Below are 55,162 nucleotides of genomic sequence, written 5' to 3'. Positions count from 1 at the left end.
GCGGCAGCGTCAGCGGTTCGCCCGCCTCGTTCTGCAGCACCAGCGGGTTCGCCCAGGTCACGGCGCCGGCCTCGCGGTCGACGCTGTACGAGGACGCGCGTAGCTCTACGCCGTTCGCATCCACCACCAGGATCTCGGCTTGCTCGCCACGGTCGAGCGTCACGGTGCCGCCAGCGCTCGGGCTGGGCACGTTGGTCTCGGCGGTGTGGTGAATCACAAGCACGTCGCCGGGTCGGTAGATCGGCACGCGGCCATCTGCCGGCAGGCGCACCGGGTCGAGACCCAGCAGCCCGGCATCCAGCGGCAGCTGGGTTTGCACGACCGCGTTATAGCGCGTCAGCAGCGGGATCACCGGCACGTCGCTCGCGCCCGTGTCGTCATCCGGGTCAGTCGTGAACACCAGCCTGACGATGCCCGTGGCGATATCGACAGTGCCGCGAATGATCGGGTGAGTGAACTCGCCGTTGAGGTTCGCCGAGGCCGTGATGATCTCAGCTGTGTCCGTGCGCACCGCCGTTACCTGGGTGCTGGCCGCACGCAGCGGCGCACCAGGCGTGCGGAAGGTCGCCGCCGTCACGCTGAAGCCGGTCGCCGCTGTCAGGCATGCCAGTATGCTCACTGCCCCCGAGGCATTGCCGCCGTAGCTGTTGAGCACAGCCGAGCCGTTGGCATAGTTCACCGTCCCGACCGCTACGCCGCCGTTGGTGCTGGTGGCGATGTCGCGGAACAGGATGCCCGAGCGGTCGGTGTAGATCGCGCCGTTCCAGCTGAACAGCAGCGAGCCCGGCACGATGGCCTCGGCTACGCCCGGCAACAGCTCGAACGTGATCGGCGGCTGGGCCTGGCTGTAGGTGCGCTCTGTGCTGATCACACCAGCCGCCTGAGCCTTCGCCGACAACGTGCCGCCGAACTGCTCGCGTAGCTCGACGTTGGTAGTCACCAGTACCGGCTCGGTCTGCCGGCCGCTGTCGAAATTGCGTTTGCTGCGATTGCTGTAGGTGTACTCGGTGTAGTTGTACAGCCGCGCAACCTGCAGCGTGCAGGCACCGGTCGTGTAGTTGATGCTGCCACTGATGCCGCCCTGCCAGCCGCCGCTGCCGTTGTCGCTGGCCGAGCGCGCGACATCGCGCTGGCCATCGTAGACGGGCAGCGCGTTGCCACTCTCGATCACGTCCCAGTTGATCGCCGGGGCGGCCTGCCGTTGGGTGGTCAGCCAGTCGATCCGCACGCTGCCCGGCTTGAGCGGGGCGCCCGGAATGGTGAACGAGGCCATGCCGCTGCCGTCGCTGCTGACGCTGAGCGGCGTATCAGTGACCGAACCTTGCTCATAGCTGTAGCTGATGCCGGCGCTGGGCGTTGCCGCCAGCAGCAACACGCCCTCGCCCGAGGCATACGAAATCGTGCCGGTGCCACCCGTGCCTGACAGGTTGCCGTGACCGTCATCGCTCAACGTGCGCGCCGTACCGGCGGTATAACTGATCGCCACCGAGCCCGGCATGATGCCGGTGTGCGGCAGAGTGAATCGAACCTCCAGTTTCGGCACGATGCTGCCGCCCGTGCGTTGGGTGATCGCGTTGTCGGCCGAGCTGATATAGCTGAACACCAGCGAGCTGCCCACGTCCGGCAATGCGCTCAGGGTCAACGACACCGAGCCGGTTGCGAACGAGATTGTGCCAGCCCCCGGGCCGGTCAGCAGGCCGTCGCCCAGGTCGCGCAGCTCGTACCAGCGACCCAGTGCCATGAACGACACCGACAGTGTGCCTGGGCGCGGAATCGCGTCGCTCAGGTTCAGCGTGTACACATAGCCGCGATTGCCCAGCGTCACTTCCACCTCACCAGTCACGGTGTCACCGGTTGCGGCAGCGCCAGGCTGGTAGGTCGCCGACGCGGTGCCCGTCCAGCTCGTGCCGGATCGAGTCAGAGTGATTTCGCCGGTCTGATAATCGACGGTGCCAGCAGTGATCCAGTTGCTGCCGGACACGTAGCGCACGCCGCCCTTACGGTCATCGCCGAACACGCCGCCGTTGGCAGTGAGCGTCAGCGTCCCGGGTGCACAGCCGGTGCCGAGGAACGTGCGCGACTCCCCGACCGTGCTGCTCGCAGCAACACTCAGCGAGATAGTCCGGGCCGGGCCGGCGGGCAGATACAGCTGTCGCTGATAGCCGGCCAGCAGATCAACCAGGGCGCTCTCTTTCGTGGTGCTCGGCACGAGCTGGCTGTAAACGGACTGCACACGCAGGCTCAGCGCGCCCTGTGCAACAGCCTCGGCCAGCGGGCTGATACCGAAGTAACGGGCAGCGTCGGCAACCTGAGTCGACAGCACGCGCGCCTTCGGCAACTGGTCGAGCGAGTTCGACGTGGTGCCGGCCGGCGTGACCTGGCCACCGGGGAAAGACGACAGCAGCGGAGCACTGATCGACAGATCCAGACGGCGGCGGTCGAAGTTCACGAAGTTGCCGGCGGTGTATTCCCACGTGAAGGTTTCCATCCGGCTGCTGACATCCGTCACCCGCACGTATTGCGACGTGGTGGCGGTGGTGAGCTGGAACACCTCGCCGATTTCGGGGATGCGTTGTTCCTCGCGCTGCACACCAGCGATGGCGCGCTGCCCCTGCAGCTGTGTGCCCAGCAATTCGAAGGTGGCTGGCGACGCCGGGGTCACGTAGCTCTCGATGGCGTTGCGGGCATTCGCGCGAACGTCGGTCTGGCTGCCAGTGTTGAACAGCAGCACGCTGACGCGCGGATCTGCCGGGCGCTGAGTGACGATGCCGTGCGCACCCAGGTAGCGGTCATCGTTGGTGGTCATCACGCCCGCGAACAGCTTGCGCAGGCTGATGCGCCCGGTGGTGCGGTCGAGCCGGCTGATGTCGGGGAACACGTTGTTGACTTCGCCAGACACCACGGCAACGCCAGTGGCACGGCCGCCGCCGTCACTCTCGTCGGTCAGGCGCTGGCTTTTCAGCAGCTTCACATCGTCTTTGTTGATCGCCACGTCACTTTTCTCCGGGCATAAAAAAGCCCCGCATGGGCGGGGCTGCTGTCAGGGTGCAGGTTCTGGGTCGGGTGAAGGTGGCGGCGCCACGGTGATCAGGCGCAGGGTGAGCTGATAGAGCCAGTCAGGCCCCGGCGCGACGGTGCGGTGCACCGGAACCGCCTGCACAACAGGGCCGGCGACGCGGTTCCACGTCACGTAGTGCTGATCGCCGGTCGGCAACGTGAGCAGGTGTACAGCACCCGGCGCGCCGGCCATCGCCTCCAGCGCTCGAACGGTGGCCAGAGGGAACCAGGCACCGCCATTGCTCGCCAAGGTGATCGGGCGACCGTAAAGCTTGACGCCCTCCTGCACGATCAGCGCCCCGGTCAGCGAGCGCTCCTGCTCTTGCTCGATGGCGTTCCAGTCCCATTCGTCCACCCACTCCATCTGCTCGCCGCCAAGCTTCGGATCGGCAGCAAGGTCGAGGCTATCCAGAGTCAGCTGCATTACACGCTCCTCAAACCGGCTTGCTCCAGCACGGTCAACAGCTTGGCTTCGTCAGCATCAGACGAGACGCCAACATTCACTGCCCCACGCCCCGGCACCTCCAGCCGGATGACCTTGCTGGGTGCCGGCGCCGGCTGCTGAGTGGCAGCGGGCTGCGTCGCCTGCTGGGCTTCCATGCGTTTCTTCTGTTCCTCGGCCTGACGCTGCTGTGCGCTTTCGCTCTCGATCTGCCGCAGCAGGCCAAGGGCACGCGCGGCATTGGCCACCGCTTGGGTATCGCCGCCCGCCTGCGCCTCGGCCAGCTGCGCCTGCAGCTCGCGCTGGCGGGCAGCGAAGCGGCGCCGCTCGATGTCGTCTTGCCGGCCTTGCAACCCATCCAGCTCGTCCTGCAGGCTCTCCAGCGTGCTGCGGGTCGAGTCGCCCATCTGCTTCATGCGCTGGGTCGCGGCGTCGATTGCTGACTCCAGCCCACTCAGGTCGGAATCATCGAGCAGGCCCAGCGTAGACTTCATGCCCTGAGCGGCCTTGACGAAACGCTGTGCACTGATGGCGCCGCGCTCATAGCTGTGCATGAGCGATTGCAGCGAGGCCTTCTGAGCCAGGAACGCTTCCTGAGTTTTCAGGCTATCGCGCTGGGTTTCGAGCGCCCAACGACCAAGGCCGCTCAGCGGGCGTGACAGGCCAGCCTGCACGTCGGCAATCGCCTTGCCTACCTGCTCCAAACTGCGCCGGGTGTCCTCCAGACTGCTGGTGTCGATGGCCGGCGCCGCAGTGCTGATGCCCCGCAGTGCGTCGAACGCCTCCAGCGCGGCCCGACTCAAGCCGGCCGCGCCCTCGCGAGCACGAGTGATGACCCCTGTAAAGAAGCCCTCCAGCGCCCCCATATCTTGCTTGGCATCGCTGGACTCCTTGCGGCGCTGCTCCATCGCGGCGCCGCCCGCCTTGCGCTCGGCCTCCATACGCTTGCCGCTTTCGCGGCGCAGTTGCTCAGAGGTGACGATGGCCTGCTGGTCGGACTTGTTCTTATCGTCCTGGGCTTTCTTGCTGCCCTGCAGGGCTTGGGTCAGCTCCTTTTGACGGGCGTTGAGTTTGGTCAGTTCGGCGTTGTACTGAGCCGCCGTCACCTGGCCGGTGCTGTATAGCGCCTGCAACGCCGTGCGGATGGCGGCGATATCGCGATCCGTCTTGGCATCGCTGATGGCGCGTTGGACGTCGGCCAGGGACTTGAGGCTTTCAGCCGCAATGCCAACGTCACCGGCCATGCTCTTGGCAGCGCCACCCAGGGCGGCCAAGCGGCGATTCAACTCGACCGAGCTGGCCGAGTATTCCTGCTGGCTGATGTCGCCACGCTTATACGCGGCATACATCTCATCGCCGACCTGGCGCAGTTGCGCGACCGTCTTGGCCGCACTGATCTGATCCAGGGCGCCCTGCATCGAGGTGACAGCCTGGCGCACGAAGTCGGCCTGGCTGACGCTCTCAAGGCTGATGGTCTCAGTCTGCTCTTTCGCCTTGGCCTTGACGTGCTCGGTGGTCGTGTCCCAGGCGTCGACGATCTGCTGATAGTCGGTCTTGGCCTGCTCGGCATAACCCTGGCTCAGCTCGCCGAGGAAGTTGTACAGACCATCGGCCTTGGCGCGCAGATCGCTGTTGCCGAACATCTCGGCAATCTGGCCAATCGCAAGCCCCAGCCGGCCAACTGTCTGCTGTACTGCCAGCACCAGGGCAGCGCCGGCCGCGTTCACGGTGCCGGCGAAGCCGTTCCACACCGTGGTCAACGTGGCAGCGACAACGCGCGCCGCCTGCACCGTGCTCTCGATAGCCGGGCCAATCTGCTCGGCAGCTCGGGCAGCACGCGCGGCGAGCCCTTCGAAATCGACCGTGGCCAGCTTCTCGACATACTGCGACAGCGCCTCAGAGCCGGACACGAACGCATCCGACAGGCTCTGCGCGAGGCGATCAAGTCGGCCGTCGTTGGCCATGGCGTCCAGACCGTCGCTCACCTCCACAAGCTTGCGCTGGATATAGTCAAACGCGCCCGAGTTGGCGACACGGCTAGTGAAGTCGCCGATACGATCCGTGATCCCCTTCCAGAGGCCAGCCGCCGTATTCAAGCGCGCTGCAGCTGCTGCACCACCGTAGGCTTCGGTGAGCATGTCCATGATGATGGACTGCGCTTCGGCCATCCGGCCGGTCGCTTCCAACTGCTTGAGTAGGCGTTGCTGGCCAGCCTCCAGGGTGAAGCCCTGCCGACTAAGCGCGGCCATGGCCTTGGACGGCGACTGCAGCGCACGGCCAACGATCTCAGCCGATGCCTCGGCACTGATGCCAAGCCGCTGCTGCTGATCAATCGCGATCTGCAGGGCACGCGGGAACTCGTTCGCTGCCACGTCCGTATATGACAGCAAACGCGCCTGAGCCGACTGAACCTGCTCGGCAGTGAGCATCGAGCTGGCTTCCATGGCATCGGCCATGTCCAGCAGCTGCTGCGTGGTGAACTCGGCTTGCCGCCCCGTGGACGCCAGCGTGGCCTCCAGCTGGGCCAGAGCCTGCTGCTTGTCGGAGCCCTCCATCGCAATGGCTCGAATGCCATCACGCACCAAGTTGAGCCCTGACCTAACAAGCCCCATGGCAGCATTGAGCGAGACGTAAGCAGCCGCGAATGCCACCACCTGGCGCACACCGCTGGCCATCGCCCCCTTGGCGGCGTCGATGCGGTCAGCGTGTTCCTTGGCCGTGTCGGCGGCCTTCTTTTCCTCGACGCGCTTTTCGCGGATCGCCTCGCGGTTGGCGGCCAGCGCCCGCTTGCCATCGTCCAGCTCGCCGGTCAGCCGCTTCTCTTCGGCCACCACGTTGTCAGTATCCACCCCCAGCTTTTTCAGCTCGCTGGTGGTGTTCTTGATAGCCTGCTGGTTGCGCTTGTAGGCGCGCTCGGCCTCCTCCAGCGTCTGCCGCGCCTCACGCAAGGCGATACGCTGGCCAGCCGTGGCCGTGGCGTTGTCGCCGATCTCGCGGGTCAGGTCATCCAGAGTCGCGCGGGCGTCGGCCTGGCTGCGCGCCAAGCCTTCGGTGGCCTGCTGGTTGTCGCGCAGGGTGCGAGCCAGGCCACGGGCGCGGCCCACATCATCCATGCTCGCCTTGAGCCGGCGCCCTTCCTCGGTCAGCTCGCGCATCGACTCGGTGGCCGGCGCTACATCGCCGCTCAGGAAGTTACGGGCGCGCAGGGTGAGCTGGATCAGGCGATCACGAACGGACATCACTTTTCTCCAGGCAATAAAAAACCCGCCGAAGCGGGTTTCTGTAGATCAGGGGCCGGCTAGAACTGCTCCAGCCTGCCATCAGCATAGAGAACCTTTTTGACCTCAAACGAGATCTTGAGATTCTCCTGCGGCTCATTTCTGAAGCGCTGGTGTCGATCAAGGAACTGGTTGTAGTCGATACCACCCGACCACACCAACGGCGCCCCCTTGGCGACTAGCTCATTCACGGCCATGTTAATGCGGATAATCTCGTTGCCTAGCAGATCGGTAACGAGAATAACGCCATCAAAGGCCCGGATATCAGCAGGGCTTCGGTTGGTGAAAACAAAATCGGTTGTGATCTGGCTTTGGCCATACTCACCCTCAACGAACCCCTTGCGGACGAGCTGAGCCGTTATAGGGGCATCTTTCGGCGCGGCTTTCGGCGCCGAAGCCGGAGGCTTCGGCTTGTTCGCATCAGCGGCAGGCTTGGAGTCGCCCCCAAAAAGAGACCCGAGCCCAGCAAGGGACTCAGCCATGGCGCTGCGGATCTCGTACTTGACGTGCTCACGACCGGCGAAATAGCCGACGATCAGCCCCACGACTAGCGCGGCGATCCACTTGACTGCTGGGTTGGAATTGGCCCACTGCGCGAAGGTAACCTTGAGAGCTGGGGCCGGGATCGCAGCTGCGGCCATAGCTGGCTGGGCAGCAACCTTGGAATAGTAAACGCCGCAGCTAGGGCAGCAGTCAGGGCTTTGCTGCATCTCAGCCATCGTCGGCTCATAGTGACATTTTGGACATTGCATCGGGCTCCCTCCCACAGGGTCAGTGTGAGCTGGAATCTAGCACAGAGAAAACCATCGCGACCCGGTGCAATCGTTTGCACCGGACAACAAAAAGCCTCGCGTTGGCGAGGCTTTCGGGACAGCGATCAGTCTTTACTTCTGCTTCGGCTCTTGCTTCCCCTGACTCTTTCCGTAGAAGAAACCACCAAATGCGCCAATTGAAACACCAATGATCAATTTGGCCATATCCATGACCAAATCCTTGGCGTCCGCCCAGATGGCGAAGCCAGAGAAAACCAGAATCATCAGCACAATAGCGCCAATGAACCAGTAACGATGGATCAGGTGATCGTTGTAACGGCCAAAGTGCTCCTTATGAAACTCCCGCTGGGCTTCGATAGCCGCCAAACCAAGGCGCTCATTCGAAGCGATCTTCTCGCGCTCAACTTCTTGATCACCACGCTTAAGATCGTGCTCCTGCTGAGTCACCTCCACCATCTGCTTTAATGCAGCCGTGATTGCTTTCAGCTCGGGCTTATCCCCTGTCGGCGTTACATCCTTCAACCCATCAGAACGGTCAGCGTCATCAGCCGGAATGATTTCTGGTTCGTCACTCAAGGCAAGCAGACCTCATACTGCGGCGTTCGCGTTTCAACCTCAAACACACCGAAGCCTTCCGAACCTATTCTCGGCGGCACGAAACGCACGTTTTTGACCTCATCAGAGTGAGACTCGGTAAATTCCAGATACTGCTCCGGGCTCATCTGACGGACGTGCGTTACCAGCACAGCCTCCAGAACATCACCGTCAAGCATCCAAGATTTCATTGAGCATTCTCCTACTCGGCACAAAAGCCCGGAAGGGATTAACCAGCCGGGCGAAACACTACGCGTCTTTGACGCAATGATTAACCACACTTAAGCACACTTTCAACTACTGAGTGTGCAAAAAAAATGTGATTTCACGGCTAGGATGGGGGCGCGCCTGCAGGCGCGCCCCCATCCTAGCTGTGGAACCCCAGACCTGCAAGTCTCTTCAGGCCGCAGCCTTCATGCCCAAGCTGTAGAACTGCGACAAGGGCGTATCGTCGCCATCCACGTTGACCACAAGCATATCCGCCAGCAGCTCGCCCGAGACTTGATAGGCCGCGTACTGGGTGCCGCTGAGCTGGATCTGCTGCACCAAGCCAGGCTTGAAGCGGCGCAGGCGGGCCGGAGTCGGCGAACCACCCTGCGCGGCGTTGAGGCCGGCGAAGTACATTTCCAGCTCCACCTGCGCGGTGGTCAACATCTCCACCACGTTGGCCTTGAGCTTGGTGTAACTGGCCGTGAAGCCCGCGCTGGTGATCGTGGTGCCGCTGGTGAGCTGGATGCCATAAGGCGTCAGCAGGTAATCCGAGCCTGGGCTATAGGCGGTGCCGCCACCGGCCGGCAGGATCTCGACCGACGCCGACAAGTCGGGCAGCTCATTGAACGGGATCAGCTCACCTGCCAGGCCTTCGCACACATACGGCTCGGGCGCGGCGACCACACCAGCAGCGACGCCACGCACCGTGCCACGGCCAACCAGGGCCAGGTTGCGGGCGTTCACGTCGTACAGGGTGAAGCTGGCGGTAACACCCGTCACGCGGGACGACGTGTTGCGATTGCCGGCGCCGGTAATGTAGTTGGGCAGGGTCTGCTGATCCTCGGTGTGAGCGATCTGCAGTTCGCTGGTGTTACCCCAGGGCAACAGCGCCTTCTGCGTTTGATAGGCGCGCGAGAAGATATCGCCATAGCCGATAAGGCTGGCGTCTTGAACGGTGATCATGGGTTTACCTCGATGTCAGGGGGCGGCGCAGGTGGCCAGGTAAAGCGGGAGGTTGGCGGGTTACTTCGGTTCAGCGGCCGGCTTGGCTTCGGCCCTGGGCTTTTCCGGCTCAGGCTTCGGCGCGAAGTCATTGGCCTGGGCATGCGCCAGAGCAGCGCCTGTCAGTTCATCACCCTTCTTGTACAGCTTGACCTTGCCTCCCTCGCGGAAGGTGAAGGCCTTGGTTGCTTTGGTGGTGGACATATCACCCTCCTAGGGTTGGTATTGCTCGACGAAAACGGCATTGACCTGCGCCTGCACGATGGCGAGCGAATGCGAAGGCGCCGGGTAGTTGAATTGCACGTCGCCCAGGGCAACGCTCTGCAGCACCCCGCGTAGCTCAGGCGGGGGGCGCTCGCGCACAGCGCGGCCGATGCTCCACTCGATCTGATCGAGCAGCACATGCCGCTCGACGCCGGGATGCTGGTCGAAGTTAACGACCACCTCGACTTGATAGGCGCGCCCGCGAAGACTGGAGGACACCACGCCATTCGGTGTGACAGCATCGCTCGTGGACGCAGCCACCAGCGTGCCCAACGGCAGCGGATCGCCCGCCGCCAGATCCTCATAAAACTGGCCAACGTGCACACCAGCCAACGTCAGCGGGTAGCCGTTGGCGGCGTCGATCTGCCGCAGCTGACCGGCCAGGAAGTCAGTCACTCGCGTGGCGATCAGTTGCATCAGAACAGTTCCTTATCAAGGTCGATGTTGTATTCCAGCGCCAGGCGCTCGGCGGCCTGTGCACGGGTGTTGTCATCCACGGCAACGCGGAACAGCGCGGCGGCCGAAGGGCCGTTCGCGTCCTCGGGCACGCGGTACTCGTAGCGGTATTCCTTGATATGCGGCAGCTTGGTCTTGGCGTGCACCTTGCGCTCGCGCACGCTACGGGTTGCCAGCGGCAGTTTCCGGGCGCTCGATGGGTTGATGAAGCCGGCCGCGACCTTCTCGCCGCGCCACCAGTCCACCAGCACGCGCGCGTTGACCTTGGAGCCACTGACAGGATCGGCGCGGTGCCGATAGCAGCGCGCGGGAATGCTGGCCGACGACGGCACGATGCTCGCCTCGGGCCGGTTGGTGGTGGCCAGGTCGAGGCGAATGCGGTCATTGAAGATCACGCGCCGCACGCCAGTCGCCTTGGAGAATGGCTCCACCAGCAGCACCCGCTTGACCCAGCGCGCCGCCCGGTTGGTCGAGTTGATCTCGATACGGGCGAAGCGCTTCTCGTCGATGCCAAAGGCAGCGGCGGCGCCCTCGAAAGGCGGCAGGCTCACGTCGATACGGTTCATACCTTCTTCACCCACATGCGCCGCACTACGCGGTCATCCTCGGTCTCGACCAGGCCAGCAACGCGCCAGGCCACGCCCTCGACCTCGAACACAGCACCAGGCTGCGGCCGGCCCACTTCGACCACCGCTGCCTCCAGCTCGGTCACGAACTCAACCGCGCCAGAGAACTGGCCAGGACGCGCCACGCCATAGGCCAGGAACACGCGGCAAGGCAGCGCCGTGGCGCCTGGCGTTGCTGTGTAGGTGGCGGGTGTGCCGATCAGCTCGGTACAGGTCAGCACCTGCTCGGCCTGGTGGCCGCGCACGTCTCGCACGCTGTCGATGTGCAACAGCCGCTGCCCTGCACGCAGGTAGCGACCATTGCGCAGGCGGTCATCCCACCAAGCACGCACCTCGACGCGTCCAGGGTTGCGCAGGCCAGCAGCAACAGGCACGTCGCCGGCATCCTTCGCTGTAATGCCCACCCACAGCCAATCAATCAGCTGTGCCTGCAGATCCGCGCCGAGATCCAGCAAGTCGGCGGGCGTGTCGAGTCGGCCCGTTCTCATCCCACGTTCACCCAGCGATAGGGCCGCCAAAGGAACTCAGTCGCCTTGGGCAGCGCGGTGGCAATCGTGCCGATCACGACATCCTCGCGATTGACGTACCAATGGCCGACAAGCAACAGGATGCCCTGCTGTATCGCCTTGGTCGGCTTCAAGGCGTTGCCCACTGGATCTGGCAATGCACCATCCGGGGCGATCAGCGTGCGGTTAGTCTGATCGTTGAACGACTGCGCGGCGGCGTCGATCAGCACTTGGATATAGCCGTCGTCGTGATCGTGACGCACCCGCAGGTGCGTCTTGACCATGGCCAGGTCGATCATTTCGGCACCAAGGCCAACAGCGCATCCTTGTTGGCGGCAGCGTCAAACGTGATGCCCTTGGCCGTCAGCCAGGCCTTGAGATCATCCTTATTCATCTTCAACGGGTCAGCGGCAACCGCCCCAACAATCCCCAGCTCTTGCGCGATCTCCAGCGCGCGGCCGTCCAGCTCATGTTCGCCAGCCGGGTACTCGACGACGGCCATACCGTCAGGCGAGAACTTGAACAGCTCGGTTAGTTTGATCATCGGCATGATCAGCACCCCATAACGACAGAGGCCCGCGCGGGGCGGGCCTCTGTGGTGAATGACACCGCTTAGGCGGCGATCTTGAGCAGCTTGATGGCCTTGCTGTCCATCACACCGCCACCAACACGCTTGGTGGTGTAGAAGTGGACAAAGGGCTTGTTGGTGAACGGGTCACGCAACACGCGGGTGCCACGCACGTCGGCGATGGTGTAACCACGCTTGAAGTCACCGAACGCCAGCGGAATCGAGTCGGCCGCGATATCCGGCAGCGCCTCGTCTTCCTCGTAGCGGTAGCCCAGCAGAATGCCCGGCTCGCCAGCCTCCAGGCCCGGACGCCACAGGTAGTTGCCTTCACTGTCCTTGAGCTTGCGCAGGGCAGCCAGGGTGAGGCCGTTGCCGAGCCAGACTGCGTTCTTGCGATAGCCACGCTTGAGGCTGTGCACGAGGTCGATCAGGCGATCCGGGTTGTTCAGGGCTGCAGCGGCACCAGAGGTAACGAACTGCAGGGTGCCGAACGGACGAGAGCCGGCCTTATCGGTCACCGCCGAGTTCGGATAGGCCAGGAAGCCTTTCGGCTTATTGCTGCCATTGCCGACCACATAGGCGTCGCCCTCCTTCTCGTCGAAGTCCCACGACAGCTCCTGAGCCAGCCAGGCCTCGACATCGAAGAAGATATCGTCCAGCGCCTTTTGCGTGATCGCCGGGTTCGCGTAGATCTCGCCGAAGAACGGCGCGATCTGAGCCAGCTTCGGCGTGTTGGTTTCCGTGCGCTCGTCGGTCTCACCGACCCAACCCGAGCCAGAGCCACCGATGTTCACCAGGCGTTTGTACTCTTCAGAGCCGACCGAAATCACGTTGGCCAGGCTGCGCATGATGCTCAGATCGCGCTCCAGCTCGACGATATTACGATCCAGCTCCTCGGGCACACCAAAGCCACCATCTTCCCCCGTGCCCAGGTTCAGCGCCTTCTGCTCCAGATCACGCAGGCCATCCTCGCGCCCCTTGCGCAGGTAGCCGTCAAAGGCCGACTTGTGCTCGGTGACAGCTTCATCGTCCGCACCGGTATCACGACCGGGACGATTCTTTTTCTTCAGGTTCTCTTCGGTGTTCTTCTTGAAGGCTTCCAGCTCGCTGAGCTTGGTATTCAGCTCAGCCAGCTTGGTTTCCAGCAACGGGTCGCCCTGGCCTTTCTTGAGCTTTTCCAGCTGCTCGTCGTTGGTAGCCTTGAACTGCTGGAACGCCTCGCCGAGCTGCTTGATACCCTGGCGCAGCTCAGCGAAGGAATCACCGCCCTCGTTACGGCGGTGCAGGGTGCGCAGGCTCGGCAGCGAGCGGCCCGCGTTTTCGGCCACCGAAGCGGCAATGATGGATTTTTGCATGGGTCAGCCTCTCAGCATTTCGGTAAGTTTGTTGAGGTCATCGAGAAGGCCACCCACTCCAGCGTCACGCTGGGCGATGCCCTTATAGCCGTCAGCCATCAAGGCCTTGGCTTCGGTTCGAGACAGGCCGGCGTCACGCAGGAACTTCTCGAATTGACGCGGCCCCTGCAGAGAGGTTTTCACCGTATCCACGCGGGCCGCGTCGTTCGCGGGGAAGGTCACCAGGGACACTTCCCACAGGTCGATCTGGTTGAGGTGGTACACCCCAGCACCGTTGTCCCAGGTGCCGCCACCGGCCGGGATGCTGTAGCCGATGGACAGCCCCGTGATGCTGCCTGCCTTCAAGTGGGCATAGGCGCGGCGCGCCAGAGGGTCATCGTCGATGAGCAGCCGGCCCTCCAGATACAGGCCGTGATCGTCTTCCTCCATGCGCGTATACACGCCCAAGGGTTCGTCGAATTTGTGCTGCCAGAGCATCGCGGGGAATGCCCCTTTCCGCCCCCAGGTTTTCAGCGATTCCAGAAACGCACCGGGGTGCACCACGTCGGAATAACTGTCAGGGATGTCGAACACCGACCCATAACCGGAGAAGGTGCCGTCGTCGCCCACCTGCTTGACCTTGAAGGCGGTGGACAGGTGCTTATTGCTAAGCGCGTTTTTCGTTCTCATCTGTCGGCCGTCCGTTGATGATCATGTTCGATGGGGTCAGGTAGATATCGCCGCCCTCGCGAGGGTTGCGATCTTCCAGCTCCAGCACGTCGTTGGGGCTAAACGCACCGATGCCAACCATGTCCTTGTAGAACTGGCTGCGCGCCTTCATGTCACCGCGCAGCAGCGCAGCCACGTTGAACTTGGCAAAGTGGCTTTCCTCGTCGCGCTCGTTGAGCAGCGAGACACGAATGCGATCCTCGATACGGTTCAGATAGGGCATCAAACCGTCGTTCACGTAGTCGAGCGATTGGTGCTCGATGTTGTTGTTCGTGGAACGGTCGAGGATGGCCACCTTGTGCGGCGGCACCCGGAGCATCCCGCACAGCTGGTTATCGGTGTGCTTGCGGTTCTCCAGCCACTGCGCGTCGGCGTTGGTCATGGTTACCGTCGCCCACTTCAGGCCGCCTTCGAGAATGGCCACCTTGTGTGAGTTATCGAGGCCTTGGTGCTTCTCGTTCCAGCTATCGCGTACACGGGCGAAGACTTCGTCTGTAAGCGTGCCGTCGGTCTGCAACACGCCGCCAGGGTTGGCACCGTTCACGAACAGCTTGGCGCCGTGCCGCTCTGCGGCGATCCCAGCGCCGAGGCATTCACGGGCGTACTCCAGCGCACCCAAGCCGCGCACCCCATCCAGGCTGAGCGAGCGAACGTGGAACACTTCATCAGCTGACAGGATGTCCCGTTTGCCATTGGCGAAGGTCACGTCGTAGACCAGGCTCCAGTCCTCGCGTAGCTTGGGCTTGGTGGTGAGCGGGCTCAGCGGCAGCAGCTCGACAACCACGCCGTTGACGATGTTCTTCCAGGCGTAGAAGTTGCCGCGCAACACAAGGTGCGCGGTGCACATTTCCCAGAACTCAGAGGCCGTCATGAAGTCGTTCGGGCGACGACTGATCAGCCTGTGCACCGGGTGCTGCCGTGCCACGTCGGCGCCGCGTGTTTCGCGTTCCTTGTAGAGCTTGATCGGCAGCTTGCCCACGTCCTCGGCCAGCACCTTGAGGCAGGCGAAGAACGGGGCGTAGCGCAGTGCCGAGGAGGCGTTGACGCTCACCCCAGACACCGCGACAGCACCGGCCGCGATCATCTCCAGCAGCTCGCGCGACCCAACTGGCGCGGCCGCGGCGGCGCCTTTCCGCCAGGGCGGACTCCAGCTTTTGAGCCATTTCATTAGGTTGTCCTGATGCCTCGGTTTGCATAGGCCGCGTTGACCCCTTCAAGGATCTCAGCGGTCGCACCCATCAGCCGGTTGATGGCATTGATCAACGCCGCGATGCCGTCGATCCGTTCGCGGCTCTTGCCTTTGTGGGGGCGGTAGTTGCCGTTGCTATCGCGCAGCAGCGCCACGTTACCGGCGCACCAGCGCAGCACCGGGTGCCCGCCATGCCGAAGCAGCTCGCTCAGCAGCAGGCCCTCGACTCGCTTGGTCGGCGCGCTCAGGTTGCCGAGGTTCTGCCCTAGCTTGACCATCGAGCGTCCGTCACCGGTAAGCTGCGTCACCAAGTGCGAAGCGTTCCATGGGTCATAGCCAATCTCGCGCAAGTCGTACTTGGCGGCGCATTCGTTGATCACCGCGCGCACGCGCTCGTAATCGACGACGTTGCCTGGCGTGGCCTCCAGAAAGCCTTCCTGCACCCACTTGGGGTAAGGCACGCGGTCGACTTTGGCGCGGTGCTCGATGTTCTCAACCGGCACGAAGAAGAACGGCACAACGTAGACGTGCGGGTCTTCGGGCGTTGGCTCGAACACCAGCACGAAGGCCGTGAGGTCGGTTTCGGTCGAGAGGTCAAGGCCGCCGTAGCAAACCCGGCCTTCCAGCGCCTCAACGTCGAACGGCGCCGCGCACGGGTCCCACACCTTGACCAGATCAAGCCACCGGTCATCCTGCTGGCACCAGACGTTGAAGTGCTTGGTCAGCACGTTGACCTGCTGGGCGATGACCATCTTCGCGTTGGCCACCTGATCGCGCAGGTAGCCGAGCCGCACCGATACCCCCAGGTTCGGGTTGGCTTTGATCCAAACCCGCTCGTCCGTCCAGTCGTCGCCCTCGTCCAGGGTGTAGATCACGCCGCCCACGCTGTCGTTGGCGGCTCGACCTTCGAGGATGTCCGCCAGCATCTGCCGCTGTTCGTAGCAAATGCCGTGCTGGTTGAATCCGGCCGTGGTGATCGCCGTCAGCATCGGCTCGCGGCGCGAGCCCATGGCAGACACGAGGACGTCCCACAGATCGCGCGTCTTATGCGCGTGCAGCTCGTCGACGATGGCGCCATGCGGGTCGAGGCCGTCCAGCGTCTGCGCGTCAGCGCCAAGCGGGATGTATTCGTTGGCCGTGCCCTTCACAAACAGTCGGTCGCGATGACTGGTGAACAGCTTCTTGAGCCCCGGCGAGAACTCCACCATCAGCTCGGCGTCGGCATGCACGATCTTGGCCTGCGCCAGCTTGGTCGCGGCGGTGTAGACCTTCGCGCCCGGCTCAGCGTCGAAGGCAGCCAGGTGGATGCCGATGCCGCTGAGCGTGGTGCTCTTGCCGTTCTTGCGCGCTACTTCCTCGTACCACTGCCGGAAACGGCGGGTGCCATCCTCGCGACGCCAGCCGAATTGGACGGCTCGCCAGAACTGTTGCCAGCCCTCCAGCTGGATCTTCTGCCCAGTCAGCTCGCCACGGATATGCCGCAGGAACTTCGGGAAGAAGTCGATCATGTACGCCGCGCGAGCCGGGTCGAACCACAGCCCACGCTTGGCGCCCTTGCGCAGATCCACGTAATGCCGCTTGACCGCCAGAAAGGTCAGCCGACCCACCACGATCTCGCCACGCAGCACCGCAACGCCGTAGGCGTCCCACGGGTGCAACTCTTTCGGGATTAGCTTGGACGCCCCTGCATAAAGCTTCGGATCTCGTCCAGGAAAAGATCGCCTTGCTCGGCGCCTTTTTCCAACGCCTTGACCTTCGCAAAGGCCGGGATTGTCAGACAGCAGGACGGAAGCCATCGCAGCAATTCCTTCTCTTGCTTGTCGACGTAGTGGACGGCCTGGTGCGGCTGCTCGTAGCCGTTCGGCGTCTTGACCATGATCGAGCCGTGGTTCTCATCGATCACCCGGTCGAGATCCTCAATGGCCGTGAGCCAGCGGCGGTACTTCTTCACGATCACGGAGATCGCGAGACCGGCCGTCATGTGCAGCAAGCCGGCCTTGCGCAGCTGGTCGCAGATGTAGTCCCAAACCTGCTGCTCTTCGGGTGAAAACTGGATCGGGCAGTCAGGCGACTCGACCACAGTGCCGGCCGACGCCTGGGCGTCTTCACTGCCAGCCGGTGCAACAGTCATCGGTGGGTTCGTCATCGTCCTAATACCCTGGGATGGTTTAACCCCCCCCCTATAAAAATTTCCGGAGCGCGGGTACACAGCGCTCCATACGTCGTTCGGGCAAACGGCGGCGGGAAGGATTTACACCCCCCTACCCCTGCCGGGGCGCCGGGCTCGACAGCCGGAACGGCATCGCCGGTTCCACCCGCACGGCCACCCCGCAATCCTTCTCTCGAACCTTCGCACCGATGCGGTTGTGACACTGCCAGCAGAGCGCGCGCAGGTTGCTGTCCACCAACCCGAGATCCGGTCGCAGCCGATAGGGAATGATGTGGTCGACCATCGTCGCCTCAACCACCAGACCGATCCGCTCGCACTCAACGCACAACGGGTGAGCCTTACGGTACTCCTCGCTCTTACGCTTCCAACGGTTCGTCCAGTAGAAGCTGTCCGACTTCGGGCGACGTGCGTTGTAGTCCTTGTTCTGCCGTGAGCGGTACTCAGCCCGCGCCTCATCGGCCTCAGCCTGATGCTGCTCGCATCGAGTCTTCCCCGGCATCGCAAGACGCAGGCAACCAGGCGCCGAGCAGACCGCACTCGGTGCGGACGGCATCAGCGCTCACCCTCACGGGCAGGCGGCACATCCACTCCAGCCCGCTTAGCGATGTAGCGGGCGTAGATGCCAACGACGATATCCGCGCCAACCAAGCCGACGCCGATGGCAACGGCACCAGCCAGATAGACGTTGTTCCAGTAGTACATGCCCGCCAGCAGCGCAGCCATGCCACACAGCGCCGAGCTGCCGAAGCGCATCATCACGCGCTTGATGATCTCGGCCATGGCAATGCCCGGCAGGTCAGCACGGCCCATCTCGCCAACCAACCCAGCAAGGGCAACCAGAATGAGCAGCCACGTCGGCAACTCGGCCAAGCCCTGCTGGATCTGCTGTTCAGTCGACATACCGCTCTCCAGTTGGCGGAAACAAAAAAGCCCCGGCACATGCCGAGGCTCGAATAGGTAGCCCGTCCCTGGGCAAGGCGCTACGACCACCGGAGCGCCATAAACAAAAAACCCGGCGCGGTGGCCGGGTTTGCAGTGAAGCCCTGTAGCGGACTTCTTCGAAGGTGGCTGATTTATACCCCCTGATTCTCATGGCAGCAATAGCGAAACGCTGCCACCACAGCAATGCACCAGCAATGCGCCGACAAAGCGCCCGCAATGCGCCGGCAATATAACAACCCTCGGCTACCGCGCCGCAGGCGCCAACCCCACATGCCCCACCGCGTTTCAAGGTGAGGCAACGCTAAACCCCGCATCCCCACTGACTGTTCCCCACCTCCCCACCTCTGTAAAGAGATAAGTAGATCGTGAGAGCGCGCGAGCACGCGTGCGCGTGTATACACGCGTCGTACCTGCACACGGGCGCCAATGGGAAAGGTGGGGAGGTTGGACGCAACCAGCAAACACGCGGCCTCAAGCGTGCCCCACCGGCAAAACCCGGTAGGCCAGGTGGGGCACAAAAGAAAAGCGCGCCTCATGCGGCGCGCTTCCGGTTGATCAACCCTCGCTCCAGGCTCTCATGTGCCTGGTGCAATCGTCGGTAATACTGCGGCCGACTACACCCGCACGCCGCCCACTTCTGGCTGTCCAGGCTGTCATGGTTCGTGTAGTGCTCGATCACCACCTGTCGTTCCTTATCCGGCAGATACTTGTTCACCAGCAGCTCGATCTCGGCTGACTGCTCCAGCAGCACCTTGCTGCCGCGCGTACCCCGGATCAACTCGCCGCGCGAGTCTATCAGAGCCGCCAGCACGCTACCGCCACCACCGCAAATCATCGGCGTTGCATCATCAGGCGGATGCAACTCAGCCGCCCACAGCTGCAGCGCCTCGTCGATATATCTGATCATGCGAACGACTCCCCCGGCTCCATCGGGATCTGGCCAGGTTCCTTCCAGCTCTCCGGCCGCTCATACCTGTACGGCCGCACGCCGCCTCGGCCCTCCGGCGCCATGCGCCTGCGCCGCCACTTCAACCGATGCATGATCTGGCCAAGCCGCGTCTGCTCAGGCCGCCCCCAATGGCCCGGCTCAAGGTTCAACGCCTTATCCAGCAACTCATCGCTGCCCACGCTCTTGCAAGGATTGCCCTGCAGATACGCAACGATTTTCGGCTCCCAAGCGTCACCCTGAAAGCGCACGTCCTGTTCAGACTCGAACATCGCCTTTTCATCATCCTGCGGCCACCAAGGCTCACCAGCCTCATACAGCTGCAGCGCCTCGGCCCACAGCTGGTCGCGCACCTCGCGCAGGCCGGCCAGGTTCACCTTCATGCACAGCACCGGCCAGTAACGCCGGTTCCCAGTCGGGTCGCGCAGGTACTCGTCCTGGTTCGTCGAGCCGGCGAACACACACTGACGCGGCAACCGAATGTTCCGCCGCCCGTAGCTCGGCCGGAAAATGTCCACCTCAGCCCCGAAGAACGACTTCGCCTTGGTGCTCTCAACCTTGTTGAACGCATCCAGCTCGGCCAGCTCGATGATCCACATCCCCTGAATCGCCTGGTACGCCTCTTTCTCCCCCAGCGGGATCGGCGTATCCATGAACCACTCGCCGCCCAACACACGCAACGCCGACGACTTGTTCAGCCCCTGCTCACCCTCAAGGATGATCACACAGTCAGCCTTCGCCCCCGGCACCATCACCCGCGCCACCGCCGAAATCAGATAGCGCATCCCCATGACGCCCGGATAGTCATCGTCCCCGGCCAGCGCAACGCCGCCCAGGTAATCCTTCACCCACGACCGCAAGCGCGGCGTGCCATCCCACTTCAGCCCCTGCAGGTAATCCCGCACCGGGTGGAACGGGTTCTGATGCGCGATCACCGCCACCGCCTCCAGCACCGCCAGAGACTTCACCATCAAGCCATATTGCTCGGCCAGCCAGATCGACGTGCGCGTGTCATCGAGGTCAGTCCACTCGCCAGAACGGCCGCCATAAGGCGTCGCCCGGCGCTTCACCGTCCGCCCCGCGAACAGATCCTCACCAATCACGCCGTCCCAGCGCTCATCGTTCTCAAGGATCAACACCACATTGGCCACCACCGGCAACAGCGCGCCCTTGCCATTGCGATGCAGCGCGACCTTCCACTCGGCATCAACAGGCGGCCGAACCGACGCCAGCACCTGGCGCCGCACAGCATCCAGCCCCTCGGCCAGCTGCAGGTCATTGAAGTCCGTCCACTTCTCGTCCCGCTCAACACTGAACACCGGGAACACCACACGCCCGCCGACAACCTGCGCCGCGTGCTCGGCCTTCTCGATGCCAGGGTTCCATGGCTCGCCCTTGGCCGTCTTCGTCTGCCAATCGTCATCCGCACAGAACAGGAACTGCCGACCAGGGAAGATCTCGCGCAACCCCTCGGCTACCGGCATCAAATTCCCTGCTGTAAAGGCTGCGCAGGCGCACAGACCAGTGGCCAGGTGCACGCTCGCCGCCGTGGCATACCCTTCACAGATCAACAGCGGCTCACCCGGCTCAGGGTGCGGCCCGAGCAGGTGAAACGCCCCCACGGGGTCAACACCGAACGGCCAAAACCGCTTGCTCAATCCATCCTCATCCGGCTGGCCGAACAGCGCCTGCAGGCCAACGACCTGGCCATGCACATTCACCATCGGCACCAGCGCCGTATCGCCCTTGCGGCCGAACTTCAAGCCCACTGCCGGCACGCCCTTACGCTCCAGATACCCGCAGCGCCCTCGCTCCGGCAGCTTCTGCCAGGCCCGCGCGGCCCGGCGTCGAGCACTCGCTGCGCGAGCAGCCCGCTTCGCCTCTTCCTTGACCTTTGCCGCCTCCACCCGCGCCCTGATGACCTTGCGATCCTCATCCGTCATCCGGCCGCCCACAGGCTTCAGCTTATGGAAGTCGCCCTTCTCACCCTCACGCCACGAGCCGAAGGCGCCCGCGTAATAGGTGCGCCCCTCGTTCGTGTGTTCATAGATCACATAGAAGCCGGTTTTCGTCCGACCCTTGTCGTTTCCCGCACGACAGCGCGTGCGCACGTCGAGGATCAACGGCAGATCAGGATCAAGCCCAGCGTCCTGCAGCTGGGCCAGCACGTCGTCGAGTAGTTCGTGACGGTCAGTCATTGGCGCGGCCTCCCTTCGCGTCCTGCCCACCAAAGACAGCGCCTGGCGCATCCAGAGACTGAAGCATGGAGCGGATCGAGCCGCTGTTACGCATCGCGTCACCGGCCGCCTTTATGCAGGCAAGCGTTTGGGCGTGGGGATCGGTGCGGCCACAGGCACAGGCTGAGCACTTAGCAATTTCCTCAACCGCATCGTTCAGCCCGTCCTCCTGCGCGATCCGGTCATAGTCGGTGTTGTCCCAGGTCGCCCCCAAGCCGCCACACTCGCTGCACCCGCTGCCGAGCGAGCACTGCAGCACGCTGCTATAGGCGTAGCTGCCAACAGGGTGGCCGTCCTCGGTCTCATGGCAGCCGGAGCAGCTGCGCCAGAAGCCATGTCCCTCGGCCAGCGCTTCGGTGACTCCCTCCAGCTCGGCCGGGCCGGCGTACAGCTCGTGGACACCTGGGCCAATGTCGTCCAGGGTGTCCCATTGACGGATACGCAAGCCACCATGGGCCGGCTCGCGCACAAGGTGAAGTCTTACAACAGGATTCGAGACCTTCACCACACACCCCCTTTCCGCTCCAGCAGCTGCTGGCAGTCGATGCACAGCAGGCAGTCATGCCCCACCAGCGCCTGACGACGCTCCAGCGGGATCGGCGCATCGCACTCTTCACAACCCAGCCGATGCACAGGCGCCGCGTTCACGCGGGAAGCGGCGCGGGCCTGTTCGTGCACGGCGTATTCATCCGCCGCGCGATCTGCGTTGTCAGCCATTAGCCCGGCCCTCCCGATGCTTCTGGCGCACCACGAAAAGCAGCTTGAAAACCGCCTGAGCCAGGCGCTCGGTCAGCAGCTCGAACTCGTCCAGCTCGTCGCAGTTCACATGATTGTCAGCAAGGGACTTGGTCAGGTGGGTGATCAACTCACCCTCACGGCTCAGCATCGAGCCGAGGCTTTCCAGCAGCGCCTCGGCCGTTTCGCCCTCGCGCAGGTCGCTGACATCGATGCCAACGAAGCCAATCGGGTGCAACAGCGCATCGACGATGCGCGGATCACGGGTCAGCTCCATGATCAGCCCCAGCTCATCGATGTTCAGCCGATGCTTCGGGTTCGAGCCGGTCAGGCTCAGCTTATGGTTGAGGGTAGAAGGGCTCATGGAGCCGTGAGCCCCGGCGATGCCAGTGGCACCGCCAGGATACTCATCAACAGCATGGCGACAGGCTTGGGTAGGCAGCAGGATCGTACGCTTGGCGCGCTCGATACTGCTCCAGCGTGAACGGTAAGGCATGGCAGAAACTCCCGGAGCCATGCCCGAAGGCACGGCCCCCATAGTCAGGTGGTCGCATGCAGCCGGCGAACCGACCGCACCCCGAGCAAGGCCTGTGCTCCGCACAAGCCCTGCCCTTACAGCTCGCCCGCTGGTGGTGGCAGCGAACGAACAACCCCAGGCATCCCGGCCCAGGCGCGGCGCGCAGTGGTGGTGCGCGCCTTGGGTGTGGCAGCCATGGAGCAAGGCTGCCAGTGACCACGGCATGACGTGTTGCTATAGTCACGCCGTGGCTCCCCTTAGTCAGGTGGTCACGCTAGCCTGCTGATCTGTGGTGGAGAGGCAGGCAACACAGAGCCCTAGGGCTCTGGCGGTCACCGCGCAAACGGCGACCGGGAAACAGGGCGCCTAACGGCGCCTTTTTTCTATGCAGCAGCCGGAACCTGTTCAGCCTCAGGCGGGAATACGTCATCAAGCGAGCAGTCAGCACCCAGCACATTGAGCGCACGCACAATGGCACGACACTCAGTGAGGCCTGGCACTCGACGACCCGACTCATAGTTGCTGACGCGCCCCTGCGACCAGCGGAGCTGATCGACCAGGGCGAGCTGCGAGATTCCAGCAGCTCGGCGGATCTCGGAAATGCGGTTCATCTTGCGGCCTCCAGTTGGTACGGCAAGAAACCTAACAACGATTCGTTGTTTTTGCAACACGTTTAGTCGTCATTGAATTAAACGGAGCGTGATATTTTCCCTGTATGGAAAATCTAGGCACACGAATCGCCCGCCTTCGCAAGGCAAAAGGCCTTTCCCAAACGCAGCTCGGCAACGAATGCAATTGGGAAAGAGGGCAGGCGCGCGTCAGCAACTACGAGAAAGGGCTGCGCGAACCAAACCTGGCAGACCTTCGCACTCTGGCTACTGCACTCGACGTATCTCTTATGGAGCTGATTGAGGGCACACCAACCCAAGCCGCAGAAACGCCCGCAACCTACGGCCACGTACCCGATGCCACCGAGTACGCGTTAGTGCCCCAGTACACAGCGCATGGCGCGGCAGGCAATGGCCAACTTAATGATCACATTGAGGTAAAGGGCGGCCTGGTATTCAAGCGCGCATGGCTGTCGCGAATGAGCCTGAGAGAGCGAAACCTGCACGTGATCTACGTGCAAGGACACAGCATGGAACCGACAGTCTGCGATGGCGACGTCGTGCTGCTCGACGAAAGCCAGACCCAGGCGCGCGATGGACGCATCTACGCGCTACGCAAGCCAGACGGCGAACTGATCATCAAGCGCCTGATACAGTCCCTGACAGGCGGCTGGATCATCCGAAGCGACAACGAAGATAAGCGCTCCTACCCCGATCAGCCCGTTTCAGATTCAGACCTCGAACAGCTTTGCATCGTCGGTCGCGTTGTCTGGCACGGAGGTGCCCTCTAGCGATACACGCCAAATCTCAAAATACAACAAATCGTTGTTGACATACCAACAACGATGCGTTTTATTTGCCTCGTCTCTCCACCACAGAGCCGAGGTAAACCATGTCTGCATCTGTCCACGCTCTCCCGTCCTGCGGGCACGAGCGCCTTTTTGAACTACGCCGTGCCGCCCAGTCGGCCGGCTGCCAGTTCTCCCGCGTAAAACCCAAGTACCTGTTCACGACCGGCCACGTCGATTTCCTGCCCAAGGAAGCCGCCGACCGCCGCTACACCGTGGCCGATCAGCCGCCCTTCGATCCGAACGATGGAGGGCATGCGGCATGAAACCCACCATCGAAGAACTGCTGCTGCAGATCGTCAGCACCGTGTTGATCATCAATCAGCAAGGTAAATGGCACGCCTTTGTAGACCTCCAAGGCCACGTCTGCGCGTTCTGTGTTCGCGTTTGTTCGGCTGACACCAACTATCAGGACACGAGCCACGAAGTCGACCGTCGAACCGGTTACTGGCATTCCGAGCATCAGAAGCAACAGGCTTGCCTAAGCGCGCTAACTAGAACGCTTACCTGGCTGCAGGGCTACCTCGATATGCCTGCCACTCCCACGCAGGAGGTGGCCGCATGAACTTCGCCCTCCCCGAAGACAACCTGCTGCGCCTGCAGGCCCAGCTGAACATGTCCGGCACCTTCAATCACACCGTGTCTCGCATGCCCTACAGCCGCGATCAGGTGATGTTCCGCATCAAGATCGAACGCGGCCAGCCCACCACCGCCGTGCGCATCGAAATGGGCGACCAGGTGCACACCCTCGACGTGCAAACCGTACACCCCGAGAAGCACCTGCAGGTAGCTGACTTCATCGACGCCATCGCCAATGGTCGCGTGGACGGTGGCGAGCTGGCGCCGCCCCGTGTCACCCGCCAGCCCCTGCTGCCCGAGCCCGACGCCCTGCTGAACGATACCCAGCTGGGCCGGCTCAAGCACATGGTGCGCCACGGCGGCTTCACCAGCCTCGAAACCGGCCACGAACACCCCATCAACGTCGCCGTGCACCGCACCCGCCCGGCCGATGGCGTGACCGTCATCGCCAGCATTGGCACCGCTCGCCCGCGCACCAAGTGCTTCACCGTGCGCGGCGACCAGCGCGAATGCCTCAAGCGCCTGCTGATCAGCATCGAGCATCTGCACATCATCGCCACGCCCCAGCGCGCGGCCGCAGCGTAGGAGGTCACATGAGCCACTCACTCAAAGACACCGCCGAGAGCCTCGGCCTCAAGCATCGCGAGCTGATGAAGCGCATGCGCGAGAAAGGCCTGCTGGACAAATTCAACCTGCCCGCCAACCCCGAAATGACCAAGCTCTATCTGGTCACGCGCGAGTTTCGCTACCCGCACCCCAGGCTAGGCATGCAGTACCCGCGCAGCACCCGCGTAACCGACGCAGGCATCCCCTGGCTCGCCGACAAACTCGGCATCGAGCGCCAGATGCCCGAACCCCAGGCAGATCCGCGCGATGTTGCCTGAGCTGAAATACACCACCCCGGACGGGCGGCAGATCACCCCGACCTCTGCCCGCCAGTGGGTGACCGTGATCTCCAAGCTGCCGACCCTCGCCGACCGCAAAGCGGCAATCGCCAACCAAGTGCCCGAGCACCTGCGCGAACTCGTTCGCACCATGGGCCGCATAGCCTGGGAACACCCAGCCCGGAGCAAACAATGAAAGACATCAAGCTACTCGACGACACCCTGATCGAGCTGCTGCGCATGCCCGAGGCACAGCGCAACAGCGAAGTCATCAGCAGCGCCCTGCACCTGGCCGCCAGTGCGGCCGGCCTGCGCCTTGGCCAGGCCACCGACCTGCAGCTGCAGCACATGCAGCTCGCAGGCGCCGTCGCCCGCCTCACCGAAGCCCTGGGCACCGGCTTCACCCACCGCTCCGCACTGCGCATCGGCCCGGATGTGCAAGGCATCGAGCTGTTCGCCTCCATCGAAGCCATCGGCAAGGCCGACGAGATCCGCTTCACCGGCTACGGCTCCACCGCCCAGGGCGTGCTGGCCAGGCTGAATCAGGCAATCGCGGCCTTCGGCATCAACGTCGGCCCGGCCAAGCCAAAGCCCCGCCACCCCAACAAAGACCCGCTGCGCCTGCTGCCGCGCCGCCCTCGTGAGGCCCGCAAGGCATGAGCCCACCCAACGACCAACAGCAGCCACTGCGCCTGCTGCCAGCCCCCAGGCCGACCACGCTGGACATGCTCTTTCGCATGTTCGGCACCGTCCTGATCCCACTGGAGGCCGTGCGCGCCGAGCTGTTCCGCAACCTCAACATCGAGCGCTTCCGCAATCAAGTCGGCACCGCAGCCATCCCCCTACCGGTCACGACCCTGCAGGACAGCAACAAGGCCATGCGCTACATCGAGATCCACCACCTGGCCGCCCACATCGACCAACGCGCCGGCCAAGCCGACGACGCCCTAGCCAAGGTGCTGGGCAAAGAGCAAGAGGACTAAGCCATGCAAGCCAACCCGCTACCCAGCCTCGACCGCATCAAAAAGCAGGCCAAGCAGCTCCGCAAGGCCACCGAACTCACCCACATGCAGGCGCTGGAGGCCATCGCACGCAACCACGGATTCAAGACCTACGCCAGCCTGCAGGCTGCCCACAAGCAAGCGAAGGCCGGCTGACATGTACCGCTATTGCCGCGAATGCCGCGCAGAACTCGGCGAGTACGACCACGAAGAAATCGGGCTTTGTCAGGAACACGTCGCCCTTTGCGAAGACTGGCACCGTTACGACGTCCTACGGGAGGAAGGCCACAGTGCCTACGCCGCCAAGCTGATGGCCGGCCTGGCAGATCCACCCGACCCCGACGACGACTGATCCACCCAAAAACCACCTGACGCCGCACCCGCTGCCACCACCAGCGACCGGCAAACACGAGGAGCACCACCATGACCACCCCGCAAATCTATGGCCTGTTCGCCATGCTCACCGTTGCCGCGCTCGCCGGCTTCATCTTCTACTGCATCGGCCTGCGCACCGGCAAAGCAGCCGGATACGAACAAGGCCGCACCACCGGGAAGCACTACTGGAAGAAGATCGTCGCCGGCATCCGCGCCGACCTGGCCGAAGCCCGCGACCAGCTCGACATCCGCACACGCGACACCGCCAGCCTGCGCGAGAGCATGCAGCACCTTGAGCGCGACCTACTCCAGCGCCTCGGCGCCGCCGCCCCACTGACGCCTGCGGATCAGGCTGTTCTGCTGGCAGTCACCGACAAACTGATGCTCGCCGCCAGCACCTTCGACAGCCTGAACTCCCCCGACCACGCCCGCACCACCCGCCACCTCATGGCCCAGGTGCTGGGCATGGCCGACCGCCTCAAGATCGCCGCAGCCAACACCAAGCCCCACCCGGACAGCGAGTTGATCGACTTCCTGGCCACCATTGCCAACCTGAAAGAGTCCGACGGCGAGTGGTGTGTCGAGTTGCCGGTGATGTTCCAGCCGCACCGCAACGCCAACTGGCGAGAGGTCATTCGCCATTACCAGACAGAACTGGAGAAGCTGGAGAACGAGCACGAAGAAGCCCAGGAAGCAGCACGGGACATGGAGGACGCAGCATGATGCGCCGTAACTTCCCCCTGCTGCGCCTCACGCCCGAGGCGGCCGGCAAGCTGCAACACGACTACGACCGAGCCACCGCCAAGCTGGCCCAACTGGAGCGCGAACACACCGAGCTGCAGAACCAGATCCGCGCCCAACTCGGCGCCGAAACGCTCTGGAAGCTGCGCACCGACACCCGCAACGCGGTGCTGCTGGTCGACCTTAAGAAAGAGGCCGCCTGACATGACTTGGATACTCACCCAAAGCGCCACCCAGGTGGACATCCTCAAGCCCCAGGCCAAGCAGATCCGCATTGACGACATCTGCCACGGCCTGGCCCACGTCTGCCGCTTCAATGGCCAGACCCGCCACCACTACTCGGTCGCCCAGCATTCCCTGATCGTCGCCGACATCGTGCCGCAGGAACACAAGCTGGCCGCCCTGCTGCACGACGCGGCCGAGGCCTACATAGCCGACATTGCCCGCCCCATCAAGCTGCTGATGATCGAGGCCGCCAAGCGCCGCAACGCCGCCTGGAGGGCGGTACTCAACCAGCACAGCCACAGCCCTGTCAGCGCCTGGGAGTTCGCCAAGCAGCAGCGAATTTTCAGCGACCCTGAGTTCGGCGGGCTGTCGATCCTGATCGACACTTACAAGCAGATAGAGCGCCGCCTATGGCTGGCCATCTGCGAACGCTTCGACCTTGACCCGGCGCTGCCTGACTGCGTGCACGAGGCGGACATGATCGCCCTGGCCACCGAGCGGCAGCAGCTCATGCCCCTGCACCCCGAGCCCTGGGAATGCCTCGAAGGCGTCGAGCCCCTGGCCAAGGCCATCCCCGAATGGACGCCCACTCACGCCCGCCAGGTCTACCACCATCAGCTGATGGAGCTGCTGGCCACCACCCACCGCACCAAGGTGTTTGCCCAGGCCGAGCGCGAACTGATCCACGGCACCTCAACTGCCTCGCCTGCAGGACTCATGAGCATCGCGCAGGAGGTGAAGGCGTGAACGTCCAAACCTTGCCAGCACCGTGGCTTTCCATGCACTCAGCGCCCAAAGACGGGCGGCTTATCCGCTTGCTCGTGAGCTTCGATGAGAACGCCATTGACGATGGCGACGAACCCTTCGCAACAATCGGCCAGAACAACTTCCAGAACGACCAGATAGATCGCTGGCAGTTCGCAGGCTGGAACTGGACACACGACAAGTTCACCGATGGCCAGGGCACGCCACTGGGCTGGCTGCCGATGCTGGATGGCCAGAACCTCAGCCAGATCCTGCAGCAGTACCGCATTGCGCTGACGCCTGAATACGAGGGGCCGTGGCACGCAGAACTGTTCGGCGAAGAGCCGGAACCCATCGCGACAGGAAAAGGCGCAACACCGGAGCAAGCCGCGCGCCAGGCAATCGAGCGCCTACAGTCCGGCTCGCCCGAAGGGCTCAAGCAGCCACAGCAAGGGGGCGACCAATGACCCAAGCCCCCGCCACCACCGTAGCCACTGCCGTGCGACAGCACGGCGGCGGCCGCCACCCGCTGAACCTGCCTTGCACGGTGCCGGCCGGCCGCCTGCAGGACTCGCGCGGGGGCGTTATAAACCGCCGCGCCGAAGGCGCGACAACATCCCATCCCCTGCCCGCCAGCTGCGCAGCAGCTGCACACCCCACGACAGGCGTGCGCCGCGCCCGCGAGTTGAGCCCATCGCTCCGCCCTCAAAACCGCCTGCACGCGCAGCTTGTCGAGGGGTATACGCACTACAAGCTAATGCGACCAAGCACCCTCACCTACGAGCCGACTATGCCGCTGCAATGCAGTCTTAAGCTGGTCTACGTAATCATCGGCAGCTGTAACCAAGTGCTCGCAGCCATCGAGTATTGCCTCAGAACTACCGGCAAGGTAGAGATCCAGCTCCTCAATGAGCAATGCAACGCAGCGCTTGTGAGCTGCCCAGGCCTCGGCGAACTGCAGATCCACAAATGTGGAGTAGCTGTGTTCGCAGACGCCCTCGTAGAGATCCTTGAGGCGTCGCTGGTATATCTCCAAGGCTGTGCCTTCGGGGCCGGCCTGGATGCATGCCCCCACCACGCGGCATGCGCCTTGAAGCCTAACCGAGGCGTTGAACGCGCGCATAAGGTACTGGTAATCGCTGCGGGACTTATCGAGCTGGACATTACGCCGCTCCCAGTAACTGACACCTATGACCGCCAGTATTGCGACCACACTACCAATTGCTTGCACCCAATCGGCGGCCTTGTCCGGCAGCCATCCATGCAGAGACCAGTAAGCAACCGACCCGACCAGCATCCAGAGAAACGCACCACCGACAAGCAATACCCAGAGCGCCCACAAGGACCGCTCCACCATTTTTTTAGGAATGGACACGTCCATACACTCCTCAATGCCCTAGCGACACCGAGCTTGCCGGCACCCTGCCACCATGTCCAGCGGGGTGCAGCATGACCGTCCTAACCCAAATCGACCTGGCCACAGCGATCCGTTGGCCATTCCACCCGACCGAGATCCTGCTGGGCGAACAGCACAACATCGTCAGCGTCTCGGGCGGCAAGGACTCCACCGCCCTCCTGCTGCTGGCCATCGCCCAGGGTGCGCCCAACCTGCGCGCCGTGTTCGCGGACACCGGCAACGAGCACGAGCTGACGCTGGAGTACATCGACTATCTTGAGCAAGCCACGGGCGTAACCATTGAACGCCGCAGCGCGGACTTCTCCCGCCAGATCGCCCGCAAGCGCGAGTTCATCGCCACCAAGTGGCGCGCCCAGGGCATAGCAGAAACCGTCGTAGAAGCAGCGCTGCAGGTGCTGCAGCCAACAGGAATCCCATTCCTTGACCTATGCCTGTGGCGCGGCCGCTTCCCAAGCCGCAAAGCGCAGTTCTGCACCGAGGCGCTCAAGCGCGACGTCATCATCGAACAGGTGATGCTGCCACTAATGGATGGCCAGAACATGATTCTCAGCTGGCAAGGCGTCAGGCGCGACGAGTCCGAGGCACGGCGCTATCTGCCCGAGGCCGAACACGTCGGCGGCAATCTCTACAACTACCGCCCCCTGCTGAACTGGGACGTAGCCGGCGTGTTCGAGGCGCACCGCTACATGGGCATTAAACCGAACCCGCTCTACAGCCTCGGCATGGGGCGCGTCGGCTGCATGCCCTGCATCAACTGCCGCAAAGGCGAGCTGCGCGAGATCGCGGCCCGCTTCCCCGAGCACATCGACCGCATTGAGCAGTGGGAACACCTCACCCGACTGGCCAGCAAGCGCGGCGCAGCAACCTTCTTCGCAGGGGCCAACGCCAAGCACCAGAAAGGATCAATCAAGCACATGAGCTCGGAGCAGATCGTTGCACTGGCGAATATTCGCGAGGCCGTGGAGTGGTCGAAAACAACACGCGGCGGCATCCAGTACGACCTCATGGCCATCGACGGCGAAGCCGACTCCACCGCCTGCAGCAGCGCCTACGGCCTATGCGATAGCGACTGGCAGCCAGTGAAGATAGAGGAGGCAGCATGAGCACACCTCGCTGGGTACTCATCCCCAAAGCCGCCGAATTGCTCGGTTACACCGTCAACGCCATCGAGCACAAGGTTAAGAGTGGCATGTGGTCGCAAGGCCGCATGTGGCGCAAGGCGCGTGACGGGCGGATTTTCATCAACATCGAGGAGGTAGATAAGTGGGTAGAGCAGTCACCCCAGGAAGCGGCCTAGAGGCCGAGCTGGCGAAGCACACCGGGGTCGAGATCCACGGCAACAGCATCCGCATCGTGTTCATGTGGAAGCGCCGCCGCTGCCGCGAAACCCTCGGTTTACCGGTCACCAAGGCCAACATCAAGCACGCCTCCCAGCTCCGGGCGGCAGTGCTTCATGCCATCAAGACCGGCACCTTCGACTATGCCCAGCACTTCCCCGAGTCCCGCCAGGCCGGCAACTACAGCAGCAACCGCGACGAGCGCCTGCACCTGTTGCTGGCCCGTTACAAGCCGCTCAAGGCCGTCGACATCACCGAGGAAACCGAACGCCGCTATGTCCTGGCACTCGACATCTGCATCGAGTTACTGGGCAAAGACCGACTGGCCAGCGTACTGATGCCCGAGGACATCCAGAACCTGCGCGTCACGCTGATCACTACCCGCACCACCTCGACGGTGAACCACTACCTGGCCGTCCTCGCCGGGTTCCTGGGCTGGTGCGAAGCAAACGGCTATTGCCGGCCGGGGCTGGCAAGTGCCTGCACCCGTTTCGAGATGACCGACCGCGACCCCGACCCACTCACCAAAGCCGAGCTGGCCGAGCTGCTAAACAAGGGATGCCTTCACCCCATGGATCGGGCAGCAGTGACCCTGGCCGTGTACACCGGCATACGCCCCGGCGAACTGGGTGCGCTGGCCAGGGAGGACATCGACCTGGCGAAGGGGCAGATCCACATCAACCGTGCCATCACCAGCCAGGGCACCTTCAAGCTGCCAAAGACCGGCAAGCGCCGCACGGTGCTGCTGTTCCCGCCAGCACTGGAAGCCTGCCGCGAGCTGCTGGCCATCGAGCACGGCATCGAGCCGCAGACCATCGACGTGCAGTTGAGCAGGCATGAGTCTATGCAAGAGACAGTGACCCCGCTGCTCTCGCCCGTCGTGCAGGCGCGCAAGAAGCACGTCAATCCATGGTTCATCCCGTCCTCATGGAACTGCAAGTGGGCGAACATCCAGCGCCGCGCGAAGATCCGCCCGCGCCGTCCGTACCAAACTCGGCACACCTATGCCTGCTGGTGCCTGGTCGCCCGTGGTAACCTCGCGTTCATCGCCAAGCAGATGGGTCACAAGGACTTCACCATGCTGGTTCAGGTGTACGCCAAATGGATGGACGACGAGTCCCCAAACGAGCTGCAGCACATCTGGTCAGGCATGCAAAGCACCAACTGAATTGCCCCAATCCTGCCCCACAAAAATTTGTACTAATCTCTAAGCTACTGATGAATAAAGCTATTTCCGATTTCTCTCAGCACACTCCGATGATGCAGCAGTACTGGAAGCTGAAGAACCAGCACCCGGATCAGTTGATGTTCTATCGCATGGGTGACTTCTACGAGATTTTCTACGAAGACGCGAAGAAGGCAGCCAAGCTGCTCGATATCACCCTGACCGCACGCGGCCAGTCGGCAGGCCAATCGATCCCCATGTGTGGCATTCCTTTCCATTCGCTCGAAGGCTACCTGGCCAAGCTGGTCAAGCTCGGCGAATCGGTGGTGATCTGCGAACAGATCGGCGACCCGGCCACCAGCAAAGGGCCGGTCGAGCGTCAGGTGGTGCGCATCATTACCCCCGGCACCATCAGCGATGAAGCCTTGCTCGATGAGCACCGCGACAACCTGCTAGCCGCCGTACTTGGCGATGAACGCCTGTTCGGCCTGGCTGTGCTGGATATCACCAGCGGTCGCTTCAGCGTGCAGGAGATCAAGGGCTGGGAAAACCTGCTGGCCGAACTGGAACGGCTGAGCCCCGCCGAGCTGCTGATCCCCGACGACTGGCCCCAGGGCTTGCCAGCCGAAAAACGCAAAGGCTCGCGCCGTCGCGCGCCATGGGATTTCGACCGCGACAGCGCGTTCAAGAGCCTGTGCCAGCAATTCAGCACCCAGGATCTGAAAGGCTTCGGCTGCGAGAACCTTACCCTGGCAATCGGCGCCGCCGGCTGCCTGCTCGGTTATGCCAAGGAAACCCAGCGCACTGCTCTGCCTCACCTGCGCAGCCTGCGCCATGAACGCCTAGATGATACGGTGATCCTCGATGGCGCCAGCCGCCGTAACCTGGAGCTGGACATCAACCTTGCAGGTGGCCGCGACAACACCCTGCAATCGGTGATGGATCGCTGCCAGACCGCCATGGCAAGTCGCCTGCTGGGGCGCTGGCTGAACCGCCCGCTACGCGACCGTAGCGTGCTTGAGGCACGCCAGGACGCCATCGCTCGCCTGCTCGACGGTTACCGCTTCGAAACCCTGCAACCGCAACTCAAGGAGATTGGCGATCTCGAGCGCATTCTCGCCCGCATCGGCCTGCGCAATGCGCGCCCGCGTGACCTGGCACGGCTACGTGACGCCCTGGCCGCCCTCCCCGAACTGCAGCAGGCAATGAGTTCGCTGGACACACCGCACCTGCAACAGTTGGCCGCAAGCATTGCCACCTACCCCGAACTGGCCGAGCTGCTGTCCCGGGCGATCATTGACAATCCACCTGCGGTGATCCGCGACGGCGGAGTCCTCAAGACCGGCTACGACGCCGAACTCGATGAACTGCAGGCGATGAGCGAGAACGCCGGCCAGTTCCTCATGGATCTCGAAGCCCGCGAAAAAACGCGTACCGGCCTGGCCAATCTCAAGGTCGGCTACAACCGCGTACACGGCTACTTCATCGAACTGCCGAGCAAACAGGCCGAATCGGCACCGGCCGACTACATCCGCAGGCAGACGCTCAAAGGTGCCGAGCGTTTCATCACCCCTGAGCTGAAGGAGTTCGAAGACAAGGCGCTTTCCGCCAAGAGCCGTGCCCTGGCCCGCGAGAAGATGCTCTACGACGAATTGCTGGAGCGCCTGATTGGTCACCTGGCGCCATTGCAGGACAGCGCTGCCGCCCTGGCCGAACTGGACGTGCTGAGCAACCTGGCCGAGCGCGCGCTGAACCTCGACCTGAACCGCCCGCGCTTCGTCGACGAGCCATGCATGCGCATCGACCAAGGCCGTCACCCGGTAGTCGAGCAGGTATTGACCACGCCATTCGTAGCCAACGACCTGGATCTCGACGACAGTCGCCGCATGCTGATCATCACCGGCCCGAACATGGGTGGTAAATCCACCTACATGCGCCAGACCGCACTGATCGTCCTGCTGGCCCATATCGGCAGCTTCGTACCGGCAGCAGCCTGCGAACTATCTCTGGTCGACCGTATATTCACCCGTATCGGCTCTTCGGACGACCTGGCAGGCGGACGCTCGACCTTCATGGTCGAGATGAGCGAAACCGCCAATATCCTGCACAACGCCAGCGAGCGCAGCCTGGTGCTGATGGATGAAGTCGGTCGCGGCACCAGCACCTTCGATGGTCTGTCGCTAGCGTGGTCGGCAGCCGAACACCTGGCCCGCCTGCGTGCATTCACCCTGTTCGCCACCCATTACTTCGAGCTGACCGTATTGCCGGAAAGCGAGCCTGTAGTGGCCAACGTGCATCTTTCAGCGACCGAACACAACGAACGCATCGTCTTCCTTCATCATGTCCAACCCGGGCCGGCAAGCCAGAGCTATGGTCTGGCCGTGGCACAACTGGCAGGCGTGCCTGGCACGGTAATCAGCCGCGCTCGCGAGCATCTGGCACGCCTGGAAACCACCAGCCTGCCGCATGACTTGCCCTCGCAGACTCCAGGCAACAGCTCGGCACCGATGCAGAGCGACCTGTTCGCCAGCGTGCCGCATCCACTCGTGGAAGAGCTGGGCAAGATCAACCCCGATGATCTGACGCCGCGCAAAGCCCTTGAGCTGTTATATGCATGGAAGACGCGGATCTAACGCTGCCGCGCGCAAACTGCTAGAATCGCGCGCAATTTTACGACCGCCCCGGTTTACAGCCTGAGCCGCGGCTACTGACAAAGCGCCTGGCAGCCCTTCGCAGAAAGGGCCCAGACTGCCGCCCGAGGAGAGAATCAGACATGACCTTCGTCGTCACCGACAACTGCATCAAGTGCAAATACACCGACTGTGTGGAGGTCTGCCCGGTCGATTGCTTCTACGAAGGCCCGAACTTTCTGGTCATCCATCCGGACGAGTGCATCGACTGCGCCCTGTGCGAGCCAGAATGCCCAGCCCAGGCAATTTTCTCCGAAGACGAAGTGCCTGACGGCATGCAGGAGTTCATCGAGCTGAACGCCGAACTGGCAGAAGTCTGGCCAAACATCACCGAAAGGAAAGATGCTCTGCCGGACGCCGAAGAGTGGGATGGCGTGAAGGACAAGCTGCAACACCTGGAGCGCTGAGCTCGCCCAGAAACACGAAGACCCGCCAAGTGCGGGTCTTTTACTTTCCAGGGGCAAGCTTTGCGCACGGATCAGCGGGCGGTCACCCTGAATTGCAGGCAAAAAAGGGGCGGCTCGCGCCGCCCACTTTTATTCCCTAGTCCCTTTGTTTCCCAACTCATCGTCCTGATGAATCGCCTCTTGCGATGTTCCTGATCACGTCCTGATGATCTGTGCTTGTCCCTGAGCACGTGGGTGATAGTAGCCTCTACAGCAGCCAGGACAACCCGACTGAATGACCATAAATACGTTCAAGCACTTTGATCAATAAGGTAAAAATACTTTAAAAACAAATACTTGAGAAAAGACGCATTAAATAATCAAGAGATACCGTCACTCGCGCGGCACGAACACTGACAGCAGCTGTAAGTGATGACTTACATGGCCGCACAGAAAAAACCCGGCCGAAGCCGGGTTCATGATCAAGACTGCGCGCTACTGAAACAGCGCATCACTGGAAAGGCCGTTCTTCTCGAGAATCTCACGCAGACGCTTGAGTGCTTCGACCTGAATCTGCCGCACCCGCTCACGCGTCAAGCCGATCTCCTGCCCCACCTCTTCCAGAGTGCAGCTCTCGTGACCACGTAAACCAAAGCGGCGCACGACGACTTCGCGCTGCTTGTCGGTCAGATCCGACAACCACTGGTCGATGCTCTGCGACAGATCGTCATCCTGCAACAACTCGCAGGGGTCTGTCGGTCGGTCATCGGTCAGCGTATCGAGCAACGTCTTGTCCGAGTCCGGGCCGAGAGAGACATCCACCGAGGACACTCGCTCGTTGAGACCGAGCATGCGCTTGACCTCGCCCACCGGTTTTTCCAGCAGGTTGGCAATCTCTTCCGCGGAAGGCTCATGATCGAGCTTCTGGGTCAGCTCGCGAGCCGCACGCAGGTATACGTTCAGCTCTTTGACCACATGAATCGGCAGACGAATGGTGCGAGTCTGGTTCATGATGGCGCGTTCGATGGTCTGGCGAATCCACCAGGTCGCATAAGTCGAAAACCGGAACCCCCGCTCCGGATCGAATTTCTCCACGGCGCGAATCAGGCCCAGGTTGCCCTCCTCGATCAGATCGAGCAGAGAAAGACCACGATTGACGTAGCGTCGAGCAATCTTCACCACCAGGCGCAGGTTGCTTTCGATCATGCGCTTGCGCCCGGCAGGGTCGCCCTTCTGCGCCAGCCGCGCGAAGTGCACTTCCTCTTCGGGAGTAAGCAGGGGAGAAAAGCCGATTTCGTTGAGGTAAAGCTGAGTGGCGTCCAGCGCCCGGGTGTAGTCGATGTACTTGTGTTGCTTGGAGGGGGTGGCGTGCTTGGCCTTGGTACGCGCAACGGGTGTTTCCACCTCATCACTCTGATCCTCGCCCAAAACGATGCCTGGCTCCATGAGGAGCAGCTCATCGTCGACGTCAAACTCCGGCGCTTCTTTTTTGATGAGAGCCATTGTTGTTGTCCCTAGCTGAGTTCGACAACAGACTCTGGCGGAACCATCCTGGCCATACCTGAGCCCGTCCCTCCTACGGATGGACGGGCTGGCGGCGGATCAACGACGTGGCAGGTATTGCAGTGGATCGACAGGTTTTCCTTGGCGGCGAATCTCGAAATGCAATTTCACTCGATCCGCACCTGTAGACCCCATTTCAGCAATGGTTTGCCCGGCCTTGACCTGCTGCCCCTCCCGTACCAACAGCCTACGGTTATGTCCGTAGGCACTTACGTAGGTGTCGCTGTGCTTGATGATGATCAATTCGCCGTAGCCCCGCAAACCACTCCCGGCGTACACCACTGACCCATCAGACGCAGCTAAAACAGGCTGTCCTAATTCCCCGGCGATATCAATGCCTTTATTCAAACTACCGTTTGAGGAAAACCGACTGATTACCGTGCCTTGCGCAGGCCAGGCCCAACCGCTGGAGGAGCGCGTCACCGGGGTGACCGGTGTCGTCGCTGGCGTCGTGGCCACAGGGGGCCTGGCAGGCTGGGTGGATGGCTGTGCAGTCGGGCCAGAGGCTACCGGAGGACGGCTCGGAACCGGCTGAGTGATGACCGGAGTAGTCACGCGCGGCGAGGCTACCGCAACCGGCTGAGAAGACGTCGTACGGTTATTGTCGAAGCGAATGGTCTGCCCGACACGAATCAGGTAAGGCTCACGCAGGCCGTTATGGGCAGCCAGAGCCTTCCAGTCCCATCCGAAGCGAAAGGCAATCGAATACAGGGTATCGCCGCGCTGCACCACGTACTGACCACTGCGCACCGGCTGACGCTGCATCACGGGAGCATTACCCCGGTTCTGCCCACGGTCGACCACCTGCACCCCACCTGGCGGCGAGCTGGCACAGCCGACCAGCAGCATGCCCAGCGCCAACAGCAGCGCAGGCGCTACAGCATGCAGATGGCTCGATGCCTGCCTAGCCGTACGAATCACCCAACGCTCCTTTTCAGTTCCATGGCCATTTCAGGATACCGGCTGTTCGACCAGCGTGGCGCGTCTACGTGCCATCCATTCCAGCAACAACACCAGCCCTATGGCGCTGACGGCCAGGAAAATGGCCAGCCCCAGCTGGTGTGCCTCCCCCGTGATCTCGAAGAAACGATGAGGCAGCAGATTCTCCTGCAGCAGCGGGTAGGACTCGCCGTGGCGATTGGTCTGCCAGGTCAGCGTCTGCTTCCAGGGCCAGACCTTGACCAGCGAGCCCAGCATCAACCCGGCCAGAAATGCCATGGTCAGATCGCGCAACCTGGCCAGCAGCCAGGTCAGCAGACGGGAGAAGGCCAACAGCCCCAGCAGACAGCCGGCACTGAAGACCGCCAGTACTGGAAGGTCGAAATTCTTCACCGCGCCCAACACAACCGGATACAGGCCCAGCAGTACCAGAATGAAACTGCCGGAAATGCCAGGCAGCAGCATCGCGCTGATGGCAATGGCCCCGGCGATGAACAGAATCAGAGGGTCGGCCGCCAGTTGCAGCGGCGCTGCCAGGGTAATGAACAGTGCCAGCACCAGACCAAGCACGGCAGCGACCACACGATCAGCACTCCAGACCGCGACCTCGCGGCCAACCAGATAGACCGAAACCACCACCAGGCCAAAAAAGAACGACCAGAGCAGAACCGGGTGCGCCACCATCAGATGGCTGATGACCTTGGCCAGAGTGAAGATGCTGGTCAGGATGCCAAGCACCAGAACCAACAGGAACGTCGCATCGCAGCGCTGCCAGGACTCAACGATACGACCGCGAAAGAACAGCAGCAGCGCATTGGGAATTGCTGAAAAGGCCGCGAGAAGCCGGTGGTAGATACCTGTGATCAGCGCGACCGTGCCCCCCGAAAAGCCCGGCACCACATCCACGGCGCCCATGGCCAGACCTTTGCAATACAACATCAGGTTATGTTTCATCGTCCCTGGTAAAACCTCACAACAATGGGCCATTGAGCAGCGGCACGAAGCGCACCGCATCGAGCACGTGGCGAGAGAAGCCATTCTCTTCGCGCACGATCAGCAATAATTGCTGCACATCGCCAGTACCGACTGGAATCACCATGCGACCGCCCGGAGCCAGCTGATCGAGCAGTGCCTGTGGCACGTCAGCCGCCGCCGCCGTGACGATGATGCCGTTGTACGGCCCGAGTGCATTCCAGCCCTCCCAGCCGTCGCCCCAGCGGAAGACCACATTGCGCAACTTGAGTTCGGCCAGGCGTTCCTTGGCGCGCTCCTGCAGCACCTGAATGCGCTCCACCGAGAACACCCGCTCCACCAGTTGCGCCAGCACGGCGGTCTGGTAACCGGAACCGGTGCCGATCTCCAGCACCTTGTCGAGCGGGCCGGCGGCTAGCAGCAATTCGGTCATGCGCCCAACCATGTAGGGCTGCGAGATGGTCTGGTTGTGCCCGATGGGCAGTGCAGTGTCTTCGTATGCGCGGTGCGCCAGCGCCTCGTCGACGAACAGATGCCGCGGCGTCCGCCGGATCACTTCGAGAACCCGGGCATTCGACAGGCCTTCTTCATAAAGGCGCTGAATCAAACGCTCGCGGGTGCGTTGCGAGGTCATACCAATCCCGTGGCGTTGTAGATCGTCCTGTCCGCGCATCAGAAGATGCCCTCCAACCAGCCATCCATCGTTTCGAGGGCTTCATTGAACGTGCGATCGAGCCGTAGCGGCGTGATCGATACATACCCCTGCATCACGGCATGGAAATCGGTGCCCTGGCTGCCGTCCTCGACATCGCCAGCCGCAGCAATCCAGTACCCCTCCTTACCACGCGGGTTGACCACCTTGACCGGCGCCGCAGCGCGGGCGCGATGCCCCAAACGGGTCAGTTGCACACCACGGATGTGCTCCAACGGCAGATTCGGCACGTTGACGTTGAGCACGGTGCGCGGCGGCAATTCGAGACGCTCGTGCGCCTCGACCAACTTGCGGGCGAAATAAGCCGCAGTCGGCAGGTTGTCGGGAAGGCGCGACAGCAGCGAAAAGGCGAACGCGGGCTTGGCCAGGAAACGCCCCTCCAGCGCCGCGGCGACGGTGCCGGAATAGAGCACGTCATCACCCAGGTTGGCGCCCAGGTTGATGCCGGACACGACCATCTCCGGCACCTGCTCGAGCAGACCGTTGAGCCCCAGGTGCACGCAGTCGGTTGGCGTGCCATTGAGACTGATATAGCCGTTGGCCAAGGCCACCGGGTGCAGCGGACGATCCAGGGTCAGCGCGCTGCTGGCGCCACTCCTGTCTTCAACTGGAGCAATCACCACGCACTCGGCATAGTCGGCCAGCGCCTGGTGCAACGCGGCGATCCCGGGGGCATTCACCCCGTCGTCGTTGGAAATCAGAATTCGCATGGAGTATCCGTCTGCCCTGCTGGCACCAGATCGACGAGTTCGCGCACCACAACGGTGGCGAAACACCCGGCCGGCAGGACGAATGCAAGTTGCAGAATATCGGGTTCCGGATAATGCCACGTAAGGCTCTGGATGGGGAGGCGCAGAATGCGCCGTTCGTGCGCCATGCCCGCCTTGGCCAGCCAATTGGGCAAATTCTGTTCAGTCTCGGCTATCCCCTGCTCCAGGCTCTGCACGCTACCCGCCGTCGGCGAAGTGCCTTCGCCCCAGAGCGGGCCGGTGGGATGCAGATCGAGAATGGCCAAGCGAGAATCAACGCACTCGGCCTCACCCGCCATGAAGAAACTGCGACTGGCGGTGAAAGCCAGCAGATCACCGACCTGCGCCTGGTTCCAGGTACCGGCAGCGACACGCTTGGCCAACACCCGGTTGAACAGATAGCTGCGCGCCGAGGACAGCAGGCGCGAGCGCAGGTTGCGCTGCACCGGCAGCTCTTGCCGGGAGGCGAAGTCGCGCGCCTGTTCGACATTGCCACCGTCAAAACCGAAGCGCTGCAGACCGAAGTAGTTCGGCACACCCTGCTTGGCAACGCGCTGCAGACGCTGCTCCAGCGCATCGCGATCCGCTTCCAGGGCCGTCAGGCGCAGGGTGAAACCATTGGCCACATGAGCGCCGCGTTGCAGTTTGCGGTTGTGCCGCTGACTGCGCAGGATCGTCAGATCATCACTCTGAGCAGCCGCCAGATCGGGATCGGCCTTGCCCGGCAGATGCAGGCTGAACCACTGCCGGGTCAGCGCCTGACGATCCTTGAGGCCGGCGTAGCTGACAACCTTGAGCGGCAGACCGGCGGCGCGGGCGATACGCCGCGCCGCCTCCTCGGTGTTCAGGCCACGTTTTTCCACCCACAACCACAGGTGCTCACCCTGGCCGGTGAGCGGGATATCCAGCACTTCGTCGACCTGGAAGTCCTCGGCCGTGGCCTTGAGCACGGCGCGCCCACAGGCTTCGCCATGGGCGCGCGGCCCAAGCAACTGCAGCTCGTTCATGCCTTGACCAACAGGGCGACAGCGTGCACCGCAATGCCTTCCTCACGCCCGGTGAACCCAAGCTTCTCGGTGGTGGTGGCCTTGACGTTGACCTGATCCAGCACCACGCCAAGATCCTCGGCGATACGCTCGCGCATGCTCTGGATATGCGGCGCCATCTTTGGTGCCTGGGCGATGATGGTGGCGTCGACGTTCCCCACCGCATAGCCCTTGTCGCGTACCAGCCCCAGCACATGACGCAGCAGCGCACGGCTGTCAGCACCCTTGAAGTTCGGGTCGGTATCGGGGAAGTGCTTGCCGATGTCGCCCAGCGCCACGGCGCCCAGCAGGGCATCGCTCAGGGCATGCAGCAGCACGTCACCGTCGGAATGAGCGACGAGACCGAATTTATGAGGAATCCGCACGCCGCCGAGGGTGATGAAATCGCCTTCGCCGAAGCGGTGTACGTCATAACCATGACCGATACGCATAGAGAACAACGCCCTGAAAAAGTCAGGGCGTGATTCTACATGCACAGACTACCGTAGGGTGTGCCGCACGCACCAAGGGGCAGTGTTTGCCCTGATACGCGCAACATCTCCTACGCCAACGCCTCGGCGTGATGGCGCAGGTGATCGTCGATGAAGCTGGCGATGAAGTAATAGCTGTGGTCATAGCCAGGCTGCATGCGCAGCGTCAGCGGATGACCGGCCGCCTTGGCCGCCGCCTGCAAAGTCTGCGGTTTGAGCTGGCCCTCGAGGAAATCATCACGATCGCCCTGATCGACCAGGATCGGCAACTTTTCGCTCGCCTCGGCAACCAGCACGCTGGCATCCCACTCGCGCCAGCGCGAGCGCTCCTCGCCCAGGTACAGCGAAAACGCCTTCTCACCCCATGGGCAGTTCATCGGGTTGCTGATCGGCGAGAACGCCGACACCGACTGATAACGCCCTGGGTTCTTCAGCGCACAGATCAACGCGCCATGGCCACCCATGGAATGGCCGGCGATGCCGCGCTTGTCCGAAACAGGGAAGTTGGCCTCGATCAGTGCCGGCAACTCCTGCACCACATAGTCATACATGCGGTAATGCCGCGCGAATGGCTCCTGGGTGGCATTGAGGTAGAAACCCGCACCGAGGCCGAAGTCATAGGCGCCATTGGCGTCGTCGGCGACACCTTCGCCACGCGGACTGGTATCCGGCGCGACGATGATCAGCCCCAGCTCAGCCGCCATGCGCTGGGCACCGGCTTTCTGCATGAAGTTCTCGTCGGTGCAGGTCAGGCCGCTCAGCCAGTACAGCACCGGCAGCTTGGCGCCCTGCTCCGCCTGCGGCGGCAGATAAACGGCGAACACCATGTCGCAGTTGAGGCTGGAGGAACGGTGCTTGTAGCGCTTGTGCCAGCCACCAAAGCTCTTGTTGCTGGAAACGATTTCGAGGCTCATGACCACTCCGTAGGGTGCGCCACGCGCACCAGGGGATTAGCGGTGCGCATGGCGCACCCTACGAAACAACCGCAGGCGTCGAGTGGCGCTGGGCCCCCCGTCGCCTGAAGCGTGTCGCTTGCAGCTATCAGTAATGGATGACGGTACGGATGCTCTTGCCTTCGTGCATCAGATGGAAGGCTTCGTTGATCTCGTCCAGGCCCATGGTGTGGGTGATGAAGGTGTCCAGCGGGATTTCACCGCTCTGCGACTTCTCGACGTAGCTGGGCAGCTCGGTACGACCTTTCACGCCACCGAAGGCACTGCCGCGCCAGACGCGTCCGGTCACCAGCTGGAACGGACGGGTGCTGATTTCCTGACCGGCACCGGCTACACCGATGATCACGCTCTCACCCCAGCCTTTGTGGGCGCACTCCAGCGCAGCGCGCATCAGTTGCACGTTGCCGACGCACTCGAAGCTGTAGTCCACGCCGCCATCGGTGAGTTCGACGATGACGTCCTGGATCGGCTTGTCGTAATCCTTCGGATTGACGAAATCGGTCGCGCCCAGCTCACGGGCCACATCGAACTTGGCTGGGTTGATGTCGATGGCGATGATGCGCGAGGCCCTGGCCATCTTGGCGCCGATGATCGCCGCCAGACCGATGCCGCCCAGGCCGAAGATCGCCACGGTGGCACCCTCCTCCACTTTGGCGGTGTTGAGCACGGCGCCGATACCGGTGGTCACGCCACAACCGAGCAGGCAGACCTTCTCCAACGGAGCCTCTTTCGGAATCTTGGCCAGGGATATTTCTGGCAGCACGGTGTACTCGGAGAAAGTCGAGCAGCCCATGTAGTGGTAGATCGGCTGACCGTTGTAGCTGAAGCGCGTGGTGCCATCCGGCATCAGGCCTTTGCCCTGGGTGGCACGCACTTTCTGGCACAGGTTGGTCTTGCCGGACAGGCAGAATTTGCACTCGCGGCATTCGGCGGTGTACAGCGGGATCACGTGGTCGCCGACCTGCAGAGACGTGACGCCCTCACCCACGGCCTCGACGATGCCACCGCCTTCATGGCCCAGGATCGACGGGAACACACCTTCGGAGTCAGCCCCGGACAGGGTGTAGGCATCGGTGTGGCACACGCCGGTGGCGACGATGCGTACCAGCACTTCACCGGCCTTGGGCGGCTCGACGTCCACTTCAACGATCTTCAGGGGCTCGTTCGGGGCGAAGGCAACGGCAGCGCGGGACTTGATCATGACAGCTCTCCAGGGGAGTCGTGGACAATGGCCGGCAGTCTAGTTCAGAGCCAAAACGAGATAATCACCAGAAGAGCAAAACATTATTGCCATACAGGGATAATATTCCGCATCGGTCAAGAACGGCCCGAAAGCAATCCGGGACGTTTTCCCTATTTTCCGCAGGAAGGAGCGCACATGAACCGCTGGGAAGGTCTGGACGAATTCGTCGCCGTCGCCGAGTGTGGGCAATTCAGCGCTGCCGCCGAACGCCTGGGCCTGTCCACCTCACAGGTCAGCCGCCAGGTGGCGCGCCTGGAGGATCGACTACAAAGCCGCCTGTTCTACCGCAGCACCCGCCGCGTGGCCCTGACCGAAGCCGGCCAGCTTTTCCTGCAGCACTGTCAGCGCTTGCAGGATGCCCGCGAAGAAGCCTTGCGGGCGGTTGGCGATCTCGGCGCGGAACCCAAGGGGCTGCTGCGCATGACCTGCGCCGTGGCGTATGGCGAGCGCTTCATCGTGCCGCTGGTCAATGACTTCATCGCGCTGCACCCCCAACTGCGCGTCGAGATCGAACTGTCCAATCGCCAACTCGATCTGTTGCACGAAGGCCTGGATCTGGCCATCCGCCTGGGACGTCTACAGGACTCGCGCCTGATGGCCGCGCGCCTGGCACCCCGCGAAATGTATCTGTGTGCCGCCCCCGAATATTTACAGCGCTATGGTCGCCCGCACTCGCTCTCGGAGCTGGCACGCCACAACTGCCTGATCGGCAGCAGCGAAACCTGGAGCTTCGCCGAGAGCGGGCGGGAAACCCAGGTGCGCATCCAGGGTAACTGGCGCTGCAACAGCGGACAGGCCGTGCTCGATGCGGCGTTGCGCGGTTTTGGCTTATGTCAGTTGCCCGACTACTACGTACTCGAACACCTGCGTAGCGGGCGCCTGGTTTCCCTGCTGGAACAACATCGCCCGCCACATACGGCGGTATGGGCGATTTATCCACAGCAACGCCATCTATCACCCAAGGTTCGCCAGTTGATCGATTCGCTACGCCAGGGTCTGAGCCAGCGCGTCGAATACCGCGATCTGCCCTGATGTTCTGCAACAACCTTGTCGCCCACCTGAACGGTCATGGAATGTCACAAGCCGAAGCGAAACTTGAGCGAAGCGACCGCGTCACAACCAATGAGCCCCGTCAGATGGCGCTCACGAACTCATCAGCATGAGGACATGGTTATGCAGGTTCTGGTCAACAGTGGTAAGCACGTCGCCTCCTCGATGGCCCTGAAGGACGATATCCGCAGTCGCGTTCGAGACAAGCTGCAGCGCTACGAGGATCACCTCACCCGGATCGAGATCCATCTCTCCGACGAGAACGCGCTCAAGAATGGGCCGCAGGACAAACGCTGCAAGGTCGAGGCACGCATGAAAGGTCGCGACCCGTTAACGGTGTCCTATGATGCCTGCGAACTGCACCAAGCCCTTGATGGCGCCATGAACAAGCTGACCAGCGTGCTGGATCGCAACCTGGGCAAAGATGCCAAACGCTGGACGCACTGATGCCGCGGATCGCTCAGCGACCTTCGCGCCAAATACGTTGTAGATAATGCAGATCTTCCGGGCGGGTGACCTTGAGGTTGTCCGCCCGGCCTTCGACCAAACGCGGCGCCAGCCCTGCCCACTCCATGGCCGAGGCTTCATCCGTCACTGCCGCGCCCTCCTGCAACGCCTGCGCCAACGCCTCACGCAAGGCGCCCAGGCGGAACATCTGCGGTGTGTAGGCCTGCCAGATCACGCTGCGATCCACCGTTTCAGCCACCCGACCATCGCTTGCGGCACGCTTGAGCGTATCGCGCGCCGGTACGGCTAGCAGGCCACCCACCGGATCATCGGCCAGACTGTCCAGCAGGCCATCCAGATCTTCTCTGGCGAGATTGGGACGCGCGGCATCGTGCACCAGTACCCAGTCGTTGCCGTCAGCACCGTCAGTGAGTAGCGCTTGCAGCCCTGCCAGTACCGAGTCGGCCCGCTCGCGACCACCAGCAGCTCGACGAATACACGAGTCGCTGGCTACGGGCAGATGTGGCCAGAACGGATCGTCTACAGCTACGCAGACCACGGCACCAAGCAAACCGGGGTGATCGAGAAAACAATGCAGGGTGTGTTCGAGGATGCTGCGACCGGCAATTTGCAGGTACTGCTTGGGTCGATCGGCAGCCATGCGTGCGCCGACACCGGCAGCTGGAATCACCAGCCAGAATTTCGTGGTCATTCGGTCAGCAGGTAGAGGGTTTCGCCCTCTTTGAGCATGCCCAGCTCCTGACGCGCGCGCTCTTCCACGGTCTCCATACCGCGCTTGAGCTCCATCACCTCGGCCTCGAGGATTCGGTTACGCTCCAGCAGTCGCTCATTCTCGCCTTGCTGCTCGGCGATCTGCTGCTGCAGGCGGCTTACCTGGGCAAGACTGCCTTCGCCAACCCACAGGCGATACTGCAGACCGACCAGCAACAGGATCAGCACGATAAACAGCCAATACGGACTACGCATGGAGCGGCTCGCAGATTGAGTCATCGGCATGGTAGGGGCTGCGATCATGCTTGAAAAGAAGCCGTCTGATGAGTGACATGGATTTTCTGTACCTGCATCCGTGCAAAGGTTCCAAGAGACCGATAAAACGCACTGCGGATTCGCAGCAGCCCTCGCCTACAAAAAAGGGCGACTCGCGTCGCCCTTTTCCGTCACGCGAAAATCAGCCGCGGAACTCGGCGCGGCCTTTGTACGGGGCCTTGCCACCCAGTTGCTCTTCGATGCGCAGCAGTTGGTTGTACTTGGAAACGCGGTCGGAACGGCACAGCGAGCCGGTTTTGATCTGACCTGCGGCAGTACCAACGGCTAGGTCGGCAATGGTGCTGTCTTCGGTTTCGCCACTGCGGTGCGAGATCACGGCGGTGAAGCCAGCAGCCTTGGCCATCTGGATGGCTTCCAGGGTCTCGGTCAGCGAGCCGATCTGGTTGAACTTGATCAGGATCGAGTTGCCGATCTTCTCGTCGATGCCGCGCTTGAGGATCTTGGTGTTGGTGACGAACAGGTCATCGCCAACCAGCTGTACCTTGGCACCGATCTTGTCGGTCAGGACTTTCCAGCCGGCCCAGTCGGACTCGTCCATGCCGTCTTCGATGGAGATGATCGGGTAACGCTCGGTCAGACCGGCCAGGTAGTCGGCGAAACCTTCGGCACTGAATACCTTGCCCTCGCCCTCCAGGTCGTACTTGCCATCTTTGAAGAACTCACTGGAAGCGCAGTCCAGGGCCAGGGTAACGTCGTCACCCAACGTGTAGCCAGCGTTGGCCACGGCTTCGGCGATGGCGGCCAGAGCATCTTCGTTGGAGGCCAGGTTCGGCGCGAAACCACCTTCGTCACCAACGGCAGTGTTCAGACCACGGGCCTTAAGCACGGCTTTGAGGTGATGGAAGATCTCGGCGCCCATGCGCAGGGCATCGGCAAAGTTCTTGGCGCCAACCGGCTGCACCATGAACTCCTGGATGTCGACGTTGTTGTCGGCGTGCTCGCCGCCGTTGATGATGTTCATCATCGGTACCGGCATGGAATAGACGCCCGGGGTACCGTTCAGATCGGCGATGTGCGCGTACAGCGGCACGCCCTTGGCCTGGGCAGCAGCCTTGGCGGCAGCCAGGGACACGGCGAGGATGGCATTGGCGCCCAGAGTCGCCTTGTTCTCGGTACCGTCGAGCTTGATCATCGCGTGATCCAGAGCTTTCTGGTCGATAGCATCCTTGCCCAGCAGCAGATCACGGATCGGGCCATTGATGTTGGCCACGGCTTTCAGCACGCCCTTGCCCAGGTAACGGCTCTTGTCGCCATCACGCAGCTCCAGCGCTTCGCGCGAACCAGTGGAAGCGCCGGACGGAGCACACGCACTGCCAACAATACCGCCTTCCAGAATTACATCCGCTTCCACGGTGGGGTTGCCGCGGGAGTCGAGAACCTCACGACCCTTGATGTCGACGATCTTTGCCATTCTTGTTAACACTCCAAAGGTTGACGATAAGACGGCAGCAGCAGGCTGCGCGAGACCGCCGCTGCCCGTTGGGCAGTCCGGCGGCACACTCTGACTCACGGGTCAGGGGGAATTTCTGGGGCGGCACTTTACCGGATTACGACCGGCTCAGGCAGTCTCGATTGGCGGAAAACTCTTGATCAGGTCATCCAGTTGCTTGAGCTGGGTGAGGAACGGCTCCAGCTTGTTCAGGCGCAAGGCACAGGGGCCGTCGCACTTGGCGTTTTCCGGATCCGGATGCGCTTCGAGGAACAGGCCTGCCAGACCCTGGCTCATACCAGCCTTGGCCAGGTCGGTAACCTGGGCGCGGCGGCCGCCAGCAGAGTCGGCACGACCACCCGGCATCTGCAGGGCGTGGGTCACGTCGAAGAACACCGGATACTCGAACTGCTTCATGATGCCGAAGCCGAGCATGTCCACCACCAGGTTGTTGTAACCGAAGGAGGAACCACGCTCGCAGAGGATCAGTTGATCGTTACCGGCCTCTTCGCACTTGGCCAGGATATGTTTCATTTCCTGCGGGGCGAGGAACTGCGCTTTCTTGATGTTGATCACTGCACCGGTCTTGGCCATGGCCACCACCAGGTCGGTCTGCCGCGAAAGGAAAGCCGGCAACTGGATGATGTCGCACACCTCGGCCACGGCAGCGGCCTGATGCGGCTCGTGAACGTCGGTGATCACCGGCACGCCGAAGGTCTTCTTCACTTCCTCGAAGATCTTCATGCCCTCTTCCAGGCCCGGGCCGCGGAAGGAGGTGATGGAAGAGCGATTGGCCTTGTCGAAGCTGGCCTTGAACACGTAAGGAATGCCGAGCTTCTCGGTCACCCGCACGTATTCCTCGCAAGCCTGCATGGCCAGGTCGCGCGACTCGAGCACGTTGATGCCACCGAACAGCACGAACGGCTTGTCATTGGCGATCTCGATGCCGCGAACCTTGATGATCTTCTGTGCCATGCGTTAAGCCTTCTTCGCTTTCTGCGCCAGAGCGGCGTTGACGAAACCGCTGAACAGCGGGTGACCGTCACGCGGCGTGGAAGTGAATTCCGGGTGGAACTGGCAAGCGACGAACCACGGATGATCCGGTGCCTCGACCACTTCGACCAGCGCGCCGTCGCCGGAACGACCGGTGACCTTGAGGCCAGCCTCGGTCAACTTCGGCAGCAGGTTGTTGTTCACTTCGTAGCGATGACGGTGACGCTCGACGATCACGTCCTTGCCATAGCAGTCATGTACCAGAGAGCCGGCCTGCAGCTGGCAGTCCTGAGCACCCAGGCGCATGGTGCCGCCGAGGTCGGAGCTTTCGCTGCGCTGCTCGGTGGCGCCGGTCGCGTCCTGCCACTCGGTGATCAGACCGACCACCGGATGCGTGCTGGCCATGTCGAATTCGGAGGAATTGGCGTCGGTCCAGCCCACGACGTTACGGGCGTACTCGATCACCGCGACCTGCATGCCGAGGCAGATACCGAGGTAAGGAATCTTGTTCTCGCGAGCGTACTGCACGGTCTTGATCTTGCCTTCCACGCCACGCAGACCGAAGCCGCCCGGCACCAGGATGGCATCGACACCTTCGAGCAGCGCAGTGCCCTGATTCTCGATGTCTTCGGAGTCGATATAGCGCAGGTTGACCTTGGTACGGTTCTGGATGCCGGCGTGGCTCATCGCTTCGATCAGCGACTTGTACGCGTCCAGCAGCTCCATGTACTTGCCGACCATGGCAATGGTGACTTCTTTTTCCGGGTTGAGCTTGGCATCGACCACACGATCCCACTCGGACAGATCGGCGCTGCCGCACTCCAGGCCGAAACGCTCGACGACGAAATCGTCCAGCCCCTGGGCATGCAGCACGCCAGGGATCTTGTAGATGGTGTCGACGTCTTCCAGGCTGATCACCGCACGCTCTTCAACGTTGGTGAACAGGGCGATCTTGCGACGCGAGGACACATCGATCGGATGATCGGAGCGGCATACCAGCACGTCAGGCTGCAGGCCGATGGAACGCAGTTCCTTGACCGAATGCTGGGTCGGCTTGGTCTTGGTCTCGCCAGCAGTGGCGATGTACGGCACCAGGGTCAGGTGCATCAGCATGGCGCGCTTGGCGCCCACTTCCACGCGCAGCTGGCGAATGGCTTCGAGGAACGGCTGCGACTCGATGTCGCCCACGGTGCCGCCGATTTCCACCAGGGCCACGTCGGCATCGCCGGCGCCCTTGATGATGCGACGCTTGATCTCGTCGGTGATGTGCGGAATGACCTGGATGGTCGCCCCCAGGTAATCACCACGGCGCTCTTTGCGCAGCACGTCTTCGTAGACACGACCAGTGGTGAAGTTGTTGCTCTTGCTCATCGTGGTGCGGATGAACCGCTCGTAGTGACCCAGATCGAGGTCGGTCTCGGCGCCGTCGTGCGTGACGAACACCTCACCGTGCTGGAACGGGCTCATGGTGCCCGGATCGACGTTGATGTAGGGATCCAGCTTGAGCATGGTGACCTTCAGGCCCCGCGCCTCCAGGATGGCCGCCAGTGAAGCCGAGGCGATGCCTTTCCCCAATGAAGAAACAACACCACCCGTGACGAAGATGTAGCGCGTCATGAAAAACCCTAGAAGTCTGCGTTTAAGCGGTCAGTGCCGCCGGGGAAAGCGAAGGAGCGCCATCAGTACGAACAATGGCAAGCTCGCCAAGCTCCCTGAGGGAGTCGGCAAAAGCTGTAGTAAGACGGGAGCGTAGTCTACCCGAAAGGCCTTACCAGCTCAAACCTTGCGCGCCGATAGGCGGCGACCAGTGCAGGCGCGCCCCGCAAGCCTCGATTCCTGGCGACTGCGTCAGGTTCGCCACCGCCATCAGCTCATCGCCATCGAACAGCAGCGGCAGGCGTGGGCGCACAAATGCCGGTACGCGCATTTCATTGAGCAGGCGCTTGAGATCGCGCCTGCCACGCTCGGGCACCTGCAACGACTCACCGCCCTGGCGATAGCGCAAGTGCCAGCGACCTGGCGGCAGTTCGCCCCGTAAATGCACACAACCGTTACCGGGCAGCTCGATAGGCTCGGAAAACGAGCCACAGGGAAGATCGAGCGGCTCTAACGGCTGCAGCCACTCACCGCCAAGCCACCAGAGCCGACCATCGGCACGGTGCAGCTCACCATCGGCCAGTCGCCAGATCGGTGATGCATCCCCACCCGCATCACGCAGGTCACACCAACCCGCCCAATGATCGCTATCGGGCATACGCGTCAATGGGGCCAACCAGTGGCGCAACAAATTGCGCTGGCGCGCCTCACTCAACGCAGTTACAGCCGGTAGTTGCAGCGATGGCAACGGCAGCCAGGCAAACGCTGAGCCGCCACGGGCAGCGGCAAGATCGATCTCGGCCAATTCATTCAGCAGCTGCTGCGCCTCAGACAGATGATCTGCGCAGCGCACCAGACTGCTCGACACTTGCGGCCAGCGCTGCGCCAGTAATGGCATCACTTGTCGCCGCAGGAAATTGCGACTGAAGCGCTCATCGGCATTGCTCGGATCCTCGATCCAGCAGAGGCCGTGGATCTGCGCATAGGCCTGTAAGTCGCCCCTGGAGCAGTCGAGTAGTGGCCGAACCAGGTTGCCCGGCCCCAACGAGCGGCTTGCCGGCATGGCTGCCAGTCCACGCACACCCGCCCCACGCAACAAACGAAACAGCAGGGTCTCGGCTTGATCGTCACGATGCTGAGCGCTGAGCAACACCTCGCCCAGCTTAAGCCGTTCGCTGAAAGCCTCATAGCGCGCACGCCGCGCAGCCTGTTCAAGGCTGGCACCTGATGCGACCTGAACCCTGACGACCTCTAGAGCAATGCCCAACTGTTCACAGACGCGTGCGCAATGCCCAGGCCAAGCATCGGCTGCCGATTGCAGGCCATGATGGACATGAACCGCAGAAAGCGGCGGCAATTGCTCATGCCGAGCCCAATCGGCGAGCAGATGTAGCAATACGCTGGAGTCCAGGCCACCAGAGAAGGCGATGCGCCAGACAGGAGCCGCTCGCCAGGGCTGCAAGGCTTGGCGCAAGCGAAGATCGAGAGCAGTCATCGTTCAAGCTTAAACAACAACGGGCCCGAAGGCCCGTTGAGATGTACGCAGAAAGAACTCAGGCGATGCCATAACTCATCAGGCGCTCGTATCGACGCTTGAGCAGCGCGTCGGTGTCGTGCTTCTGCAGGCTGGCCAGTTGCTTGGTCAGTTCTTGACGGATCGACTCGGAGGCGGCTGCCGGATCGCGGTGAGCACCACCCAGCGGCTCGCCGATCACCTGATCGACGATACCCAGATCCTTCAGGCGCTCGGCGGTGATGCCCATGGCTTCGGCGGCATCCGGCGCCTTCTCGGCGGTACGCCAGAGAATCGAGGCGCAGCCTTCCGGCGAGATCACCGAGTAGGTGGAGTACTGCAGCATGTTCAGTTGGTCGCAGACGCCGATGGCCAGTGCGCCGCCAGAACCACCTTCACCGATGACGGTGGCGATGATCGGGGTTTTCAGGCGTGCCATAACGCGCAGGTTCCAGGCGATGGCTTCACTCTGGCCACGCTCCTCGGCATCGATACCCGGATAGGCGCCGGGGGTGTCGATGAAAGTGAGGATCGGCATCTTGAAGCGCTCAGCCATTTCCATCAGGCGGCAGGCTTTGCGATAGCCCTCGGGGCGCGGCATACCGAAGTTGCGGCGCACCTTCTCACGCACTTCACGGCCCTTCTGATGACCGATGATCATCACCGGCTGGTCGCCCAGACGAGCAACGCCGCCGACGATGGCAGCGTCGTCGGAGAAATGACGATCACCATGCAGCTCGTCGAACTCGGTGAAGATGTGCTGGATGTAATCCAGGGTGTACGGACGGCGCGGATGGCGAGCCAGTTGGGCGATCTGCCAGCTGCTCAGGTTACCGAAGATGCTTTCGGTCAGGGCACTGCTCTTGTCCTGCAGGCGGGCAATCTCGTCGCCGATGTTCAGCGAGTTGTCGTTACCAACCAGGCGCAGCTCTTCGATCTTGGCTTGCAGGTCGGCGATCGGCTGTTCGAAATCGAGGAAATTCGGGTTCATAGTCATCCGTCTTGCGTCGACGGCCAAGTGGCCGGGGAGCTTGTATCCATTAGGCGCCCTACCTTAAGGGATAGGACGCAGCGGGTCGACACCCGTTGGTGTCGATGCCAACACAAAGGGGCAATTGCCCCTCTTGCATCAGCGGTAGTGCAAAAAGACGTTGTCGCGCCCGAACTGGTCACGCAATGCCTGAATCAAAGTGTCGGCCGGGTCGATCCGCCAGGCGTCGCCAAACTGAAGCAAGGCGCGTGCCTCCTCGCCACTGTAGTCCAGCGTCACCGGGCAAGCGCCCTTGTGCTTGCTGCACAACTCAGCCAGCCAGCGCAGGCGATCGCCCTTGAGCGCCTCACTGGCGACCTTCACCCGCAGGCTGTCGGCAAGGCCGGTACGCGCCTCTTCCAGGCTCATCACGCGCTTGGCGCGCAGGCGCAGGCCACCGGAGAAGTCGTCGTTGCTGACCTCGCCCTCGACCACCACCAGCGCATCGTTCTGCAACAGCGCCTGGTTGCTGGCGAAGGCATCGGCGAACAGCGAGGCCTCGATGCGCCCGGAGCGGTCGTCGAGGGTGATGAAGCCCATCTTGTCGCCCTTCTTGTTCTTCATCACCCGCAGGTTGACGATCATCCCGGCAATGGTCTGAGTGTCGCGCGCCGGCTTCAGTTCGACGATGCGCTGGCGGGCGAAACGACGGATCTCACCTTCATACTCGTCGATGGGGTGGCCGGACAGGTAGATGCCCAGGGTGTCCTTCTCGCCTTTCAGACGCTCCTTGATCGGCAGTTCGCGCGCCTTGCGGTGGTTGGCGTAGACGTCTGCCTCGGGCTCGGCGAACAGCCCACCGAACAAGTCCATATGGCCGCTCTCGGCACTGCGCGCGGTCTGCTCGGCGGACTGCACGGCCTCCTCCATCGACGCCAGCAGCACGGCGCGATTCTTGTCCACGCTGGCCTGATAAGCCTTGAGCTCATCCTGGTAGTACGGGCCGAGGCGATCCAGCGCACCGCTGCGAATCAAGGCTTCGAGGGTACGCTTGTTGATGCGCTTGAGGTCGACGCGGTTGCAGAAGTCGAACAGATCCTTGAACGGCCCGCCTTCGGCGCGGCATTCGACGATGGCCTCCACCGGCCCCTCGCCCACGCCCTTGACCGCACCGAGGCCGTAGACGATACGGCCATCGTCGTTGACGCTGAACTTGAACTCGGAGACGTTCACATCTGGCGGTTCGATGCGCAACTTCATGTTGCGGCACTCTTCCACCAGGATCACCACCTTGTCGGTGTTGTGCATATCCGCTGACAGTACGGCGGCCATGAACGGCGCCGGATAATGCGCTTTCAGCCAGGCAGTCTGGTAGGAAACCAGGCCGTAGGCGGCCGAGTGCGACTTGTTGAAGCCATAGCCGGCGAATTTTTCCACCAGGTCGAAGATGTTACCTGCCAGGTCGGCATCGATGCCGTTGTTGGCACAGCCTTCAATGAAGCCCCCACGCTGCTTGGCCATCTCCTCGGGTTTCTTCTTACCCATGGCGCGGCGCAGCATGTCTGCGCCGCCGAGGGTGTAGCCCGCCATCACCTGAGCGATCTGCATCACCTGTTCCTGATACAGGATGATGCCGTAGGTGGGCTTGAGCACCGGCTCCAGACCAGCGTACTGATAATCCGGGTGCGGGTAGGACAGCTCGGCACGGCCGTGCTTACGGTTGATGAAGTCGTCCACCATGCCGGACTGCAGCGGGCCGGGGCGGAACAGCGCCACCAGTGCGATCATGTCTTCCAGGCAGTCGGGCTTGAGCTTCTTGATCAGCTCCTTCATGCCGCGCGATTCGAGCTGGAAGACCGCGGTGGTCTCCGCCT

At 62.5% G+C, this 55,162-nt stretch carries 65 protein-coding genes (2 of these 65 running past the window's edge); 21 read left to right on the top strand and 44 right to left on the bottom strand.

Features of this window, described 5'->3' with window-relative positions; genetic code table 11:
* From HS968_RS09075 to HS968_RS08950, 26 genes are all read right to left on the bottom strand, one after another.
* Positions 1-2,992: the 5' portion of a hypothetical protein gene (locus tag HS968_RS09075; RefSeq protein ID WP_182371045.1), read on the bottom strand. It extends 590 nt beyond the left edge of the window; the window shows 2,992 of its 3,582 coding nt (coding positions 1-2,992); it begins with the start codon at positions 2,990-2,992; its stop codon lies beyond the left edge, outside the window.
* Between the two features lie 48 nt (positions 2,993-3,040).
* Positions 3,041-3,481: a hypothetical protein gene (locus HS968_RS09070; protein WP_238338924.1), complete on the bottom strand. Its 441-nt coding sequence runs from the start codon at positions 3,479-3,481 to the stop codon at positions 3,041-3,043.
* Positions 3,481-6,738, bottom strand: a complete 3,258-nt coding sequence (locus HS968_RS09065; protein ID WP_182371044.1) for a coiled-coil domain-containing protein — start codon at positions 6,736-6,738, stop codon at positions 3,481-3,483. Before HS968_RS09065 ends, HS968_RS09070 begins: the two co-directional genes overlap by 1 nt.
* Before the next feature lie 59 nt (positions 6,739-6,797).
* Positions 6,798-7,496, bottom strand: coding sequence for a hypothetical protein (locus tag HS968_RS09060; protein ID WP_182371043.1), 699 nt, complete (start codon positions 7,494-7,496; stop codon positions 6,798-6,800).
* A 165-nt stretch (positions 7,497-7,661) separates the two neighbouring features.
* Positions 7,662-8,126 carry a hypothetical protein gene (locus HS968_RS09055; RefSeq protein ID WP_182371042.1) on the bottom strand — a complete coding sequence of 155 codons (465 nt, stop codon included), beginning with the start codon at positions 8,124-8,126 and terminating at the stop codon, positions 7,662-7,664.
* Positions 8,123-8,335 carry a hypothetical protein gene (locus HS968_RS09050; protein WP_182371041.1) on the bottom strand — a complete coding sequence of 71 codons (213 nt, stop codon included), beginning with the start codon at positions 8,333-8,335 and terminating at the stop codon, positions 8,123-8,125. The genes HS968_RS09055 and HS968_RS09050 overlap by 4 nt, the downstream gene beginning before the upstream one ends.
* 208 nt (positions 8,336-8,543) lie before the next feature.
* Positions 8,544-9,317, bottom strand: coding sequence for a phage tail tube protein (locus HS968_RS09045; protein ID WP_182371040.1), 774 nt, complete (start codon positions 9,315-9,317; stop codon positions 8,544-8,546).
* A gap of 60 nt (positions 9,318-9,377) precedes the next feature.
* Complete coding sequence (locus tag HS968_RS09040) at positions 9,378-9,560, bottom strand: hypothetical protein (protein ID WP_182371039.1); 183 nt, start codon at positions 9,558-9,560, stop codon at positions 9,378-9,380.
* 9 nt (positions 9,561-9,569) lie between these two features.
* Positions 9,570-10,037, bottom strand: a complete 468-nt coding sequence (locus HS968_RS09035) for a hypothetical protein (RefSeq protein ID WP_182371038.1) — start codon at positions 10,035-10,037, stop codon at positions 9,570-9,572.
* The gene (locus tag HS968_RS09030; protein ID WP_182371037.1) at positions 10,037-10,642 is read right to left on the bottom strand and encodes a hypothetical protein; all 606 of its coding nucleotides are present in this window, start codon (positions 10,640-10,642) and stop codon (positions 10,037-10,039) included. The genes HS968_RS09035 and HS968_RS09030 overlap by 1 nt, the downstream gene beginning before the upstream one ends.
* Positions 10,639-11,190 (bottom strand): hypothetical protein, encoded by a 552-nt coding sequence (locus tag HS968_RS09025; protein ID WP_182371036.1) that lies wholly within the window; start codon positions 11,188-11,190, stop codon positions 10,639-10,641. The genes HS968_RS09030 and HS968_RS09025 overlap by 4 nt, the downstream gene beginning before the upstream one ends.
* Positions 11,187-11,507 carry a head-tail connector protein gene (locus HS968_RS09020; RefSeq protein ID WP_182371035.1) on the bottom strand — a complete coding sequence of 107 codons (321 nt, stop codon included), beginning with the start codon at positions 11,505-11,507 and terminating at the stop codon, positions 11,187-11,189. Before HS968_RS09020 ends, HS968_RS09025 begins: the two co-directional genes overlap by 4 nt.
* The gene (locus HS968_RS09015) at positions 11,504-11,752 is read right to left on the bottom strand and encodes a hypothetical protein (RefSeq protein WP_182371034.1); all 249 of its coding nucleotides are present in this window, start codon (positions 11,750-11,752) and stop codon (positions 11,504-11,506) included. The genes HS968_RS09020 and HS968_RS09015 overlap by 4 nt, the downstream gene beginning before the upstream one ends.
* A 68-nt stretch (positions 11,753-11,820) precedes the next feature.
* Positions 11,821-13,131: a phage major capsid protein gene (locus tag HS968_RS09010; RefSeq protein WP_182371033.1), complete on the bottom strand. Its 1,311-nt coding sequence runs from the start codon at positions 13,129-13,131 to the stop codon at positions 11,821-11,823.
* A 3-nt stretch (positions 13,132-13,134) separates the two neighbouring features.
* The gene (locus tag HS968_RS09005) at positions 13,135-13,800 is read right to left on the bottom strand and encodes an HK97 family phage prohead protease (protein WP_182371032.1); all 666 of its coding nucleotides are present in this window, start codon (positions 13,798-13,800) and stop codon (positions 13,135-13,137) included.
* Positions 13,778-15,007 (bottom strand): phage portal protein, encoded by a 1,230-nt coding sequence (locus HS968_RS09000; RefSeq protein ID WP_182371031.1) that lies wholly within the window; start codon positions 15,005-15,007, stop codon positions 13,778-13,780. The genes HS968_RS09005 and HS968_RS09000 overlap by 23 nt, the downstream gene beginning before the upstream one ends.
* Positions 15,007-16,656, bottom strand: a complete 1,650-nt coding sequence (locus HS968_RS08995) for a terminase large subunit (RefSeq protein ID WP_182371030.1) — start codon at positions 16,654-16,656, stop codon at positions 15,007-15,009. The genes HS968_RS09000 and HS968_RS08995 overlap by 1 nt, the downstream gene beginning before the upstream one ends.
* A 41-nt stretch (positions 16,657-16,697) precedes the next feature.
* Positions 16,698-17,159, bottom strand: coding sequence for a P27 family phage terminase small subunit (locus tag HS968_RS08990; RefSeq protein WP_182371029.1), 462 nt, complete (start codon positions 17,157-17,159; stop codon positions 16,698-16,700).
* Positions 17,160-17,289: 130 nt separating this feature from the next.
* Positions 17,290-17,751 carry an HNH endonuclease signature motif containing protein gene (locus HS968_RS08985; RefSeq protein WP_182371028.1) on the bottom strand — a complete coding sequence of 154 codons (462 nt, stop codon included), beginning with the start codon at positions 17,749-17,751 and terminating at the stop codon, positions 17,290-17,292.
* Positions 17,751-18,098: a phage holin family protein gene (locus HS968_RS08980; RefSeq protein WP_182371027.1), complete on the bottom strand. Its 348-nt coding sequence runs from the start codon at positions 18,096-18,098 to the stop codon at positions 17,751-17,753. Before HS968_RS08980 ends, HS968_RS08985 begins: the two co-directional genes overlap by 1 nt.
* A gap of 574 nt (positions 18,099-18,672) precedes the next feature.
* Positions 18,673-19,047, bottom strand: a complete 375-nt coding sequence (locus HS968_RS08975; protein WP_182371026.1) for a PA0613 family protein — start codon at positions 19,045-19,047, stop codon at positions 18,673-18,675.
* Positions 19,044-21,284, bottom strand: coding sequence for a VapE domain-containing protein (locus HS968_RS08970; RefSeq protein ID WP_182371025.1), 2,241 nt, complete (start codon positions 21,282-21,284; stop codon positions 19,044-19,046). Before HS968_RS08970 ends, HS968_RS08975 begins: the two co-directional genes overlap by 4 nt.
* On the bottom strand, positions 21,277-21,828 hold the full coding sequence (locus tag HS968_RS08965) for a hypothetical protein (protein WP_182371024.1): 552 nt from the start codon (positions 21,826-21,828) through the stop codon (positions 21,277-21,279). Before HS968_RS08965 ends, HS968_RS08970 begins: the two co-directional genes overlap by 8 nt.
* On the bottom strand, positions 21,825-22,040 hold the full coding sequence (locus HS968_RS08960) for a TraR/DksA C4-type zinc finger protein (protein ID WP_182371023.1): 216 nt from the start codon (positions 22,038-22,040) through the stop codon (positions 21,825-21,827). Before HS968_RS08960 ends, HS968_RS08965 begins: the two co-directional genes overlap by 4 nt.
* Positions 22,033-22,554: a phage regulatory CII family protein gene (locus tag HS968_RS08955; protein ID WP_182371022.1), complete on the bottom strand. Its 522-nt coding sequence runs from the start codon at positions 22,552-22,554 to the stop codon at positions 22,033-22,035. The genes HS968_RS08960 and HS968_RS08955 overlap by 8 nt, the downstream gene beginning before the upstream one ends.
* Before the next feature lie 404 nt (positions 22,555-22,958).
* Positions 22,959-23,186, bottom strand: coding sequence for a helix-turn-helix transcriptional regulator (locus HS968_RS08950; protein WP_182371021.1), 228 nt, complete (start codon positions 23,184-23,186; stop codon positions 22,959-22,961).
* 104 nt (positions 23,187-23,290) lie between these two features.
* Here HS968_RS08950 and HS968_RS08945 point away from each other — a divergent pair, with 104 nt between their 5' ends.
* The 14 genes from HS968_RS08945 (at position 23,291) to HS968_RS08880 (ending at position 29,047) form a co-directional block, all read left to right on the top strand.
* Positions 23,291-23,974: an XRE family transcriptional regulator gene (locus HS968_RS08945; protein WP_182371020.1), complete on the top strand. Its 684-nt coding sequence runs from the start codon at positions 23,291-23,293 to the stop codon at positions 23,972-23,974.
* 101 nt (positions 23,975-24,075) lie between these two features.
* Entirely contained in the window at positions 24,076-24,297 is a 222-nt protein-coding gene (locus HS968_RS08940) for a hypothetical protein (protein ID WP_182371019.1), read from the top strand.
* The gene (locus HS968_RS08935; RefSeq protein WP_182371018.1) at positions 24,294-24,596 is read left to right on the top strand and encodes a hypothetical protein; all 303 of its coding nucleotides are present in this window, start codon (positions 24,294-24,296) and stop codon (positions 24,594-24,596) included. Before HS968_RS08940 ends, HS968_RS08935 begins: the two co-directional genes overlap by 4 nt.
* Entirely contained in the window at positions 24,593-25,195 is a 603-nt protein-coding gene (locus HS968_RS08930) for a hypothetical protein (protein WP_182371017.1), read from the top strand. Before HS968_RS08935 ends, HS968_RS08930 begins: the two co-directional genes overlap by 4 nt.
* A gap of 8 nt (positions 25,196-25,203) precedes the next feature.
* Complete coding sequence (locus tag HS968_RS08925; protein ID WP_182371016.1) at positions 25,204-25,494, top strand: phage antirepressor KilAC domain-containing protein; 291 nt, start codon at positions 25,204-25,206, stop codon at positions 25,492-25,494.
* On the top strand, positions 25,484-25,690 hold the full coding sequence (locus HS968_RS08920; protein ID WP_182371015.1) for a hypothetical protein: 207 nt from the start codon (positions 25,484-25,486) through the stop codon (positions 25,688-25,690). The genes HS968_RS08925 and HS968_RS08920 overlap by 11 nt, the downstream gene beginning before the upstream one ends.
* A complete protein-coding gene (locus HS968_RS08915) occupies positions 25,687-26,154 on the top strand; it encodes a hypothetical protein (protein ID WP_182371014.1) in 468 nt (155 codons plus the stop codon). The genes HS968_RS08920 and HS968_RS08915 overlap by 4 nt, the downstream gene beginning before the upstream one ends.
* Complete coding sequence (locus HS968_RS08910; protein ID WP_182371013.1) at positions 26,151-26,477, top strand: pyocin activator PrtN family protein; 327 nt, start codon at positions 26,151-26,153, stop codon at positions 26,475-26,477. The genes HS968_RS08915 and HS968_RS08910 overlap by 4 nt, the downstream gene beginning before the upstream one ends.
* Before the next feature lie 3 nt (positions 26,478-26,480).
* Positions 26,481-26,651: a glyoxalase superfamily protein gene (locus HS968_RS08905; RefSeq protein ID WP_182371012.1), complete on the top strand. Its 171-nt coding sequence runs from the start codon at positions 26,481-26,483 to the stop codon at positions 26,649-26,651.
* 1 nt (position 26,652) lies between these two features.
* The gene (locus HS968_RS08900; protein WP_182371011.1) at positions 26,653-26,847 is read left to right on the top strand and encodes a hypothetical protein; all 195 of its coding nucleotides are present in this window, start codon (positions 26,653-26,655) and stop codon (positions 26,845-26,847) included.
* A gap of 71 nt (positions 26,848-26,918) precedes the next feature.
* Complete coding sequence (locus tag HS968_RS08895) at positions 26,919-27,593, top strand: hypothetical protein (protein ID WP_182371010.1); 675 nt, start codon at positions 26,919-26,921, stop codon at positions 27,591-27,593.
* Positions 27,590-27,814, top strand: a complete 225-nt coding sequence (locus tag HS968_RS08890) for a hypothetical protein (RefSeq protein WP_238338923.1) — start codon at positions 27,590-27,592, stop codon at positions 27,812-27,814. The genes HS968_RS08895 and HS968_RS08890 overlap by 4 nt, the downstream gene beginning before the upstream one ends.
* A gap of 1 nt (position 27,815) precedes the next feature.
* Complete coding sequence (locus HS968_RS08885; protein WP_182371009.1) at positions 27,816-28,583, top strand: phosphohydrolase; 768 nt, start codon at positions 27,816-27,818, stop codon at positions 28,581-28,583.
* Complete coding sequence (locus HS968_RS08880) at positions 28,580-29,047, top strand: hypothetical protein (RefSeq protein WP_182371008.1); 468 nt, start codon at positions 28,580-28,582, stop codon at positions 29,045-29,047. Before HS968_RS08885 ends, HS968_RS08880 begins: the two co-directional genes overlap by 4 nt.
* A gap of 287 nt (positions 29,048-29,334) precedes the next feature.
* Here the strand turns inward: HS968_RS08880 and HS968_RS08875 are convergent, their stop codons facing one another.
* On the bottom strand, positions 29,335-29,961 hold the full coding sequence (locus HS968_RS08875) for a hypothetical protein (protein ID WP_182371007.1): 627 nt from the start codon (positions 29,959-29,961) through the stop codon (positions 29,335-29,337).
* Positions 29,962-30,029: 68 nt separating this feature from the next.
* Between HS968_RS08875 and HS968_RS08870 the strand changes: the two genes are divergently transcribed.
* The 5 genes from HS968_RS08870 to fdxA all read left to right on the top strand — a co-directional run bounded on the left by HS968_RS08870 (position 30,030) and on the right by fdxA (position 35,596).
* Positions 30,030-31,100, top strand: coding sequence for a phosphoadenosine phosphosulfate reductase domain-containing protein (locus HS968_RS08870; RefSeq protein ID WP_182371006.1), 1,071 nt, complete (start codon positions 30,030-30,032; stop codon positions 31,098-31,100).
* Positions 31,097-31,294, top strand: coding sequence for an excisionase (locus HS968_RS08865; protein ID WP_182371005.1), 198 nt, complete (start codon positions 31,097-31,099; stop codon positions 31,292-31,294). Before HS968_RS08870 ends, HS968_RS08865 begins: the two co-directional genes overlap by 4 nt.
* Positions 31,261-32,502 carry a site-specific integrase gene (locus HS968_RS08860; protein ID WP_182371004.1) on the top strand — a complete coding sequence of 414 codons (1,242 nt, stop codon included), beginning with the start codon at positions 31,261-31,263 and terminating at the stop codon, positions 32,500-32,502. Before HS968_RS08865 ends, HS968_RS08860 begins: the two co-directional genes overlap by 34 nt.
* A 62-nt stretch (positions 32,503-32,564) precedes the next feature.
* Complete coding sequence (gene mutS / locus HS968_RS08855) at positions 32,565-35,132, top strand: DNA mismatch repair protein MutS (RefSeq protein WP_182371594.1); 2,568 nt, start codon at positions 32,565-32,567, stop codon at positions 35,130-35,132.
* A gap of 140 nt (positions 35,133-35,272) precedes the next feature.
* On the top strand, positions 35,273-35,596 hold the full coding sequence (fdxA, locus tag HS968_RS08850; protein ID WP_106739592.1) for a ferredoxin FdxA: 324 nt from the start codon (positions 35,273-35,275) through the stop codon (positions 35,594-35,596).
* A 474-nt stretch (positions 35,597-36,070) separates the two neighbouring features.
* On the opposite strand, the gene rpoS is transcribed toward fdxA, so the two are convergent.
* The 9 genes from rpoS to HS968_RS08805 all read right to left on the bottom strand — a co-directional run bounded on the left by rpoS (position 36,071) and on the right by HS968_RS08805 (position 44,180).
* Positions 36,071-37,078, bottom strand: coding sequence for an RNA polymerase sigma factor RpoS (gene rpoS / locus HS968_RS08845; RefSeq protein WP_106739591.1), 1,008 nt, complete (start codon positions 37,076-37,078; stop codon positions 36,071-36,073).
* 99 nt (positions 37,079-37,177) lie between these two features.
* Positions 37,178-37,987 (bottom strand): peptidoglycan DD-metalloendopeptidase family protein, encoded by an 810-nt coding sequence (locus HS968_RS08840; RefSeq protein WP_182371593.1) that lies wholly within the window; start codon positions 37,985-37,987, stop codon positions 37,178-37,180.
* Between the two features lie 102 nt (positions 37,988-38,089).
* A complete protein-coding gene (locus tag HS968_RS08835; protein ID WP_182371003.1) occupies positions 38,090-39,031 on the bottom strand; it encodes a DUF368 domain-containing protein in 942 nt (313 codons plus the stop codon).
* Between the two features lie 16 nt (positions 39,032-39,047).
* Positions 39,048-39,683, bottom strand: a complete 636-nt coding sequence (locus tag HS968_RS08830; protein ID WP_170965218.1) for a protein-L-isoaspartate(D-aspartate) O-methyltransferase — start codon at positions 39,681-39,683, stop codon at positions 39,048-39,050.
* Positions 39,684-39,721: 38 nt separating this feature from the next.
* A complete protein-coding gene (gene surE, locus HS968_RS08825) occupies positions 39,722-40,471 on the bottom strand; it encodes a 5'/3'-nucleotidase SurE (RefSeq protein WP_182371002.1) in 750 nt (249 codons plus the stop codon).
* Positions 40,459-41,517 carry a tRNA pseudouridine(13) synthase TruD gene (gene truD / locus HS968_RS08820; protein WP_182371001.1) on the bottom strand — a complete coding sequence of 353 codons (1,059 nt, stop codon included), beginning with the start codon at positions 41,515-41,517 and terminating at the stop codon, positions 40,459-40,461. Before truD ends, surE begins: the two co-directional genes overlap by 13 nt.
* Entirely contained in the window at positions 41,514-41,987 is a 474-nt protein-coding gene (gene ispF / locus HS968_RS08815; protein WP_182371000.1) for a 2-C-methyl-D-erythritol 2,4-cyclodiphosphate synthase, read from the bottom strand. Before ispF ends, truD begins: the two co-directional genes overlap by 4 nt.
* Positions 41,988-42,097: 110 nt before the next feature.
* Positions 42,098-42,940, bottom strand: a complete 843-nt coding sequence (gene fghA, locus HS968_RS08810; RefSeq protein WP_218886683.1) for an S-formylglutathione hydrolase — start codon at positions 42,938-42,940, stop codon at positions 42,098-42,100.
* A gap of 127 nt (positions 42,941-43,067) precedes the next feature.
* On the bottom strand, positions 43,068-44,180 hold the full coding sequence (locus HS968_RS08805) for an S-(hydroxymethyl)glutathione dehydrogenase/class III alcohol dehydrogenase (protein ID WP_182370999.1): 1,113 nt from the start codon (positions 44,178-44,180) through the stop codon (positions 43,068-43,070).
* Between the two features lie 177 nt (positions 44,181-44,357).
* On the opposite strand from HS968_RS08805, the gene HS968_RS08800 reads away from it, so the two are divergent.
* Both HS968_RS08800 and HS968_RS08795 read left to right on the top strand, forming a co-directional pair.
* Positions 44,358-45,254: a LysR substrate-binding domain-containing protein gene (locus tag HS968_RS08800; protein WP_119693772.1), complete on the top strand. Its 897-nt coding sequence runs from the start codon at positions 44,358-44,360 to the stop codon at positions 45,252-45,254.
* A 141-nt stretch (positions 45,255-45,395) separates the two neighbouring features.
* The gene (locus HS968_RS08795) at positions 45,396-45,719 is read left to right on the top strand and encodes an HPF/RaiA family ribosome-associated protein (RefSeq protein ID WP_179624482.1); all 324 of its coding nucleotides are present in this window, start codon (positions 45,396-45,398) and stop codon (positions 45,717-45,719) included.
* 13 nt (positions 45,720-45,732) lie between these two features.
* On the opposite strand, the gene ispD is transcribed toward HS968_RS08795, so the two are convergent.
* The 8 genes from ispD to dnaE form a co-directional block, all read right to left on the bottom strand.
* Positions 45,733-46,431: a 2-C-methyl-D-erythritol 4-phosphate cytidylyltransferase gene (ispD, locus tag HS968_RS08790; RefSeq protein WP_182370998.1), complete on the bottom strand. Its 699-nt coding sequence runs from the start codon at positions 46,429-46,431 to the stop codon at positions 45,733-45,735.
* The gene (gene ftsB, locus HS968_RS08785; protein WP_119693769.1) at positions 46,428-46,706 is read right to left on the bottom strand and encodes a cell division protein FtsB; all 279 of its coding nucleotides are present in this window, start codon (positions 46,704-46,706) and stop codon (positions 46,428-46,430) included. The genes ispD and ftsB overlap by 4 nt, the downstream gene beginning before the upstream one ends.
* Positions 46,707-46,908: 202 nt before the next feature.
* A complete protein-coding gene (gene eno / locus HS968_RS08780) occupies positions 46,909-48,198 on the bottom strand; it encodes a phosphopyruvate hydratase (RefSeq protein ID WP_182370997.1) in 1,290 nt (429 codons plus the stop codon).
* 147 nt (positions 48,199-48,345) lie between these two features.
* On the bottom strand, positions 48,346-49,191 hold the full coding sequence (gene kdsA, locus HS968_RS08775; protein WP_072425445.1) for a 3-deoxy-8-phosphooctulonate synthase: 846 nt from the start codon (positions 49,189-49,191) through the stop codon (positions 48,346-48,348).
* 3 nt (positions 49,192-49,194) lie between these two features.
* A complete protein-coding gene (locus HS968_RS08770; RefSeq protein WP_119693767.1) occupies positions 49,195-50,826 on the bottom strand; it encodes a CTP synthase in 1,632 nt (543 codons plus the stop codon).
* 151 nt (positions 50,827-50,977) lie between these two features.
* Positions 50,978-52,300, bottom strand: coding sequence for a tRNA lysidine(34) synthetase TilS (gene tilS, locus HS968_RS08765; RefSeq protein ID WP_182370996.1), 1,323 nt, complete (start codon positions 52,298-52,300; stop codon positions 50,978-50,980).
* 58 nt (positions 52,301-52,358) lie between these two features.
* Entirely contained in the window at positions 52,359-53,309 is a 951-nt protein-coding gene (locus tag HS968_RS08760) for an acetyl-CoA carboxylase carboxyltransferase subunit alpha (RefSeq protein WP_106739572.1), read from the bottom strand.
* A 138-nt stretch (positions 53,310-53,447) separates the two neighbouring features.
* Positions 53,448-55,162, bottom strand: partial view of a DNA polymerase III subunit alpha gene (dnaE, locus tag HS968_RS08755; RefSeq protein WP_182370995.1) — the 3' end only. It continues 1,816 nt past the right edge of the window; only the last 1,715 of its 3,531 coding nucleotides appear in the window; its start codon lies beyond the right edge, outside the window; the stop codon is at positions 53,448-53,450.

It is taken from the genome of Pseudomonas berkeleyensis (genome assembly GCF_014109765.1).
In the GTDB taxonomy this organism is placed as follows: Bacteria; Pseudomonadota; Gammaproteobacteria; order Pseudomonadales; family Pseudomonadaceae; genus Aquipseudomonas; species Aquipseudomonas berkeleyensis.
The sequence above is the reverse complement of the archived record's forward strand: the minus strand, read 5'-3'. Positions and strand labels throughout refer to the sequence as shown.

Coding starts and splice junctions, on each gene's coding strand:
- HS968_RS09070 (WP_238338924.1), bottom strand. CDS start 3,481: ATGCAGCTGACTCTGGATAGCCTCGACCTTGCTGCCGATCCGAAGCTT.
- HS968_RS09065 (WP_182371044.1), bottom strand. CDS start 6,738: ATGTCCGTTCGTGATCGCCTGATCCAGCTCACCCTGCGCGCCCGTAAC.
- HS968_RS09060 (WP_182371043.1), bottom strand. CDS start 7,496: ATGGCTGAGATGCAGCAAAGCCCTGACTGCTGCCCTAGCTGCGGCGTT.
- HS968_RS09050 (WP_182371041.1), bottom strand. CDS start 8,335: ATGAAATCTTGGATGCTTGACGGTGATGTTCTGGAGGCTGTGCTGGTA.
- HS968_RS09045 (WP_182371040.1), bottom strand. CDS start 9,317: ATGATCACCGTTCAAGACGCCAGCCTTATCGGCTATGGCGATATCTTC.
- HS968_RS09040 (WP_182371039.1), bottom strand. CDS start 9,560: ATGTCCACCACCAAAGCAACCAAGGCCTTCACCTTCCGCGAGGGAGGC.
- HS968_RS09035 (WP_182371038.1), bottom strand. CDS start 10,037: ATGCAACTGATCGCCACGCGAGTGACTGACTTCCTGGCCGGTCAGCTG.
- HS968_RS09030 (WP_182371037.1), bottom strand. CDS start 10,642: ATGAACCGTATCGACGTGAGCCTGCCGCCTTTCGAGGGCGCCGCCGCT.
- HS968_RS09025 (WP_182371036.1), bottom strand. CDS start 11,190: ATGAGAACGGGCCGACTCGACACGCCCGCCGACTTGCTGGATCTCGGC.
- HS968_RS09020 (WP_182371035.1), bottom strand. CDS start 11,507: ATGATCGACCTGGCCATGGTCAAGACGCACCTGCGGGTGCGTCACGAT.
- HS968_RS09015 (WP_182371034.1), bottom strand. CDS start 11,752: ATGATCAAACTAACCGAGCTGTTCAAGTTCTCGCCTGACGGTATGGCC.
- HS968_RS09010 (WP_182371033.1), bottom strand. CDS start 13,131: ATGCAAAAATCCATCATTGCCGCTTCGGTGGCCGAAAACGCGGGCCGC.
- HS968_RS09005 (WP_182371032.1), bottom strand. CDS start 13,800: ATGAGAACGAAAAACGCGCTTAGCAATAAGCACCTGTCCACCGCCTTC.
- HS968_RS09000 (WP_182371031.1), bottom strand. CDS start 15,007: ATGAAATGGCTCAAAAGCTGGAGTCCGCCCTGGCGGAAAGGCGCCGCC.
- HS968_RS08990 (WP_182371029.1), bottom strand. CDS start 17,159: ATGACTGTTGCACCGGCTGGCAGTGAAGACGCCCAGGCGTCGGCCGGC.
- HS968_RS08985 (WP_182371028.1), bottom strand. CDS start 17,751: ATGCCGTCCGCACCGAGTGCGGTCTGCTCGGCGCCTGGTTGCCTGCGT.
- HS968_RS08980 (WP_182371027.1), bottom strand. CDS start 18,098: ATGTCGACTGAACAGCAGATCCAGCAGGGCTTGGCCGAGTTGCCGACG.
- HS968_RS08975 (WP_182371026.1), bottom strand. CDS start 19,047: ATGATCAGATATATCGACGAGGCGCTGCAGCTGTGGGCGGCTGAGTTG.
- HS968_RS08970 (WP_182371025.1), bottom strand. CDS start 21,284: ATGACTGACCGTCACGAACTACTCGACGACGTGCTGGCCCAGCTGCAG.
- HS968_RS08960 (WP_182371023.1), bottom strand. CDS start 22,040: ATGGCTGACAACGCAGATCGCGCGGCGGATGAATACGCCGTGCACGAA.
- HS968_RS08955 (WP_182371022.1), bottom strand. CDS start 22,554: ATGCCTTACCGTTCACGCTGGAGCAGTATCGAGCGCGCCAAGCGTACG.
- HS968_RS08950 (WP_182371021.1), bottom strand. CDS start 23,186: ATGAACCGCATTTCCGAGATCCGCCGAGCTGCTGGAATCTCGCAGCTC.
- HS968_RS08945 (WP_182371020.1), top strand. CDS start 23,291: ATGGAAAATCTAGGCACACGAATCGCCCGCCTTCGCAAGGCAAAAGGC.
- HS968_RS08940 (WP_182371019.1), top strand. CDS start 24,076: ATGTCTGCATCTGTCCACGCTCTCCCGTCCTGCGGGCACGAGCGCCTT.
- HS968_RS08935 (WP_182371018.1), top strand. CDS start 24,294: ATGAAACCCACCATCGAAGAACTGCTGCTGCAGATCGTCAGCACCGTG.
- HS968_RS08930 (WP_182371017.1), top strand. CDS start 24,593: ATGAACTTCGCCCTCCCCGAAGACAACCTGCTGCGCCTGCAGGCCCAG.
- HS968_RS08925 (WP_182371016.1), top strand. CDS start 25,204: ATGAGCCACTCACTCAAAGACACCGCCGAGAGCCTCGGCCTCAAGCAT.
- HS968_RS08920 (WP_182371015.1), top strand. CDS start 25,484: ATGTTGCCTGAGCTGAAATACACCACCCCGGACGGGCGGCAGATCACC.
- HS968_RS08915 (WP_182371014.1), top strand. CDS start 25,687: ATGAAAGACATCAAGCTACTCGACGACACCCTGATCGAGCTGCTGCGC.
- HS968_RS08910 (WP_182371013.1), top strand. CDS start 26,151: ATGAGCCCACCCAACGACCAACAGCAGCCACTGCGCCTGCTGCCAGCC.
- HS968_RS08905 (WP_182371012.1), top strand. CDS start 26,481: ATGCAAGCCAACCCGCTACCCAGCCTCGACCGCATCAAAAAGCAGGCC.
- HS968_RS08900 (WP_182371011.1), top strand. CDS start 26,653: ATGTACCGCTATTGCCGCGAATGCCGCGCAGAACTCGGCGAGTACGAC.
- HS968_RS08895 (WP_182371010.1), top strand. CDS start 26,919: ATGACCACCCCGCAAATCTATGGCCTGTTCGCCATGCTCACCGTTGCC.
- HS968_RS08890 (WP_238338923.1), top strand. CDS start 27,590: ATGATGCGCCGTAACTTCCCCCTGCTGCGCCTCACGCCCGAGGCGGCC.
- HS968_RS08885 (WP_182371009.1), top strand. CDS start 27,816: ATGACTTGGATACTCACCCAAAGCGCCACCCAGGTGGACATCCTCAAG.
- HS968_RS08875 (WP_182371007.1), bottom strand. CDS start 29,961: ATGGACGTGTCCATTCCTAAAAAAATGGTGGAGCGGTCCTTGTGGGCG.
- HS968_RS08870 (WP_182371006.1), top strand. CDS start 30,030: ATGACCGTCCTAACCCAAATCGACCTGGCCACAGCGATCCGTTGGCCA.
- HS968_RS08865 (WP_182371005.1), top strand. CDS start 31,097: ATGAGCACACCTCGCTGGGTACTCATCCCCAAAGCCGCCGAATTGCTC.
- fdxA (WP_106739592.1), top strand. CDS start 35,273: ATGACCTTCGTCGTCACCGACAACTGCATCAAGTGCAAATACACCGAC.
- rpoS (WP_106739591.1), bottom strand. CDS start 37,078: ATGGCTCTCATCAAAAAAGAAGCGCCGGAGTTTGACGTCGACGATGAG.
- HS968_RS08840 (WP_182371593.1), bottom strand. CDS start 37,987: ATGCTGCTGGTCGGCTGTGCCAGCTCGCCGCCAGGTGGGGTGCAGGTG.
- HS968_RS08835 (WP_182371003.1), bottom strand. CDS start 39,031: ATGAAACATAACCTGATGTTGTATTGCAAAGGTCTGGCCATGGGCGCC.
- HS968_RS08830 (WP_170965218.1), bottom strand. CDS start 39,683: ATGACCTCGCAACGCACCCGCGAGCGTTTGATTCAGCGCCTTTATGAA.
- surE (WP_182371002.1), bottom strand. CDS start 40,471: ATGCGAATTCTGATTTCCAACGACGACGGGGTGAATGCCCCCGGGATC.
- truD (WP_182371001.1), bottom strand. CDS start 41,517: ATGAACGAGCTGCAGTTGCTTGGGCCGCGCGCCCATGGCGAAGCCTGT.
- ispF (WP_182371000.1), bottom strand. CDS start 41,987: ATGCGTATCGGTCATGGTTATGACGTACACCGCTTCGGCGAAGGCGAT.
- fghA (WP_218886683.1), bottom strand. CDS start 42,940: ATGAGCCTCGAAATCGTTTCCAGCAACAAGAGCTTTGGTGGCTGGCAC.
- HS968_RS08805 (WP_182370999.1), bottom strand. CDS start 44,180: ATGATCAAGTCCCGCGCTGCCGTTGCCTTCGCCCCGAACGAGCCCCTG.
- HS968_RS08800 (WP_119693772.1), top strand. CDS start 44,358: ATGAACCGCTGGGAAGGTCTGGACGAATTCGTCGCCGTCGCCGAGTGT.
- HS968_RS08795 (WP_179624482.1), top strand. CDS start 45,396: ATGCAGGTTCTGGTCAACAGTGGTAAGCACGTCGCCTCCTCGATGGCC.
- ispD (WP_182370998.1), bottom strand. CDS start 46,431: ATGACCACGAAATTCTGGCTGGTGATTCCAGCTGCCGGTGTCGGCGCA.
- ftsB (WP_119693769.1), bottom strand. CDS start 46,706: ATGCGTAGTCCGTATTGGCTGTTTATCGTGCTGATCCTGTTGCTGGTC.
- eno (WP_182370997.1), bottom strand. CDS start 48,198: ATGGCAAAGATCGTCGACATCAAGGGTCGTGAGGTTCTCGACTCCCGC.
- kdsA (WP_072425445.1), bottom strand. CDS start 49,191: ATGGCACAGAAGATCATCAAGGTTCGCGGCATCGAGATCGCCAATGAC.
- HS968_RS08770 (WP_119693767.1), bottom strand. CDS start 50,826: ATGACGCGCTACATCTTCGTCACGGGTGGTGTTGTTTCTTCATTGGGG.
- tilS (WP_182370996.1), bottom strand. CDS start 52,300: ATGACTGCTCTCGATCTTCGCTTGCGCCAAGCCTTGCAGCCCTGGCGA.
- HS968_RS08760 (WP_106739572.1), bottom strand. CDS start 53,309: ATGAACCCGAATTTCCTCGATTTCGAACAGCCGATCGCCGACCTGCAA.